We start from the raw sequence: 57,671 nt of genomic DNA on the forward strand, positions 1-57,671 counted from the left end.
AAGAAATGGACTATGCCGATCCAGAATTGGAAGCTTGCCCTAAATCGCTTTATTATCGAATTCGGTGATCGCCTGAACGGTCACCTGTAATGGAGTGGGCAGTTACACAGAATTATTTACAGGCTCGATCCTTAACGCGCTCACGTCATCCCGTTTCTAACTCGACTGTTCAGATTGGGTCAACTCACTTCTCCTCTTTCTCATCGATTCTCCCTTCAGTAATAGCCGGTGAGCGTTGTGCATCAGCCGATCCAGGATCGCATCTGCCAGGGTGTTGTCCTCCAGGCTCGCGTACCACTCTTCCGTTGGCAGCTGACTCACCACCACCGTCGAGTATTTCCCGTTCCGATCATCCATGATTTCCAGTAGTCCGTTACGCTGCTCGGCATTCACTGCTTCCAGTCCCCAGTCATCCAGGATCAGCAGTTCTATCTTCGCCAATTGCCCTAACAGCCTGATGTAGCTGCCATCCGCCTTGGCCTGGCTTAGCTCAAGCAGCAGGCGTGATAACCGGTAGTAACGAGTGCTATGCCCTTGCTGGCAGGCTTGGTAGCCCAGCGCACAGGCCAGGTAGGTTTTGCCACAGCCACAGGGGCCGGTAATGAGCAGGTTCTGCCCCCGGCGTAGCCACTCCCCTTGTAGTAGGTTCGCCACTTGTGACCGATCCAGGTTGCGCGCTGACTGGTAGTCCAGCTCCTGTACCGTGGCCTGGAGTTTGAGCCTCGCCTGCTTTACCAGCCGAGCTTGCTTACGCTGCACCCGGCTTAGTTGTTCGTGTTCGACCAGCAGGCTTAGCGTAACCGTTCACCGGCAGGGGCTTGACGCACACAACTCGGTAGGGATGGGGTAATCCGTTTTCTCGATGCAGGCTCGGACGACGGCGCGCAGCCATTCCAGAGGACTGCGCCCCAGTCGTTTGGCCGTCTCCACCAACGACAGGATTCGTTGACGAAACAGTTCCCCGCGATGGGAGCACACACCATAGCTCCCTTTGCGCCACAGCACATAGCCACGCAGCGCTCGCTCTGCCTCGTTATTCGTCAGCGGAATATCCTCATCACTCATAAACCGCCACAACATCTCGTCATCCTTGATGAGCCACTCACAGCGACCACGATAGCGTTTGGACCCGCCCTTGTGCTTCGCTGATAGCCCCGCGACTGAAGCTCAGGCCGAAGTGCTGCTTCAACTGCTGCTGTATCTGGCTGACGCTCTAATGAAACTGACCGCTTTGCAGGGCGATGTAGCTGAGCAGGTTCGGGCCCATCTGGGTGTCACTGACCGTCTCGGGCAGAGTCGCCTCGGCCGTGTTGATGCAGTGAGTACAGGTGGCACGGAACAGTTGATGCTCGGTGATGAAGTAACTCACCTCTGGCAAGTCAAACACCTGATGCACCCGATAAGGTTTGTCATGAGCTAACACCTTGTCGCCACAACAGGGGCAGGCCGGTGCCGGGTAGTAAGACGCCACGGACAGGCGGGCATCGTGCGGATGAACACTGTTTCCTGAAAGGAGGTGCAAAGTGTTCAGGTTGAACCTTCCAGGAGACATAGCGCAGCGAGTTGCGGACCATGTGGACGATACACAGTTGAACCTTGGTCTGGGGATACTCCACGGCAATGGCATCAGGGAAGCCCTTGAGGCCATCCACACACGCAATCAGGATGTCTTCCAGACCACGGTTCTTCAGCTCAGTCAGGACCGACAGCCAGTACTTTGCCCCTTCGGTCTCGGCCAGCCACAGGCCCAACAGCTCCTTGTGACCCTCCATATTGATACCCAGCGCCAGATAGAGCGACTTGTTGATCACCCGCTGGTTCTCGCGGATTTTCAGCACAAGACAGTCCAGATAGACGATGGGATAGAGCGGATCCAGCGGCCGGTTTTGCCATTCGTGGATCTGCTCGATGACACGTTCGGTCACCTTCGATACCAGCCCCGCCGAGATGTCGGCGTCATACATCTCTTTGAATGCGTCAACGATATCCCGCGTGCTCAAGCCCTTTGCGTAGAGGGCGAGGATCTGGTCGTCCATCTGGGTCAGGCGGGACTGGCCCTTGCGGACAAACTGAGGTTCGAAGGAGCTGTGGCAATCACGAGGAGCCTGGATGATGACTTCTCCATGCTGCCCTTTTAGGCGTTTGGTGGAATAGCCATTGCGATTATTGCCGGTCCCGCGGCCTTGTGGGCGTGTTTCTCGTAGCCCACCGGGTCTACCGCCAGATGCCCACAGTGATGTTTATCATCCCCAGTTAGCAACCACGCCACATAAAAATGACAACGCGAAGACACTGAAGAAATCGAAGGGTCGCACGTGCGTATTGCTACAACACCATGTGCGCCAAGCGACGCCAAGGTTGCGACACCAAGTCGCGCCACGTGATACCGCACGACATGCCACCCGAGATGGCAAGCTCACAACGAACGGGCTGTGGATATCGGCGTCCATCCAGCTTATATGAATGAATATCAACGACCCTGATCAAACGCTCATGACCATTTCGACATTTCTGCACCCTTTCATCTAGCATGAACATGTCTTTGCGCTGACGAAGCATCGCAAAATCATCACATATCAACTTGGGAGATACGTCAAATACCTCCGCCACTTGACGAGCCGTCATCCATTGCTGCTGTGCCAGCAACCAATGGGCAACCTGTAAATACCGAGGTCGATTATTGATGGCCGCGTACATGCTTAGACCAAAGCAAACTTGATAATAAAAAATCCAGTGACCTTATCGGAATCAATCCTACGCGGCGAGTATAAAAAACATACCCATCATTACGCACCGCTGTCACGCAGCCGCTATTGGAGTCAATCCATTTCAGCTTGCACCTTAGGCGACTAATAGACACATTGATGGAGTTGTCGCTGATAGTGCGCCCCCTCCACACCAGTGACAATAGCATTTCTCTGGATAGTGGCATATTTTCATGAGCCATCATACAAGAGAGCAGTCGCCGTTCTCGCTTACTAATAGGGGCAAGGGAAACGAAGCTGTGGGTATCGGCATCATATTTTGACACACCTACATTGTTATCCAATAACAGACCCTTTTCGGGGTGATAAAACATTACCAAACCACTCATGCGCAAAAACCTAACAACTGGATAGAATACCAACAATTGAAAAATACAAATAAACGGTACTGCAGCAAAGCCAAAGAACATTCTTTACCACTCAGCGCCTATAAAACACGGCCAGCATTGCCTAGCGACACTTTCGAATCACACTCAACACAGTGAATCAATTATCCACCATAAATGACCATCCCTGGATATTTATGGAAGCGCAATATTGAACGCAGGTGACACCAACTCCACTCGGCGGTTCTTGCTACGCCCCGCTTCGGTGTGGTTATCCGCCAGAGGTTGTGATTCGCCCACTCCTTTCGCAGTCAACTGCGTCGCCGGCACGCCATGCCGAATGAAATAGCCCCACACAGACTGCGCGCGTCGCTCCGACAGCTGCATATTGTCGCTTGCCGAGCCGATACTGTCGGTGTGAGCGTAGATGTTCAGGTGCGCCTGCGAATTGGTCTGTAGACGCTGCAGGGCGGGTTGCAGCGCAGCCTCGAGTTGAGGGGAAAGGGTGCTAGCATTAGAAGCAAACGTCAACCCATCCAATGTCCAAGCGGCTTGTCGCTCTACGACTGGGGGTGGCGGCGTAACCACCGCAAGCGCAGGAGCCAACACAGGCTCTGGCACCAACTCCGACCCAAACTGGTAAATGATGCCCAGATTGACCGCATTGATATTCATGCTACCGGTATTGTCGCCGCCGACCTGACCTAGCCACTGATACTCTAGTGTAGTGTGCCAGTTGCGGTTAAAGCTGTATTCCACCCCCACACCAAGCAACGGCGAACTGCTGCTATCTGTCATCTCCCGAGTAGAGTCCAGTTCGTGGCCGGTGACCTCCATTTCCCACAGCATGACCCCGGCCTTACCAAACAGCGACCAGCTGTCGTTAACCTGCCAATAAGGTTTAGCGACGAACGACAGTCCGTTTAGGTCACTCTCATAGACCGCACTGTGCGCCGGAGCCCCCTGGGCCGGATAGGTAGCGCTGAATTCGCTGAAATGGTCATAACCCGCCTCAAACGCCAACCAATCGCTCACGACATAGCCCACAAATAGACCGCTGCCGATGGGGTCGTCATCACAACTGAGGGCATGAGCGCCGCAAGCACCGGAGGCCTCCACCCAGCCGGCCTTGGCGCCAAGGTACCAAGACTCGGGCTGCGAAGCGGCAAAAGCATTAGATAACAGCAATGGCGATAGGGCCAGCATGGCTGGCCACATAATACGCGAATTTCGTGGATTGTTATGCCGCATGTTCACTCCGAGCGGTTATTGGGTTTCATACAATAAAAACGAATGAGACATCGTCAGGCCCAAAATGTTGCACTCCGAAGCTGAATGCGCGAAATAGACATATTCACAACAGTCACATCTGTTTTCCTTCACGTGCGCAAATATTGACGCGCAATTGATTGTCGCCAACTTGCGGCCTGCTGCACCAACACATCAAGCCGATTATTTAACTGCAATGGCGCACAATCTAATAACATTTTAGTGGTCACACCGCCCCCCATTTTTAGGGGGCGGCCCTCCGCAGCCCAACGCATCAACGCATCAACGCATCAACGCATCAACGACCTATGATAGAGACGCACGAATGTCCTCTCACGAAAAAGCACTATCGCTCCCGGCCTGACGCTTCTCCGCCATGCTCATCGCCCCCCAAAAAAACAATAAGGTAAAAAATATAAACCAAAAGGAAAAAACCCTTAACGAACACACGACACCGAGAGTGACTGTACTGTTGTACTTAAGGATTCGCTAGACTCGCCGGTGGTCAGGTTGAGCCCCCAGATCTGATCGAGGTCGCTAACCGTGCTCGACCTAGTGAACCAAACATCGGGCCACCCGGCATAGGTTGTCATGTTGCCGTAGGTACTATATAGCAAGCCTAACTCTTCGATGGTTGCCATCCGATAACCCATACTATTGCAATACACATTACCGCGGGCATGATCAAAAAGGACATAATCGAAGCCAAAGCCAGCATTCACAACATCATTGTATACAATCCCAAGAGCATCCGCCTCCGCCTTCGTCAGCGGGCAGGTGTATGTCAGACCATTGGCGGGCACCGTCACTTTACCCAGGGTGCAACCGAGCTCGAAGTTTGGCGCCAGCAAGGTCTTAAATGTTGAGACCACATTATAGGCAGTGCCCGGCATCCCACCTACCACGGCATCGGCCTTAAAGTTGATTGCATAGCTGCCTTCCATAGTGGAGGTGAGGGACAGGAGGATATTGCCGTTGCTGTCCGTGGTAACCGGTGTGCAGTTAACAGCATTTGTGCAACTGGCCGGCGAGACATTGACGTTCATCGGGGCGGTGTACTGAAGCTTCACAGCCGTGTCAGGCAGATACTGACCTCTCCCGTCAGTAAACGACACCAATATCGTGTTGGCAGTGCTGCCATTGGCAGGACTGTTGTCGATCTGTTTCGATGCGTCGAAGAGCTTGGCGTTCTGCAACAGGGTCAGTGGACCGATATTGATGGTCTTGCCGGGAACTGTGGCATTGGCTACCTGCACGGTGACATTGCCGTAGGTCGTCACATCATCCCCCTTCAGTTTTACCCTGCAGGTTCCCTGCGCACAGCCCGGGGGATCGAGTTGCACGTTAGCCTCGGTGAGCGGCGTTGAGCCAAAATTGGCGCTGGCCGTCACCACGGGGTCGCTCGAGCCCCCTTCGCTGGTCAAGGTTCCTAGTGGCCACCAGACGCCATCCGAGATAGCGGTATCGGTTCCATAAGCGGTGACGTGAGAGATGTAGCTCATGCTTGGCTGTGCGACACACATCACGTATTGCGTGGGGCTGGTGGCCGAGTCATAGGGGGCTGTGGCGCCGGTGTTCAACGCATAAGTCAGCAACTGCCTATCCACATCATAAGTGACGTAGGTGCGCTCAACCGGGTACTTGAGACGCTCGATGTCCGCCGCTGGCGTGGTGCGCAGCAGCTCGAGTTCCTCAAGGGTTGCCCAGTGGTTACCATTACTGCAGTAAGACTCCGCAGCCGTGTCGTTCACCCCGGCCACATAGTTGGCAACGACATCGTCATAGACCGCCTCTGCCATCACCCCGCGATTGATGACTTCACTGTAAAGTGGAGTGGCTTGGAAGATCTTTTCACCGATGGTGATGTTGTTCCAGGTCTTGGGCACTTCGGCCGCACCGACGTTGATGCTGATGAGCCCCATCGAGAAGCCCGCCTCATGGTCACCCACGATATAGCTGACGATATGGTCACCAGGAACCCCTGCCTGGAAGGTGAACTGCTTGTTGGTCACCGAATTCGGGTCAACAGGCGCCACCGAGGCGGAATAACTCTGTACCTCGACCAGTTGCCACTCATCGCCATCGGGCTCGGTGATGTTGAGATTGGCCAGGGTGCCCAGGTCCAGCGTCGCGGTTTGCATGGTGACGATCGTATTGCCGGTTTGAGCTTGGTAGTCATACTTGGGCTCACCAATAACAGGCGGCTGGTTGACCGAGTCGGCGACCGTGATGTAAAGCGCCCCCATGGCATCTTCACCCGGCCTGGCCGGGTCTTTTAGCACAAAGAGGATTTGATTCCAGACCGGCTCGGTAGAGCTAGGTGGTGTGTAGGTCAGCACGTTGCCACTGGCGGTTACCGTGCCTTGCGCACTCCCCCCCTGGACCAGTAAGGAAGCAGGGTCCAGATTGTAGCCCACTGGCCAGTCGGCCCCAAGCAGCGCCATCAAGTCGAAGGTCTTGTTGGGCTCAGCCAGGGTCATCGTCTGGGAGAGTGGCGGGAGCACCGGCGATGCCAGGGTGCTGGCCAAAGTGTTTAGCGTGGCTGAGGCACCAGCCCCTTGACCACTGACCTTATACGAGAACTCACACAAACCACTCTCACTGGTGATGTCTACAGACAAGCCAGATACATTAGTGGCACTGCAGTCCGCCCGGTCACTGCTGATGGAAGCCAATGTCGCGCCAGAGCCGCGCACATAGGTGGAGAGATCAACCCGGGTGGCCACCCCTGGGCGCACAACACTGAAGCCATCCACCGCACTGAGTTGACTGGCGGGTGGAGGGGTTGGCGATACACCGCTGTCGCTACCGCCGCTATCATCGCTGCCGCCGCAGCCCACCATCCCGCCCCCGAGCAACAAGGCCACAACCAAACTGCCGCGCGCGATGCGTCGCCACTCACCGGAATTACCTCCACACAGGCTGGCGCCACGCACCTGACGCCCCCCCCGCTCGCAACTCACTTCAGTTTTGTTATCCAACATAAAAATCCTTCGCCTTTCTTCGAATTACTGTCACTTAGTGCTGAATCATCACCTAACTCAGCACTGATTTGTTTATGTCGCTCGCGTCAGATGAAGCCCGCGACGACAAGGGGTTGCGCAAGGCGACAATAGCGCCTACACAACCGCTCACATATTCGGTTCAAACAGCAGCGAGAACCGCCCCTGGTAAGCGCCCGTTTGCAGCGTGGACAGCGGTGCATCTGCAAAATCAATGTTGATATCAAAATTGATGGTCGACACATTGACGCCCGGGATAGTCGTGCCGGTGGTGTCCAAATCAGGCAAAACCATGACACCCTTGTCTACCAACTGCTGCTGGGCGCACTGCACGCACACCACCGAGAAGGGGATGGTCGTACTATTGGGACCAACCATGTCGTAACTATCCCCATTTTTCAGGAGCAGCCGCAATCCGTTGGGGAACACGCCGGTGGCAATGCCGTTATAAAAAGCCTGACCTTTCGCGTATTGCACGCCACCACTGCTGTAGTAAACCGGCGCCATCGCCCCGCCCGTCGGACTGGTCAGGGTGATGTCACTGAGCACGGCAGGCGCATAGGTAATCGCCAACGAGAGCGGTAGCGACCAGTTGTAACGAATACGCACCCCGTTTCGCTCATAGTCATACGAGAGCGGGATAGAAACTTGGCTGACATAGTTGCCAGGTGCCGCGTTCGCATCTCGAAACGCCTGAAGGATGCCGGCCGTATCGCCCAGCGAAATTACCGGCCTTGCATGGGTGAAGGGGGCCGTCTCGTTTGCAAGCACCACATTCCTGTCGCCCAATCCCGCCCCCTGCACTTGCACCAGGCCACCAAAGACCGAGACCATTGCGCTCCCACCACCGCCACCAGGAATAGGCTGTATGCCACTAACCCCTGGACTGGTGTATTCCATCCCCAGTAGAAGCAAGGTAAGCCGCACGTTACTTCCCTTTGGTCCCACCAAGCTTATTGGCAGGGACGGCAGTGAACTCGCCCCTGGAATATAGGATTTCGCAGGCACTAATCCAGAAGGTGTCGCCCACACACTGGGTGCAACGCCGCCGCTGAAAGACGACTCCGCCGACGTCCAGCGAAACGAATCCCCCTTGATTTCCGCCCCGACTGGAATGGCAAAAGCGGGGCTCCAAACTAATAAGGCGAACAGGGCCAACAGCATGGACTGCCACCATCGACCCACCCAGCTTACTGATAATGCGACTCGCGTCATGGGAACGGCCTCGTTATGACTGCTTGCGAAGTGTGACTTCGGCCTTGAATTTGTTGCCGTAGGTGGCCATTTTCGCTTTCAGGGTGGATTGACTCACCATAGAGGCAGGCAATGCCACATTCAGCTTGCGGCCCGCGAGCACCACAGCGTCAGTGCTGCATTTGCTGCGCTCTTTTTCAGCCGTATTTTCAGGGCATCCATCCAAGAACAATGTGAAGGCCGTGTTACCGTTATTTATGACTGTTACCTTGTCGCCGCGATAGGTCATGTCATACGCCAGCGGTTGTGGCTCTTTGGCAGGAACGATGACCAAGGGAGCAAACCCAAACGCCATCTTGACGGCGCTATTTTGCATAATTTCATCTTCAGCAAAATAAGGGGTGGGCACAAATGATACCTGGAACACCCGGTCTTTATTAACATCGGGTTCGCCCACTATCGGTTGGTGCATTAACAAAAAGCTCTTCTTAAATTCCGGCTCCACAATGGCGCGCGCCGGGTGTGCTGACATCACCCATTTCTCCACGTTATCACGGGTGTACGGTACCTTTCGAAGCTCGCCGTTCTCAACAACAAGCTCCGTTATCAGCACATTGATGTACTGACGAGACTCTTCCGAGTTGGTGATAGTAAATTCCGCCTTCCCTTTGGGATCAGCGTATTCCAGCATGGAGTTAATACCAATGGCATGTGCCGGCACGGCAGCAAGCAGTAACAGCCACGCACCTAACATTCGCAATTTCATCATTACCTCGCGGTCATCAGTTTATCTACGCGCGCATCATTGAGCACGATATAGGCTTCCAACCCTTCCAGCATGGAGCGCTGGGCCAGCGAAAATGCCTTGTTATTTTTCACATACAGATAGAGGTTGCCTCCCACTTCCACTGATTGCGCAGCCAAGCCCACGACACCTAGCTTGCCAATGATAGTATTAGCCTCATGGGTAGATTTGTACTTGCCGATGTAGAGCAAATCACTGGCGTTCCGAGGCTCTCCCGAAGCGAACGCAATACGCCCCTCTTCCGGCACCAGCCCTGGCAAGCAATAGGTCTCTATCGCCCCAGTTCGCGCAATGCCCGGCTCGGTGATACAGAGCAAATTAGCCGACACCAAGCGATAATCGCCCCCCGCCTGGTAATTGACCCTAAACACCCCATCTTCCGACAGTGGTTCCACGCCGGAGCAAGCTTCACCCACGCAGCGAATTTGTCGGACAGGCTTGCCGTGGATGTCGTTCAGCACGAACAACTGCGACACCATCGGCGTCACCCGAGCATCGACCGTGTAGACGGTACCGGGATAGACAAACTCACGACGAACGTTGTTGTCGATGTGTAAATCGAGCGAATCAGCATCGATAACAAACTCGATGTCGGTGTAGGGTGTCAGCGGGATGACGGTGTCTCCCCCATCCAGATCACCATGGTACGTCGTTCGACTCCCTTGACGAACGTTGTAATGCACATCATCCAGCGATATATCAGGTGCTTGAGATGTATCACGGGCACCTTCTGGGGTCACCGCGGCGATTTCAGGTGTTACGTGAATGAACGACGACCCAGTCTGATGGGTAAACCCAGCCCCTTCGGCAGAGATGAACTGGCTGCCTGTCAACGTCACGGACGCCATGTGGCGGTCTGCGTTGCCAACGTAACCATAAGCGCCCGCGTTAAACCACTGCGTATGACCATTAACGGTGCCCGAAAGTGTGGCTTCCGTTTGCACATCGGAGTCACTCTGCAAAGCCAATGACGTAGTGCCTGACGTGGACCAGTCCCCATGCGTCAGGTTTTTAGTGAGCGACCCCTCAGCCCGTGACCGGCCCGACTTATCAGTGGTGATGGAGAAATTGGACGTGGTGTTATCGTCCAAGGTGTAAGTGGCCATCACCCCAACGCGAAAATCGTCATAGCTTTCATTGCTGCTGTAGCTGGCATCGAAACTCCATTGCCCACCTAACAAGGATGTCATCCATCCAGCCGAAATATCGTCGGTATCGGAAGTGCGTACTTCGGTCTGGGTATAGGGTGATTCACTGTCGTAGTGAGAATAGGTAACGTAACTACTCCCGCCCCACAGGGGCGCCGAGTAGGAGGCACTGAACTGACGATAAGCAAATTCATCATAAAGCTGCGTAGCCAGACGATAGTCTCGATTGGCCGCATCAGTGTTAAATCGGTTCATCGATAAAAAAACAGGCCCCATTGTGAGCGTAGCCAACTGATACTGGTCTTCACTACTGAACAGGCCCAACATGTACGAGGCTTGAAGCCAATCGCTCCAGGCATAGTTGGCACCAATCTGACCATATTGGTCATCTTGGTTACTGGTAATACCCCCGGCCAACAACAAACTGTCAGCCACTCGCCATGACAGTCGTGACTGCGCATAGTTTCTGGAAAAACTCTCGGGTGAACGAAGCCACGACAACTCATCCTGCTCCGGCACCTCTTCAAATCGACCAGCGGCCAACACATAATCCCAATCCCCTGTCGGCAAGCTAAATTGCTGGGAATTGACGATTTGACGCGGCTCATCCAACACTACCTGCCCGCCCGCCCGGAGTACAACCCGCACGTTGTAGACCCCAGGTGGGAGGTCTGAGTAGGCAATATCTTGACGCCCTTCAGAGACCACTCTAGTCAGCAACAAGCGATCACCCTGGTAGATTTCCAGCTGACCCGCCTGCGGCGCAAACAAATAAATTGACTGAAGGTTGTCCTTGCCACCACGAACCAAATTTCGACTCGAACCCACCTGAAGCGAATAGGATGTGTACTCGGCATCATCATTCAAAAAATCTGAGGAGTTGAAAAACACCCGGTCTCGTTCGCTATAACCTGCCACTGCCCGGAAGCCATCGACTTCAAGGTCATACACCCCTTTGAAAACATCAAAATCACCGGAAGCGCTTTGGGCCTGGGTATTGAACAGTAGATGACCATAGGGCAAGCCGATTGTCGTCAGGTTGGAGGCAGTCATGCCGCCATTAGTGTCCTGGTCCGCATAGCTATATAGCCTTGCCTGGTTTACGAACGCATTACTGGCGCGAGCTGCGGGGTGATAGGACACCTTGCCGTTCGTCGCGCGCGCAAGCAACGCCGAGCCGACAAAGATTGCCAAGTTGTCATTCTCATAATCGAAAACATATTGAATTTCTTCACCTGTTACACCTGGCTTGCAATCGACCAAGTTCACTTTACATCCAGGATTGGCAGGAACACCTTGCGTTAGTGCGTGAACGATGGACTTTATCGCCCCATCCGACAGGTTTTTGTCGACAAGATAACGCTCCAACGATACAGCCTGCGAAGCTGGCAGGAGAAATTGATCGTAAGATGCCCGCGCTTCGACCTTGAGCCCGACCGCGTCACCAGCAAGCCGTACCATGACATCTGCTTGCTGCATTTCGAAGAAATCAGAAAATTCAACTGGATAATCAGCAGCCTGCACATGGGGGGGCAATAACCAGGATGGTGCGATACCCATTGCGGCAGCAACAAAAACAAAATTAATGCGCATAAGTTACCTACACCACTAGCTCTGCAATAATGCCAATATGCCCTTCACATTGCTGCGAGAGCCCTGACTGAGGAATAACAGGGAAAGAAATTACAACACCGTGCTCATTCTCAATGCCGGCAAATCGATGTTTTTCATTTAAAACAATGGGGTCTCCCCCCACCATGGCAGCAACTGTCAAGCTAAGTGGCTGACCATCGCATTGAGCACCAAGGTGCGACATAAAGAGATCATACGAGATATTTTGACCAGTCACTGAGCGCACTCTAAACGGAATGGTTAGTGGCAAGAAAGTTTTTAGTGACACGTCATATATGGATTGAAAAATCAATTTATCTGCAACAATTTCCAAGTCGGAAGTGCCTTGGTTCGCCACAATGAACACAGACACAGGCAAGCTGCGTTCAATAGGTGCAGCCCAAGACACAGATGCAAATGCAAATGCGCAAAAATACGACACTAACATAGCGATAAATATACGCATATACAGAGCCTTAATTAAGGGCGTGATACTATTGAAAAAAGGGGAGGACTCCCCCCCCTCTCAGATATCACGATAAAATCACACTGCGCCACTAATGATTATGCGGGCATGAACGTCTACCGCCTCACCAGCGGTTGGCTGGTTGGACGGGGTAGCAACGGCGGTAGGCACCACGGTCAAGTTGGTCACGCCGCCGCTAACCTTGACGACCGGGGCATCACCCTTCACCATTACAGCACCATCAGCCATGATGCTGTAGTAACCGTTAGCGTCCTGTTCTTGCGGCAGACCACCCTTGGTTGCCTGAAGGCTGGCCAGCTGGTAGTTATAGCTCGTTGCAGGAGCGTCCACAGTGGTGCCATCAGCAGATTGGTACACATTGAAATCCAAGGTGCTGGAGCTGGTCAGAGTACCCAGACCCGCCGCATCCACGCTAAACACCAAGGCGCCGCGGCCAATATCGTTTCCGCTGGAGTCCTTAACGATAAACCCATTGGAGACTGGCGCCATAGGGACAGTGCCGGACCAGGTAAAGGTGGCAGACGCCTGGTCAGCGGCGGAAGCTGCGCCAGCAAAACCCATCGCACCCAGAACAGCGACCATCAGCATAGTTTTTTTCATTTCAATTTACCTTTATTTAGATAGACTTAACTTTAAATAAAAAAACATCCGAATGGATGCCTACCCCACTTACTACCGATTCCTTCCCCCCTCAGAGGAAGAGAGGGAAAATTTATCTACACCATTATCACTATTTCGCTTGAATTCAAGCTGAGCAAATCAGTGGAATCCTGTATGAATGCTGACTTAATGAATGAATCGCTCGTGAGCTTTAATGAATGATCTCAAAAGAAGCTAAATAGCTAATCCGAATACCGTTCACCCCGGGAATTTCTGCGCAGTCGGGTATCACAACCCTAAGCGGGAAAAAGTGTCTGGATCTATGGGGTCAAATCCACCGGCCATGCCCCGGCATTGGTGATTACGCGTGATGGTCTCATGCAACTTGTGCCACAGTCGTTCTATGTGATTGACCCAATGGCTGTAGACGGGTTGGAATATCAAGCGGAACTTGGGATTATTCTTCAACCATCGCTCAGTCTGCTTGCTCTTGTGAATGATGTAGTTGTCGAGGATTAACGTGATGGTGTTGGCTCGGCGGTAGTGATTACGCAGCTTCTCCAGCATGGCGATAAACAGGGATGAGTTTTTCTTTATCCCGCTGACATATAACACTCTTCCTGTTCCCGAGTGGAGAGCTCCTGCCAGGTAGTGTTTGACATTCTGGCCTGGGGTCACCACGCGTTTTTGCTGGGCTCGGAGCAGCCAGTCAGCGTCCAGCTTGGGGTTCAGGTCAATATCGACCTCGTCTTCATAAAACACTGGATTGGCGGCATCAAACTTGGTCAACGCTTCCTCGATTTTCGCTATTTCCTCCTGATAGGCAGGGTCTTTTATCCGTAAGGTTGGGACGGGTCTGCGCTAGACGATGCCCATGCGAGGCAGCCATCGGCGCAGCGTTGACGCTGCCACATTGAGCCCCATTAACATATTTGATTTTAATAGCCAATAATTCGGTACACCAGCGGCTGCGTTGAAAATCCTGCGGGGAAAACTGCATCAGCAACACCAGTACGGTGACAATCTTGGCGATGGGCAAGACCGGTGCCCGACCAGCAGGCAGGGATGCCAAACCGTCTACACCCTCGTGCTGATACCAGTTGAGCCAGCGACCGATGGTGGAACGCGCCGCGCCGGTGATCTGGCGGACATCAGTGACCGAGCGGCCTTCATGTAACAACAAGATGGCCATCAGACGGCGGGCATGCTCTTTGTCACGGGTGGTGTGGATGATTTTATGAATGCGTCGCCGTTGTGAGCGCGGCAGGGGTGGTAAGATGGGCATCAACTCAGTCCATTGGGTGCGATGTGAGGGTTTGGTGACTAATCAGATCGCACAAACTGGACTGAGTTCCCTTCCTCCGGTGATTTACTATTCGGAACAGTTATTTAGGTGATACCAAGGAGGCCAGATGATTACCAAACACCCAGCTTTTATTCCTGTCCTTACCGTGATGGTGGACTATGGTTGGGCACCGTTTCTGTGGCTTAAAGAGTCGCCAGATGAACTAGGTTACGTGAATTGCAACATCGGTGATGGTAAGGACCATTATGAAGATGACCTAATGTCGGAGGAACTCTGGGAGCAGTTTTCCCCTTGGGCGCTTGAATTCAATCGCACAATGTACGACGACCATGCGCTTGACCCCGACTGTTGGGATTGGGCTGTTTTTCATGAGCGCGGTCTAAGACTGGCCCGTCTGCTCAAAGCGGAGGTGGGTGATACCTACCGCGTGCTTTATTGCAAACCTGTTGAAGACCCCGCGTTTAAGCAGAACGAGTACCGGGAAGTCTTAGCCGATGGCACCTTTGTTCCTGTTCCGCTCCATCCTGATCGCAGTGGTCCTACCGGCTTGAAAGAGTAAGCCTTGGCCGGACAAGCCAATGATAGACCGAGCCAGTTCGTCGAGACGGTTTTGGGCATATCACTGAGCACATACAAACTGGCTAAATTTCACGCGCGGGGTTTATAGTGGGGTATAAAGAATAAAATCCATGTATGAAATACAAATTAATCATTAAAAACAACAACATGAAAGATATTAACGATTTCTCCATCGAAGATCTCAACTGATCCCTGCCCAACGGCAGCACCGACGCAGACCGGCCGCAACTCACGGCGGCCCCTTTGCCAGCAAGCCCTAGACCGGACAGTTCTCTCGCCCCGGCACCTCCAGCAGCAGACACTCTTCTTCGCTCTCACCCAGCTTGACCAGCCGACCCTGACTCAGCCCCAGTTTGGCCAAGAGCCCGACCGAGCGCTCATTGCCCGGCGTGACGATGGCGATCACCCGCTCGATGCCGAGCCGCTCCCGCCCGTCCTGCAGCGCCGCCCGCGCCGCCTCTATGCCGTAACCCTGGCCACGATAGGCGGGCAGGAAGGCATAGCCGATGTCTTCGCACGGCAGGGTGTCGCGCTTGATCAGGCCGCAGATGCCGAGCCTGGCCTCATCCTCCCGTCGCATCACCAGATAGAGGCCGTGCCCATGGCGGGCGTAGCTGACCGCCGGCCCCTGCTGGATATAGTCTTCGGCGTCCGCCAGGGTGCGCACGCCGCGATCGCCGATGTAGCGATGGAAGTCGCCGTCGTTGAGCAGCTCGAGGATGAAGGGGGCGTCCACAGCGGTCAGTTCGCGCAAGACGAGGCGCTCGGAGAGGATCATGATCAAGACTCTTGTCGGAAAAACAGGCCATCAAGACTGCCCCCGCGTCGCCGCCTTGGCAAGATCTCGCGTGCAAAAGCGAACATGTGCCGATACTGGCCGCCCCCCACCAGCTATTTATCCCCCCTCAGGCGCGAGCCGCGGACCGGTTCCGGCTATAATGCCCCCTCTTCAAACAAGCAGGACAGACACCATGACGGACGACACCGAATTCTTCGACGAACAGGCACTGCTGGAGATGGTCGATAACCAGCTCACCGACGGTCACCCCCCGCAGGTGAAAGCCACCCTGATGCGGCTGGTGATGAAAGGCACCCCACGGGAAGAGGCGCTGCAATACATCGCCTGCGCCCTCGGCGCCGAGCTGATGGCGATGGAGGCCGAGCAGGGTCCCTTCAACCTGACCCGCTACGCCGAGTTCCTCGACAGCCTGCCCGAGATGCCCTGGGCCGAGTAACGCCCTCATTAGGCAGGGCACAGCGCCAGCCATTATCATTACTGCCACAGCCAAGAAGGGGAGTGTGCGGGTATGCGCTGGCAAGATCGCCGTGAGAGCAGCAATGTGGAAGACAGGCGCCAACAGGGCGGTGGCAACGGGGGCGGTGGCCTGCCCATCGGCGGCAAGGGGCGCCTCATCCTGGTGGTCGTGGTGCTGGTGGCCGGCTACTACGGTGTGGATCTGAGCCCCCTGCTCGACGAGCCGGCCCAACAGAGCCAGGCTCAGCGTCAGAACCCGTCTCAGCCGGCCAGCGATCCCCTGGCCAAGTTTACCTCCGTGATGCTCGCCTCCACCGAGGATGCCTGGGGCGAGATCTTCTCCCAAAGCGGCAGCCGTTACCAACCGCCCAAGCTGGTGCTCTATCGCGGCGCCACCCGCACCGGCTGCGGCCAGGGTCAGGCGGTGATGGGCCCCTTCTACTGCCCGACGGACAGCTCCGTCTACATCGATCTCTCCTTCTATCAGGACATGCGCGACAAGCTGGGGGCCGATGGCGACTTCGCCCAGGGCTACGTGGTCGCCCACGAGGTGGGCCATCACGTGCAGACCCTGCTCGGCATCTCGGCCAAGGTGCGCCAGCAACAGCAGGGGCTGAGCCAGGCCGCGCAGAACAAGCTGTCGGTCAAGCTGGAGCTGCAGGCCGACTGCTTCGCCGGCGTCTGGGGCAACTACATGGAGCGGGAGCAGGTGCTGGAGCACGGCGATCTGGAGGAGGCACTCAACGCCGCCCAGGCCATCGGCGACGACCGCCTGCAGCAGCGGGGCCAGGGCTGGGTCGTGCCGGACAGCTTCACCCACGGCAGCTCGGCCCAGCGCCTCGCCTGGTTCAAGCGCGGCTTCGACAGCGGCAAGCCCGCCAGTTGCGACACCTTCGCCGCCCGCTGAAGCGGGCCCGACAACAAGGCCGGATCCCTGGGGATCCGGCCTTGTTGCATTCGGCGACCGCGTGAAGAGCCGGCCAGATCAGGCCGACGTTTTCGGCAGCAGATCCGTGTAGACGAAGCCATCGCGCACTATCGTCTCCCCCACTTCGATGGCCAGGGGCCGCAAGAACATGGGGCCGTCCACGGCCAGGGTGTGGAACTCGCCGTTTTCACCGCAGGGATCCACCCCGGCGGGCAGGGCGGCCAGCAGGGCCTGATCGAATGCATGGCCCCCCAGGCTGGCGGCCAGTTTGCTGGGGTCCAGGGTGCTGATGTGCGCCTTCAAGCCGGCGGCGATCATCCTCTGCGCCAGCTCGGTCGTGTCGCTGCCCCAGAGCGGGAACAACGGCTCTATGCCGGTGCCCTCCAGTTGCCGCTCGCGGTAGGCCCGTACATCCTCGAGGAACAGATCCCCAAACGCCATATGCCGGATCCCGCTGGCCACCACCTCGGCCACGAAGCCGCTCATGATACGGGCGTAATCCTCGTTGCTGCAGGGCCAGGGCAGATCCAGGGTGCGCAGCGGCAGGCCAAGGCACTCGGCCTGCTGCATCAGCAGTTGCTTGCGCACCCCGTGGATGGCGACCCGCTCAAATTCCTGGTTCAGGGTGCTGAACAACCCCACCACCTCGATGGCCGGATCCTGCTGCAACTGATGCAGTGCCCAGGCGCTGTCTTTACCGCTGCTCCAGGAGAGCAGTACCTTCTTCTTCGTCATCATGTTTCCACTCCGCTTGCACCAAGAAGCTGCAAGACTGTGTTGCGAATTGTGCGATTTACATTCCGGGATACAAAAGCATACCCTCGTTGGTGAGCGTGTCCCCGCAAAGGATGGGGAACAATAACTAAAAAAACGATGGGAAACATAAGGATATGACCACAGTCACGCAACGCAATGATCACGGCCGCCCCCTCAACCGGCAGGATTACAAGACCCTGAGTCTGGCCGCCCTCGGCGGCGCCCTCGAATTCTACGACTTTATCATCTTCGTCTTCTTCGCCGTGGTGATCGGCGAGCTGTTCTTCCCGGCCGACATTCCCGAATGGCTGCGCCAGTTCCAGACCTTCGGCATCTTCGCCGCCGGTTACCTGGCCCGCCCGCTCGGGGGCATCATCATGGCGCACTTCGGCGATCTCATCGGCCGCAAGCGCATGTTCACCCTCAGCATCCTCATGATGGCGCTGCCCACCCTGCTGATCGGCCTGCTGCCCACCTATGCCGCCCTCGGCATCGCCGCCCCGCTGCTGTTGCTGCTGTTGCGGATCCTGCAAGGGGCCGCCATCGGCGGTGAAGTCCCCGGCGCCTGGGTGTTCGTGGCGGAGCATGTGCCCGCCCGCCGGATAGGGCTCGCCTGCGGCACTCTCACGGCAGGTCTGACGGCCGGCATCCTGCTTGGCTCCCTGGTCGCCACCGCCATCAACCGCGGCATGAGCCCGGTCGAGGTGAGCGACTGGGGCTGGCGTCTGGCCTTCGTCCTCGGTGGCATCTTCGGCATAGTCGCCATGTACCTGCGCCGCTGGCTGCACGAGACCCCGGTGTTCGCCGAGATGCAGGCCAACAAGACGCTGGCCGAGGAGCTGCCGCTCAAGACGGTGCTGCGTGAGCACAAGGGCAGCGTCATCGTCTCCATGCTGCTGACCTGGCTGCTCTCCGCCGGCATAGTGGTGGTGATCCTGATGACCCCGACCTATCTGCAGAAGGTGCACGGCATCAGCCCGGCCGATGCGCTGACCGCCAACTCACTGGCCATAGTCGCGCTCACCCTGGGCTGCATCTTCTATGGCCGCCTTATCGACAGCCTCGGCAGCGGCCCCACCTTCGTGTTTGGCTCCCTGCTGCTGGCCGGCTCCTGCTACGCCTTCTACCACGGCCTGGCGGCCGGCATGGATCAGCTGATCCCGCTCTACATGCTGGCCGGCTTCTCCGTCGGCATCGTCGGGGCCGTGCCCTACGTCATGGTCAACGCCTTCCCGGCCGTGGTGCGTTTCTCCGGGCTGTCGTTCTCCTACAACGTGGCCTACGCCATCTTCGGCGGTCTGACCCCTATGCTGGTCACCCTCTGGATGAAGAACGACGTGCTGGCCCCCTCTCACTATGTGGTCAGCCTGGCCGGGCTGGGTTTCGTCCTCGGCCTGCTGTTCTGGCTGCGGCAGCGCGGTCAGCGTCAGGTCGCGCCACAGGCGGCCTGACCGGTACGGGCCCCAGACTTTCGGGGCCCCTTTGTTCCGGCTATATTCAGCCAGGCTCCCGTAGAGTAGCCCCCCCTTAAGGCCAGACCACCGTCTGGCCCTGTTGTTTGCCAACCACCCCGAGGTGAAAGATGTTTTTCCAGGTCGTATTCATTGCCTTGCTGGCCTTGCTGCCCATGGTCAATCCCCCCACCACGGCCACCCTGCTGCTCGGACTGAGTAAGGGCATGTCCCGTGAACACGTGCGCCGCCAGATCAATCTGGCCGCCATCTATCTGTTCGCCACCCTCTGCGTCAGCTTCTTCATCGGATCCTCCATCCTGGATCTGTTCGGGATCTCCATTCCCGGCTTGCGACTGGCCGGTGGCCTGATCATCGCCTTCATCGGCTTTCGCATGCTGTTCCCCGCCCCCAGCCAGGCCGCCGGGGTCGACATCAACCAGAGCATCGCCTTCGTGCCGCTCACCATGCCCAGCATGTGCGGGCCAGGCACCATGGCGCTGGTGATCAGCGGCGCCGCCCAGATAGCCGAGCTGCCGACCGACTACAACCGCTTCGTCATCTATGCCGCCGTGGTCACCGCCTTCGCCCTGATGAGCCTGCTCAGCTGGGGCGTGCTCAAGCTGGCGGATCCGGTCTGCAAGATCCTGGGGGCCACCGGCATCGACGCAATGACCCGCATCATGGGCTTCCTGCTGGTGTGCATGGGCATGCAGTTCTGCATCAACGGCATCAAGGAAGTGGCGCAGGATCCCGTGTTCCACGGCGCGCCCGCCGCCCAGGTACAGCACAAGACCGCGGGGCCGGGTGAGGAGGCCGTCAAGCTGACACTGGAGGCACGCGGATCCTGAGCGGATTGGAATAAGGGTCAGCGGAACGGCCCGTTGTGGTTATTTTTTGTACAGCCAGCATTCAGCTAATGAGGACTAAGGTGATACCACCCTATCCACCCCCTCAGGAGAGATGCAATGGAAAAGATGCTGACCGAGATCCGCAGTTACAGCCTGTTTCATGAGTACCTGACCGTGGTCGGTGTCACCAGCCCATCCCCCAGCCGGCAGGCCAAGGGATGGGAACACCGGGAGTCCAACCGCCTGGTGGCCCAGATCCGGATCGATCCCCAGGGCAGGCCGCACTACTACATCGACGCCAGGGCCATCTCGGTCAACTGACCCGCCCTGCCTCCCCCAGCCCCGGCCCTGCCCGGGGCTTTTTGTTGCGCCCGGCCGCCAGCGCCAATAAAAAACCCCGGCACTGGCCGGGGTCTTTTTTGATCGGATATGGACTGGGTGACCCGTTACTGGGTACCGCCCACGGTCAGCTGATCCAGCTTGAGGGTCGGCTGGCCGACCCCGACCGGCACGCTCTGCCCCTCCTTGCCACAGACCCCGACCCCGAGATCCAATGCCAGATCATGACCCACCATGGAGACCTGGCTCATGGCCTCTGGGCCGTTGCCGATGAGCGTGGCGCCCTTGATGGGGGCGGTGATCTTGCCATCCTCGATGAGATAGGCCTCGGAGGCGGAGAAGACGAACTTGCCGGAGGTGATGTCCACCTGACCGCCGCCGAAGTTGGGGGCATAGATGCCCTTCTTCACCGAGGCGATGATCTCCGCCGGATCGTACTGACCCGCCAGCATGTAGGTGTTGGTCATCCGTGGCATCGGCAGGGCGGCATAGGATTCGCGACGACCGTTGCCGGTGAGCGGTACCCCCATCAGCCGGGCGTTCTGCTTGTCCTGCAGGTAGCCCTTGAGAATACCGTTCTCGATCAGCACGTTGTAACCGCCCGGCGTGCCCTCGTCATCTATGCTGACGGAGCCGCGTCGGCCCACCAGGGTACCGTCATCGACTATGGTGCAGTGCTTGGAGGCAACCTGCTCGCCGATGCGGCCGGCGAAGGCGGACGAGCCCTTGCGGTTGAAGTCCCCCTCCAGGCCGTGACCCACCGCCTCGTGCAGCAGCACACCGGGCCAGCCGGCGCCGAGCACCACCGGCATGGTGCCGGCCGGGGCATCTATGGCCTCGAGGTTGACCAGCGCCTGACGCACCGCCTCGCGCACATAGCCGAAGGCCCGGCTCTCCAGCCCGTCCAGCTCCAGGAAATGGTCATAACCGCAGCGACCACCGCCGCCGGCGCTGCCGCGCTCGCGGCGATCGCCCTTCTCGGCGATGACGGTCACCGATAGCCGCACCAGCGGGCGCACGTCGGCGGCCAGCGTGCCATCGGTGGCGGCCACCAGTATCTCTTCATAGACGCCGCTGATGGAGGCCATCACCTGATTGATGGCGGGATCCAGGCTGCGGGCAAACTTGTCCATCTGCTCAAGCAGCGCGATCTTCTGGTACTTGTCGAGGGTCTGCAGCGGATCCATCGCCGGATAGAGCAGGTTCGCTTCGGTGCGAGCCCAGGCCTTCACCTTGCCCTGGGCGCCGGCAGCGGCGATACCACGGGCGGCGGTGACCGACTGTTGCAGCGCCAGCAGGCTCAGCTCGTCGGAGTAGGCGAAGCCGGTCTTCTCGCCGCTGACGGCGCGCACCCCGACCCCCTGGTCGATGTTGTAGCTGCCATCCTTGACGATGCCATCTTCCAGCATCCAGGACTCGTGCCAGCTGCGCTGGAAATAGAGGTCGCCGAACTCCACCTGATGGCTCATCAGGCTGCCGAGCAGTTGCTGCAGCCGTCCTTCATCGAGGTCGTTCGGGGCCAACAATGAGGCACTAACCTGGCTCAATAGACTCAATCTTGTTCTCCATTCTCGCTGGGAGATGTCGTAATAAAATCCCCTGTCTCAACGAGAAAGGGCAAAGTAGGTTCGATTCGCGACGCGCAATCGAACGTCATGTGTGCCATATGCAAGGGTATTCACGAACTCTCGATGCGGCCGTTTCGCGCTAGTCCGATTGCGCCGCCATGCGGCTAATCGAACCCATGCAAACCTACAGCAATCGGGCGTGTTGCAGCACCGGCATGGTCCGCGCCAGCTCCTCGCCGAGGGCGGGGTCCATCTTCGCCAGCACGGTCGCACGGCCCGATGGCTGACAGGCCAGCACCCGGCCCCAGGGATCGATCACCATGCTGTGGCCCCAGGTCTGGCGCCCCGTCTCATGGCTGCCGCCCTGATTGGCGGCCACCACATAGCACTGGTTCTCGATGGCGCGGGCCCGCAGCAGCGGCTCCCAGTGCGCCTCGCCGGTCACGGCGGTGAAGGCCGCCGGCACCAGCAGCACCCGGGCACCGGCACGGCTCAGCCGACGATAGAGCTCGGGGAAGCGCAGATCATAACAGATAGAGAGGCCGAGGGGACCAAAGGGGGAGTCCACCAACACGGGATCCTGGCCGGGGCTGAAGGTCTCCGACTCCCGGTAGCGGCCCTGGTTGTCGGCCACGTCCACGTCGAACAGGTGGATCTTGTGGTAATGGCCCTTGAGATCCCCGTTGGGATCGAACACCAGCGAGCTGGTGTGGATATGGCTGGAGCCGGGAATACGGGTGGGCATGGCACCGGCCACCAGCCAGATCCCCTGCTCCCGGGCCCACAGGGCCAGCTGTTGCTGGATGGGCCCCTCACCGATCGCTTCGGCGTTGTCCAGATAGCCCTGGCGCTCGCCAAACAGGGCGAAGTTTTCCGGCAGCAGTACCAGCAAGGGACGCGCTTTGGGCAAGGCGGCCAGCTCGGCGGCGATCTGCTCCCGGTTATCCTGCCAGTGCCGACCGGACACCAGCTGTATTGCGGCTAACCACATGACTCACTCCTTGTCGGCGTTGATGGCAGTCCTGATATTCGGGTCTTTATCCATTTCGCTCAACAGTTTGCGAAGATGGTGTCGGACCAGATCTCGTTGGCCCCTTTGGGCCCATTTAAGGCAATCAAACAATTCCCATACCAAACCATCGCCATCGGCGATATAGGCTGGAAAATCCCAGTGACTTGGCGCCGCGCCTCCTACCTCCAACCCCGGTAGACAAGATGTTTTATCGAAGAGAGGCAAGTAAGGCTTGGCAAGAGGAAACTCGGTGCCACTATCGAGGATGTGGATCTCTATGCTGGACATGTCATAGAAGATATAACGCCAGTAGGAACAAACCTCTTCATGCTTTCCCTGCCAGCAGTGGAATACTTCGCGCTCACCCACAATAGACCGCACCAGTGATGCCGCCTGATTGTGAAAACCCGGCGTAGCCAGCAACAAGACATCGACATCGGACACCCTGTCGGCCTTGCCCTTCGCGAGTGACCCAACCACCACTCCAGCGTCTATGGCAGGGTGAGCCGCGCCATGCTCAATCACGGCTTGCAGCAGAGCACGTTGAAGTAGCGGAATAGCAGGGCAACGCTCATCAACCATCACGACGGCTTCTTTGCAAGGACCGCATCCCCGGCTTGCAGGGTGTAATCCAGCACTATGATACGTGCCAGCACGGGGTGAAAGAGGGCCTTGAGAGCAGCATGAGCCGGATGGGGCAGGTAACACTGGCGGGCGGCCTCGTCGGCGAAGGTCATCAGCACGCTGTGGGTGAAGCCTTCGGCGCGCCCTTCTGGGCTGTCATCTTGGCCCCACTCGACGGCTACCACGCCACTGACCTTGGCCGGGATGTCGAGAAAGGCTGCCCTGACAGCCGCGATACCGTCGGCCTGGACCTCTCTCTTGAAGGTGATCAGCAGAATGTGTCGGATCATGGCTCACTCCTTGTGATTGAAGACCCCTACCCGCCTCAGCGCTGACCGGGTCCGGTATGCTTGGGGGTCAGCAGGAAGGGGGTGACCTCCTCGGCGGGCAGGCTGGGAGCCACCGCATCCACCGCCTGCTTCTGCTGCTGGTTGAGCTTGATGCGCGCCTTGTCCCGCCCCGCCTCGATCAGCTTGGGATCATCCAGCGGGCCCGAGACCCGGAAGTCGATGCGGGTCACCACGTCCACCACCGGCTCCAGCAGCTTGGAGAGCGCCAGCACATAGAGCCCGGTGATCGGGGTCAGCGAGAAGGCGGCCACCACCGGCAGGGTACCCCCCAGGTTCGGGGAGAAGCTCAGATCGTAATCGAGTCGCCAGCGCACCAGATCGGCGATGCCCTCACCGCGCAGGTTGCCCGCCGCCCCCTTCATGTAGAAGTCGTTGTTGTCCACCACCCCCTGCTTGATCTTGGCGGAGGCGGACATGGATTCGAAGTAGAAGCCCTTGTCGAACACATCGCGGAAATCGAGCCGCAACTTGCGCAGCAACGAATCCAGGCTGAGCAGGGAGAGCAGGCGGGCCCCCTTGTCGTTGACCTCCCGCAGGGTGCCGCCTTCCAGCTGATAGTCGGCGGTGCCCCCCAGGGTCGGCAGATCCAGCCGGTAGGGAACGTCACGCCAGTTCAGATCCAGCGCCAGCTTGCCCGGCGCATCGCCGATGGGCGAGGTGAAGCCGAGCCGCTGCAGCAACAGCTCGCTGTTCTGGGTGTTGAGCTTGAGCCGGGCCCGGGTCTGCATCTGGCCGGGTAGCGCCAGCCATTCGGCGTTCCCGCTCAGGGTGCTGCCGGCGAGCTTCATCTCCAGCCCCTTGAGGGCCAGCTGGTTGACGCCGGGCACCAGTTCGCCTTTCAGCTCCCCCAGCGGCAGGGTGCCGAAGCGGCAGTCCACACAGCTGAAGTTGAGCCAGGGGATGGCGTCCATGATGGCCTTGTCCTGCCGGGCATCCGGCTCCGGGCTGAGATCCGATCCCTTGCCGGACCAGTAGATCCTGGCGAATTTGGCGTCGATGGGCTGTTGGCCGGCGACGGGAATGCGCACCACCCCCATCACATCCGGGCTGTCGATCATCACCTCGGTGGCCTGGCGGACCGGGCCCACGGTGAAGCGCACCGCCTTGATGTTGGCGCTGCCGATATCGGCTCGGGCCAGCTGGCCATCCACCCACCACTCCTGCGGCAGGAAGGAGGGGCCGACCACCGCATTGCCGCTCTCGGTCTGGCTCGGCAGCCAGCGCTTGAGCCGCGCCAGCCAGCCACCCACGTCCGCATGCGGCTGGTTGATGACCAGCAGCATGGGCTTGTCCTGCAACACCCTGGCCCCCGGCTGGCCGACGTCGACCCGCACCCGGCTGAGGTAGGGCGTGCCCTCGCCGTAAACCAGCCGGCTCTGCATGTCCACATCGTTCCCCAGCACGCCGCGAATATCGGCGGCGCCGTCGCGGCCTCGCACCGTGACCTTGAGCGGGAGCTGGCTGTCGGCCGTCTTGGCGAGGGGGAACGGCAGATCCAGCCCCATCCCCTGCAGGTTGGAGTCCAGCGCCAGCTGGAAGCTGAACGGCTTGTCATTGGGCAGCGTCAGCCCCAGGGCGCCAGTCCAGTTGCTGCGCCCCTTGAGCAGCTCGAGGGCGGGGATGTCGCGGCGTTGGCGACTGCTGTCCCACTGCCCCTTGAACTTGAGATCGACCTGATAACGGTTCGGCAGCTGCTTGCCCTGATAATCCAGGGTCAGCGGCTGATCCCACAGGCTGGCCTTGAGGTTGCTGAAACGGGTGTGTTCGTTGTCATACAACAGTCGGCCATCGACCCGCTCCAGCGGCATGTCGAGGGCGGCGATCCTGACCTTGTTGTTGTGGAACTGGGCGTCGCCGCTGGCCTTGACCTCGCCCTTGCCGCCGAGCGGAATATCCAGCTTGACCGTGCCCTTCATGGGCCCGCGGATCTCGATCTCCCGCAGCGCCTGGCCGACGGAGTTGCCCATCGGCGAATCCTGCAGATAGTCGCTGATGGCCTTGCCCTCGCCGGCGACCCTGGCGTCCACGTAGAGATGGGCGCCCGGGGCCAGCGTCGGGATCCAGGCATGCACCGAGTCGGAGCCAGCCTTGCCGAGCCGGGTGGAGCGGCTGTTCATGTCGAGGCTGGCGTTCTGGAACAGCAGATCGATCTGCAGGTCGGTGAGCGGTTGCCAACCGGGGAAGAATTGGAAGGTCGCCTTCTCGAGCGGCACCGCCACCTGGAAGACGCCGGCGCCCTGATCGTAGGGGAAGTCCCTGAACTCGCCGTACCAGAGCAGGTCGGCGCCCTTGGCCTGGCCCCCCTTGATGGCCCCGCTCAGGTAGTTCACCAGGCCGTCACTCATCACGGCCAGCGGGTAATAGCGGTAGGCATGGCCCGCGTTCTTGACGTCGATGCGGCCGGTCAGGGCGAGGAAGGGGTGCTCGAACAGATCGAGCCGGAAGCGGCTGGCAAGACGCAGATCCGGGTTGTCCAGGGCGATGTCCTGGCCATAGAGCACCCAGCCTGCCGGCGTCTGCCACCAATCCAGCCGCGCCGCCAGGCTGTCGACCGGGATCGGCTCCTTGAAGTGGCGCGCCGGATCCACCTTGCCCTTGCCGAGGCCCAGGCGGGCGCCGCCGCCCGCCGGGGTCAGCCAGAATTCGCCGTCCAGGTTCTGCAGGCCAGGCACATCCCGCCAGGCCTTCATCTCGAAGCCCGCGAGCCGTCCGGCGAGGGAGAGCCCCTGCCAGTTCGCATCCGCCTGCAGGATCAGATCCTGCAACTTGCCCTTGGGCTGGGTGCGCTTGAGGGTCTCGGTCAGGCGGGGATAGAGACCCGAGACCAGCTGGCTCAGGCTGGCGATCTGGCTGATGTCGATGGCGGGCACATAGCCCTGGATGCGTTCGCCCACCCGCTCGAGCTGCAGCCGGCTGTGCAGCCAGGTCGCGCCATCGAGCTTGAAGATCACATCATGGCTGGCGAGCTGCCACTCCTCCCCCGACCGCCGCAGCTGGATCTTGCCGCCGCGCAGATCGAGCCGGTGTGGCTCTCCCTTGACCTCGTCCTTCCAGATCAGATGGTTGTTGCCAAAGGCCAGCAGCGAGTCCCCCAGCTGACCGTTGGCAAAGTTGCTCCACAGCTGGAAGTCGAGCTGGCCCGTCACCTTGGGCTCGCCGGCGTGGATCCTGGCCAGCATGGGGCTGATGTCGAGCTCGCTGGCCCCCAGATAGAGCTGGCCACTGAGGCTGCCGAACCGCGTCGCGGGGGCGTCTACGTCCAGGATGAGATCGATGGCGCTCTCGCCCACCCCGTTGATGAGATAGGCCTTGCCCACGCCCTGGTGACGCTGGCCGCGGTTCTGCCAGCGCAGCTGGGCGATGTTGAGGGCACGCACCTCACCCAGCGCCGTGGTCACGCTCAGGCGGGTGTCATGAATGTCGAAGGTGGAGAGCTGGGTCAGCAGGAAGCGCAGCAGGGCTGCCTGCTGGTTCGGATTCTTCTCGCCCGCCGGCTCTGCCGGCTGGGCCAGATCCAGCGCTATGTCGCCGTCGCTCAGCAGCAGTTGGCCGAACACCGGCTTCCACTCGTTGAGGGAGCGCCAGAAGTCGAGGTGGGCCCACACCTTGCCGAGCCGCAGGGAGAAACGCCCCGAATCGGGTGCGATGGCGAGTCCTTGCAGCTCGAGGGCCGGCCCGCGCTGGGTCCAGTCCAGGCCGACGTGCTCGACACTGACCTCCAGCTGGCTGTTGCCGAGCAGGCTGGCGATCAGCGCCTGGCGATGCTGGTTGAGCAGGGGGCCGCCAAGGCGTACCAGGCTGACCAGGATGGCCAGCAGCACGAAGAAGACCCCGAGGGCTAACCAGCCCCGACTCAGCCAGCGGTAGACCAATTACATCATCACCACATCGAATTGTTCCTGCCCACAGAGCGGCTCAGTCACCACCCTGACCTGTTTGCCGATGAAGACTTCCAGCTCGGCCAGACTGTGTGATTCCTCGCCCCGCAGGTAGTCGGCCACCGAGGGGGCCGCGTAGACGGTGAACTGATCCGCATCGTAGGCGCGGTTGACCCGGATGATCTCCCGCAGGATCTCGAAGCAGACCGACTCCACCGTCTTGACCCGGCCACGGCCCTTGCACTCCGGGCACTCGGAGCAGAGCACATGCTCCAGGCTCTCGCGGGTGCGCTTGCGGGTCATCTCCACCAGCCCGAGCTGGGAGAAGCCGTTGACGTTGGTCTTGGCCCTGTCCTTGGCCAGCGCCAGCTCCAGGCTGTGCAACACCCGACGGCGGTGATCCTCCGACTGCATGTCGATGAAGTCGATGATGATGATGCCACCGAGGTTGCGCAGCCGCAGGTGGCGGGCGATGGCGGCGGTCGCCTCGACGTTGGTGTTGAAGATGGTCTCTTCCAGATTGCGGTGGCCGACGAAGGCGCCGGTGTTGATGTCCACCGTGGTCATGGCTTCGGTCTGGTCGATGATGAGGTAGCCGCCGGATTTCAGCTCCACCTTGCGCTCAAGGGCGCGCTGGATCTCGTTCTCCACGTCGTAGAGATCGAAGATGGGCGACTCGCCGGAGTAGTACTCCAGCTTGTTCGCGAGCTCGGGCACATACTCCCCGGTGAAATGCGAGAGCAGCTCGAAGCTCTGGCGCGAGTCGACCCGGATCTTGTCGAGCTCGGCGCCGACGAAGTCGCGCACCACCCGGAAGGCCAGGCTGGGATCCTCGTAGAGGATCTTGCAGGGCGGGTACTTCTGCTTGCGCTCCAGGATCTTGCGCCACAGCCGCTTGAGGAAGGCGGCATCCTGCTCCAGCTCCTGCTCCCCCACCCCTTCGGCGGCGGTGCGGATGATGTAACCACCGAGATCATCCACGTAGCCCGCTACGGTACGCTTGAGGCGCTCGCGCTCCGCTTCCGACTCGATGCGTTGGGAGACGCCGACGTGAGCGCTGCCCGGCATAAACACCAGATAGCGGGAGGGCAGGGTGATGTCGGTGGTGAGGCGGGCACCCTTGGTGCCCAGCGGATCCTTGACCACCTGCACCATGATGTCCTGGCCCTGGCGCACCAGCTCGGCGATGTTGCCGGCCTGGAACTGCTCCTTCTCCTTCACCGCCACGCACTCGGTGTGCGGCACTATGTCGGAGGCGTGCAGGAAGGCGGCCTTGTCCATGCCGATGTCGACGAAGGCGGCCTGCATGCCGGGCAGCACCCGGCTGATCTTGCCCTTGTAGATGTTGCCCACTATGCCGCGCTTGGCCTGACGCTCTACATGCACTTCCTGCAGCAGGCCGTTCTCGACCAGGGCGACCCGGGTTTCGGAGGGGGTGACGTTCACCAGCAGTTCGACTGACATAAGTTACCTTGCCTTTCTAGTTTTGAATTCTGACTGCCAGTCCGGCAGGGCACGCGCAACGCAGGTGGTAACGCAGCAGGAGACCGCTGGGGCGGGTTATCGGCTCTGTTCGAGCTGCTGGCGGATCAGCAGATCCGTTTCCAGCAGGGGCAGGCCGACCACGGCGCTGTAGCTCCCCTCTAGCCGGCTGACAAACTTGCCGGCGATGCCCTGAATGGCATAGGCGCCGGCCTTGTCGCAGGGCTCGCCGGTGCGCCAGTAGGCCTCGATCTCGGCCTCGTCCAGCTTGCGAAACGCCACGTTGGTGGTGACCAGCCGCACGTCGCAGCGCTCCGGGGTGGCCAACGCCACCGCCGTCATCACCTGATGTACCTTGCCGGAGAGCGCCTCCAGCATGTCTTTGGCGTCGAGCAGATCGGAGGGTTTCTCCAGCACCCGATCCCCCAACACCACTATGGTGTCGGCGCCCAGCACCGGCAGCGCGGTCGGGGCGGCAGCCACCCCGGCCATCGCCTTGTCACGGGCGAGCCGGCAGACATAATCCTGGGGCTTCTCGCCCGCTTCCCGTTGCTCGGGAACATCCAGCCTGAGTACCTCGAAACGGTAGCCGAGGCGGGTCAATAATTCGTGCCGGCGGGGGGAACCCGAGGCGAGATAGAGTTGCAGTTCGTTGTGCTTGTTCATATTCACTCAATGAGATGAGACGCAGTTACAATCCGTTGTTTTTGCTCATGTTCACTTAATATTGAAGTGACGGCGCACCTTGCGCAAGACCATAAAGATCCAGGGCCATATTAGCATCGTCGTCAGGGTCGACCAAAAATAGGCGAAATTGAGGCTGGCACGGCTGAACAGGTGCTCGGCCCAGAACACGGTGATCTTGCCCACCAGCGAGAGCAGGCCGATGATCAGCGCCTGCTGCCAAAGGGAGAAGTTGCGGATCTTCTGGAACTGGAAGGCCGCCAGATAGGTGGTGATGGCCATGGCCATGGCCCGCACCCCGAGCGTGCTGCCGAGCAGCACGTCCAGCAGCAGGCCCGCCACCCAGGCGGTGCCGACGTTGGCCCGGTGCGGCAACGCCAGCGCCCAGTAGATGAGCACCATGGCGAGCCAGTCCGGCCGGAAGGGTTCGAATTGGAAGGGGAGCGGCAGGATCGACAGGCACAGAGCCAGCAGGATCGAGACCCAGATCCAGATCCTGCCACTGGCGGGTTGCAGCATCAGCGCGTCGCTCCCGCCGCCGAGGTGGCCGTCGCCGCGGACGCCGCCGGAGCTGGGGCCTGAGCCGGTGCCAGGGCATCATTGTCGTGCACTTCCGGCTTCTTGTCGGTCCACAGCAGCAGCAGATAGCGCAATCGGTCCAGCTCCACCAGCGGCTTGGCTTCGACCTGGGCGAAGGGCTTGCCCTCCACATAGTCGGAGCGAGTCACGGTCGCCACCGGGTAGCCTTCCGGGAAGCGACCGCCGAGACCCGAGGTCACCAGCAGATCGCCGACCTGCACATCGGTGTTGCGCGGCAGGTTGCGCAGCTCGAGCTTGTCGAGTTCACCACTGCCGGAGGCGATGGCGCGCAGATCGTTGCGCAGCACCCGCACCGGGATGCCGTGGCTGGAGTCGGTGACCAGCAGGACGCGGCTGGTGGTGGAACCCACGTGCAGCACCTGACCTATCACCCCCTGATCGTTGATCACCGGCTGGCCGTTATAGACGCCGTCCAGCGCCCCCTTGTTGATCAGCACCTGATGACTGAAGGGGTCGGAATCCACCGACAGCAGCTCGGCCACCATCTTGCGGGACTCCTTGTGCACCGGCGAACCGAGCAGCTCACGCAGCCGCTGGTTCTCGTGCTCCAGCTGATCCAGCTTGAGCAGGCGCGAGCGCAGGGTGAACAGCTGTTGTTCCTGCTGCTTGGTCTGTTCGATGAGGCTGGAGCGGGTCTGCACCTGGGTCGACATGGTATCGAGCAGGGTGCCGGGGGCGTTGGCGATGTATTGCAGCGGGCTGACCAGCGAGCTCAGATAAACGCGGACATGGGTAAACACACCGAAGCGGGAGTCCGCGACGATGGCAGCAACAGAGATGATGACGGCGAGAAACAACCGTAACTGAAGCGAAGGGCCTCTACCAAAAATGGGTTTCATGAGTCGTCAAAAAAGAGCCGGCACGCTGGCCGGCTTTGGGTCTTATTCGTAGTGGAACAGATCGCCACCGTGCATATCGATCAGCTCCAGCGCCTTGCCGCCACCGCGGGCGACACAGGTGAGCGGATCTTCGGCCACGACGACCGGGATGCCGGTCTCTTCCATCAGCAGGCGGTCGATGTCCTTGAGCAGGGCACCACCACCGGTCAGCACCATGCCGCGCTCGGAGATGTCGGACGCCAGCTCGGGCGGAGACTGCTCCAGGGCGACCATGACGGCGGCGACGATACCGGACAGCGGCTCTTGCAGCGCTTCCAGGATCTCGTTGGAGTTCAGGGTGAAGCTGCGCGGCACCCCTTCGGCCAGGTTGCGACCACGCACCTCGATCTCGCGTACCTCTTCGCCCGGATAGGCGGAGCCGATCGAGTGCTTGATGCGCTCGGCGGTGGCTTCCCCGATCAGGCTGCCATAGTTGCGACGCACGTAGCTGATGATGGCTTCGTCAAACTTGTCGCCACCGATGCGCACGGACTGGGAGTAGACCACGCCGTTCAGGGAGATGATGGCCACCTCGGTGGTACCACCACCGATGTCCACCACCATGGAGCCGGTCGCTTCGGAGACCGGCAGACCGGCACCGATGGCGGCAGCCATGGGTTCATCGATCAGGTAGACCTCACGGGCACCGGCGCCCAGCGCGGATTCCTTGATGGCACGGCGCTCGACCTGAGTGGAGCCGCACGGCACGCACACCAGCACACGGGGGCTGGGGCGGAAATAGTTGTTGTCGTGAACCTGCTTGATGAAGTGCTGCAGCATCTTCTCGGTCACGTAGAAGTCGGCGATGACGCCGTCTTTCATCGGACGGATGGCGGAGATGTTGCCTGGGGTACGACCCAGCATCTGCTTGGCGGCATGACCGACGGCAGCGACCGATTTGGCGTTCCCGCGCTCTTGGCGAATGGCGACAACTGAGGGTTCGTTAAGGACGATCCCTTGATCTTTTACGTAGATCAGGGTGTTGGCAGTTCCCAAGTCGATCGACAGATCGTTGGAAAAGACGCCTCTGAGCTTTTTGAACATGGCTACGGGAAATCCTAAGAATTTGGAGGTGCATAAAACCGGCTAACTTTACCAATGCCCACCTCAATGGGCAAGCGCTCAAACTGTCGCCAATCAATCAAGCGCGACAAAAATGCGAGTCATCACTCACCCGCTCAGGCAGACAAACTCTACGAAACAAGGAGATAAGTCTCAAGCTCAAGCCAAACGGTCCCGATCCTCATCGACAGATCAATTTCAGGGCATCACCTCACGCCGATAAATAATTCTGTCATTGCCACGACCGATGCCAAAAATCGCCATGCCATCCAGACTCTGGGGGTCCGAAAGCCAGAGCGGCCGCCGTCCTGGTTGCAGCGCCGACTCGGGTTGCTTGCTCAGATCGATTCGGAAGGGAATGCGCACCGTCTGGTCCGGGGCCGCCAGCTGCAAGGCGATGACGCCATCCTGCACCGTCGCCGTCATGGCGCCGGGCGCGACCGGACCAAGCCCGAGCCGGATCTTGGTGTTCTCGTCCAGGGTCAGCTCGCCGCTCCCTGCATCGAAGCTCTGGCTGCTATCGGTAAACTCGAACCCTCCATCCAGCAGGGAGAGCCGGGTACATTGATCCGCCCACTGCCGGTGCCAGCTGCCTGCCTCGTGATATTGCAGTTGCAGCGGTACCATCAGCGGCGCCGACGCCACCCCCTGCGCCGTGCCGGCCAGCACCCGCCCGAAATAGGCCTCCATGGGGCTGGCATCGATCTGCTTGGCGTTGCAACCCGAGCCGCTGCATGTCCCGGCCTGTTGGGCATTGAAATCGGGGGCCGCGATCAGCGTCTGCCCGCCATCGTTGTCCTGCATATAGAGACCAAACAGCAGCTCGCGGTAGGGGCCGTCAGGCTGGCTATCGGAGAGGCGGGCAAACTCGGTCGGCCCGCTGAAATCAGCCGCCCCCGCCACCCATGGCAGCGGTCCCAGGCTGCGCAGCCGGGCAGAGAGTGCTATCCCATCTCTGTTGTTGGCCGTGCTCAGGTAGGCATCGCCCTTGGCGAAGCTCTCTCTATAGTTCTGAGTGACCCGTCCGAGCTGGTTGCGGGCCTCAATATGCAACTGCGTCAGGAAGGGCTGCCCCATATAACTGAAGGCGCCACAGGCCGGCGCTATGTCGCCGCTGACCAGATTGAAGTCCAGCGGGATAAAGCGCCCCAGCGGCGCGCTGAGCGCGGGGGTTATGGTATAGCCGAAGTAGCCGCCAGCTGGCGGGGTCGCCTGCATCCGGAACACCCCGACCTCGTTGACCGACTGCCCGACCACGTTGAGGTTGCTGGCGGTCGTGATGGCATGGTCGTAGCTAGCCGTACCGACGACCGCCTCCACCCCGGGTTGGGGGGCCACCAGCTGGCTAGCGAGCGCTATCCCGGTCAGTGCAAAGTTGGGGGTCGCCAGATTGCCGCGGCAGAGATCGGTGTCGTTATCGGACTGCCAGGCCACGGCCCCAAGGTTGAGCGGGAAGGCTTCCCCGGTCTTCTTGAATACCGGGCAGCTGATATCCCCTGCCACGCAGACCCCTTGCGGGGCCGTGATGCAGAGCCCGACCGGGCGACTGACAAACTGATCGCCCCCCGTCATCACCAGACCGGCGCTGTCGCCGCTGCCCTGGTGGCGGGCATTGAGCTGCATCTGACCCGCATCCGGATAATTGACCGTCAGGGTCGCCTCCCCCTGGCCATCGAAGCTCAGGTTGCTGGCGGTGGCCGCCCCCTGGGTCGTCGCGATGGCGTTGCCATTGACCGTCACCTTGCTGCCAAAGCCGTTGCCGCTCGGGCTGACGTAATCGCTCCAGAAGCTGACCGGCTTGCTGACGCCGGCAAAGCCGGGCACGCACTTCTGGCTCGCGCTGTCTTTCTTCACCGCCTTCAGCTGCACCTGTTGCGGCCTGTTGGCGTAAGTGTCCGGCACATCGAACAGGAAACCGCTGTCGGCAAAGCTGAGGGTACAGGCGGCGGCGCTGAGTGCACCGCCCCCGGCCCGGCACAGGGTGGCAGTGCTCGCGACCGGATTCGATGCACTAACCCCCAGGGTCACAGCGCCCGCAGTGGTATGGCGAAGTTGTTTGACGGCACTTCCTCCCGTCAGGCTGAGCTGGTTGCCACCTTCCCAGCCCGTCGCCGGAGCCAGGGTAAGAGAGACCGTGGTTGTAATCAGACTGCTGCAGGCGGCATTGGCACAGGCGCGAATGGTGATGGGCTCAGGGTTGCAGGTCAACGCCTGGCCGCTGTGATCCAGCTCGAAATGGTCAACGTGACTACCGCCGCCACCGCCTTGCTGGCACAGACCACCCAGATCAGCATTGTCGACCGCGTCCTGAGAAAAATCGACCTCGCCGTTGCCACCCATATCGATGCTCCCACCCGCCGCCAGCGCCCCATCAATGCTGGCATTGCCAGACATATTGACGTCTCCCATGACATAGACGATGCCGTTGATCTGGTTCTGACCCTTAATCGAGAGATCGCCCTTTACATAAATGAAGAGGTTCTCTGGTGGGTTGGTTAGGTTGAGCTTGGCGTTGTTCAGATCGAGCTTGTTGAAGTACAGCCGCGCCGTCACCCCACTGGCGACGATCTCGGCGTCATTGCCGATGGAACCGTTGTTGAAATCATGATCCCCTGGCGCGAAGCTGTTCCCGGCGTGACCGCTGCAGGTAGTCACTCCCTTGTGGCTGCTGCATGACAGATCCGTCAAGGGCGGTTCAAGCATACCCGCGGGTGGCTCCATGATGGCACCTTCCGTCGGTGGGTCAGTGAAGATATCACTGCAGTTGGGCAACGGGGGCGGCACCACTGCGTCCCCCTTGTTGATAACGCTATTGTCTTTCACCACCAGGGTACGCGCCGTGATCCGACCGGTCAGGGTCGCCTGGTTGCCCATAATCACAGTGCCACCGGCATAGAGATAGCCGACAAACCTGGCGCTATCACTGATATTGAAGTCGTTATAACTGACCCAGACCAGGTTCTGCTTGCCACCGGCATTGATCAATGGATTGTTACGCAACGTCGGTGTGTTCTTGACGAAGATCCGGGTCAGCGCCTGATCCTTACTCTGTAACTTGACGATGGTGCTATCCAGGGAAAGTGTCTCGAAGAAATGATCGCCCGGCCCCAGGATCAGGGTGCCACCATTGCTCATATTCAAGCTGGCTATCTGATAGCCCGGCTGGGCGGTCAACACCAGTTGGCACCCGCTGCTACCTACGTTGCGGTAAGCCTTCTGATCCAGCACCGCACTGCCATTGTTGTTGCAGTTTAGATCTGTGGTGGAGCCATTCGTGGGGAAAGCGTTACCCCCCGTCAGGCTGAGGCCGCCAATATCCTGTCCCGTGATGGCGCAAACCTTGTAGCCCCCCAGGCCATCGTCACAGTTCCTGGTGTTGTTCTGGTTGGCAGTAATGGAGCAGAAGGACAGTTTGTTCCCGCCAGTGCCGTTGATCCTGGGATTGTTGACCTCACTCAGCTGGGGGATGAGTGTCCCGGCACAGGCGCTGGCTTGCTCCCCATGGTGCCCTTGTACCACGGCCGGAAAATAGCGGCCGGTATCAATGACGCCAAACGCATCCGCACCCGAACTGACCAGGCTCAACAGCGACCAAGCGACCAGGCACAACATGAACCCGCATCGACGAGGAAAAGCGCAGAGCCAGCCCCAGGAGCTTCGGTTGTCTGTCATGGTGCATCTCCATCGAAGGCTTCCGCCACCAAGGTCCGACTGACGGCAAAATCGGGGTTGGGGCTATTCAGATCCGTGTTACCACAGCGCCCTTCGCTGCGAAACCGGTAGCTGGTCTGGGTCATCCCGTTCGTACTCGCGGTGATGGGCTGACAGGTCACGCTGACCTGACAATCCACCAACCCGGGGATAGAGAAGGAGGTCCTGGTCAGAGCATCACACCGCTGGGCGGTCCAGTGATCGTTGGGGTAGAGCCGATAGAGGGCTATTTCCAACCCGCTCTGGGCCGCCATCAGGGCCCGCACACCCCGCACCTCCACCGTGTTCTTCTCGCCGCTATCCACCAGAAAACGGCCCATGGCCGCCGCCAGCAGGGCCATGATGACGATGACAAAAAGCGCGATCATGATGGCGCTGCCCCGTTGGGCCGTCATGGCGGGGGGGCAGGCGCTAGGGGACATTGAATGGCTCCAGCCGATGGTTGAAGGTGACGCTCTCGCCGCGCTGCTCGAGTATCAGCCTCAGCCCGACCTCGCTCGGGCTGAAGGCCGCCGGATCCCGGTAGAAGTAAGAGGAGATCGGGCGGATATGCTCGGCCATCGGGGCGGGAGTGCTAGTGCCAATATTCACGCCTATGGCGGCACTGCTCCGGTTCAACACTGAATCAGTCACGCAGTAGCGCACCTGCTGGTTGGCGAAATAGATGCGCCAGCTCGGAGAATCCTTGGTGAAGACATTGTCGACCACCAGCGGCAGCGCCCCCGAGACGGGGCTACCCACTGAGGTCACCCTGGCGACGCAGTTGCCATAGAGACAACCCTGGTCCAAGGTGAGATCCGGGCTGGCAAGGGGGTAGACGATGGCCAGCTCACCCACCTCGGGGAGGCGAACCGGGGTGATGATAGTCAGCCCGCCGCTCCCATTGGGGCTCAGATAGCGGCTGGCGGTGGCAATGGGCCAGAAGCGCAGGCAGTTGCCCTGCTCCACCACATTTCCAAGGCTGTCCTCCACCCGTACCGAGCCCGGCACCGCATCGCGCAGCTCGCGATTGAGCCGCTCCAGCGCGAAGCGGGCATCGCTCATCAACTGCTCGCGGCTACTCGCATCGCCATAGATCTGGGTGCCGATGCCGATAAACTGGCTGGAGAAGGTGGCCATGATGCCGAGCAGCAGGATCACCATCACCAGCTCGACCAGCGTAAAACCCCGAGCCAGACGACGAGCCATCAGTAGTTACCCCGGTAGACAGCAAAATCGACTTCACTGCTATCCGGCAGCCGCACCTGCAGATCGATGCGCTTGCCAACGGACTCTGCGCTCTTGCCCGGGCTCCCAAACAGGGAGTCAGGCGTGACGCTGATCCTGATCTGATAGTTGCGATACTCCTCGTTGTTGACGCCAACCGACGTCTGGGTAAAGCGATTGGCGTCCACCCAGTTGCCTGCGGTATCGAAGTCATCAACATCGTTAAAGGCATAAGAGGCGGGCTCACCATCAGGGCCGTAGTCGGTGCTGGCAGTGCAGGTGGGATAGGTCACAGGAGGCGTACCGGCCGTCTCGCCGCAGCGATAGCGACCGCCGTTATGGTCCGAATGTTCGTCGAAGGATTTTTGCAGCACCTCGTTCAAGATGCGTTGAGCCAGTTGGGCGGCGCGCACCTGCTGCACCGGATCCACAGCCTGGGGTGCCTGATTGACAAGCAAGCCCAGGATCCCGGTCAGCGCTATGGTCAGCAGCACTATGCCGACGACAAGCTCGACCAGGGTAAAACCGCGGGAGGCGTTAAGGGAGGGCATAGATATAGCCTTCGGACTCGATACGTAACCGGGTACGTTCGGCGCCCTCAGTGACAGCCAGATCGCAACCAGCGGCGCAAGAGCCCAGGGGGCGGCCACTGTGTTTATCGAAGGAGAACCTCGCCGGGGGGGACAGGACAACGTCGCCAGAGGTGCTCACCACCCGACCACGGCTCTGCTCGTCCGCACTCCAGCTCGAGATGGGTTTGGCACTGCAGCTACCCGTCTGCGTCAGGTGACCGAAGCGGTTAGCCTCCAGCACCAGCTGGGTGCAGCGATCCCCCCCCTCGTTCATATTCATGGTCTGCACCAGTCGCAGCCGGGCCACCAGCTCATCGCGCAGGGTATGGGTTTCAAAGCCGCCTTTGCCCAGCCACTTGGGCACGGCAAAGGCGGCCAGAATCCCGAGTAACAGGATCACGATTACTAGTTCAACCAGGGTGAACCCCTTTCGCATTCTGTTGATTCCAAATAGAAAAGGCGAGGCATACGCCTCGCCTAACACAGCATTACGAGCAGTTGGCGCCGCTCAGTTGCACAGAGAAGGTCTCACCTTCATCCGCCGGTGCGTTGTAAATCACCTCACAGCTATTGGCTTGATCCGAGGTAAATACACCGCTGTTATCCACGGCCCAGCCGCCATCCAGAGTGACTACCTGGCCAATCCCAGCCTGATCCGCTGTCGGATAACCCCAGGTTGTAGTGGCTGAGCTGGTGCCTACGGCAACAGAAGAGGAGTCCAGCTTCTCTGTGCCATCGATAGCCGAACGGCTATAGACCAGTTGAGCCCCACTCTGCACGGCGGCGGCAACGCCCTGTGCAGCAGCCTTATTGGCATCATCCTGCAGATTCAGGAACTTGGGCGCAGCGGTGACCGCCAGAATGCCCAGGATGATGATCACGATCACCAGTTCGATCAGGGTAAAACCCGCCTGCTTTTTCATTACATTATTCCTCTGTTTATCAATTGATATTGGTGGTGACCTGGCCGGAGGCCGGGCGGTAACTGAAACTCATATAGGCATCCGTGCTCCCTTGCGGGTCCTGATACCGTCCATCACTTCCCTTGCTCAGGCTGTTGACCAGATAGTAACGGCAGACCGAATCCAGTCCATTGTTGCTCACCGTGGCATAGAACTTCAGGTCATTGCCGCTACCGCTTACCTCGTCAAAGTTGGCAGTAGCCTTGGGAGGATTTTGCAACAACCCCTCCCAAATATTGAGACAGCGCGTGGCCGTCAGATTGGCCGGATCCACATCGGGAGAGCCGCTCGCCGAAGTATCCATGGGATAACCGGGGGAGAGCTCGCCATTGTTGACCTGGCTCTCGGTCGGCGTGGTGAGATAGAAGCGCGAGCCGTCATACAGCACTGTGTTGAGGCTGTCCTGCTTGGCACGCCCCTCCGCCTCCCACTGGGCCCGCACCAGAGAGACCGCGGTGGCAAAGCCGCCCGATACCCCTTCCACACTGGCCTTCTTCGCCTCGTCGGTCACGTCGAGAAAACGGGGCAAGGCGGTGACCGCCAGTATCCCCAGAATCACGATGACGATCACCAGCTCGATCAGGGAAAAACCGCCCATAGTGCGGCCGGGTGTCACTCTCTTTGCTGCCATGCTGCCTCCGTAGTAACCCGCATTATTTCATGCAGATAGAAAAAAATCATGTAACCCAGAGTCCAGACTGGATCCGTTCAATCGCCATTCAGGATCTGAACACCACCCGGCCATCAGAGAAGCGATAAATCAGCCAGTTAGCCTCCCAGCCAAATTCACAGCCTCCGCCATCCCGGCTGGCCAGCACCTGCAGTGACGGCAGCTCCTGCGCCTGCGGGCCGATCAGTTGCTGCCACAGCTGGCGGCAGTTGTCGGAGGGCGACCGCAACGGCAGCACGGCCAGCGGCCAGCCCCGTTCATCGAACTGCCAGGCCACTCCTTGCCCATGCAGCACCTCGGGCCTGCGCTGATCGAGCCAGAGCCCGTGCAAGCGCTGCGCGCGCTCGGCAAACTGGCCCCCGAGTAGCTCCAGGCTGACCGCCAGTGCCTGCTCCCGCTGGCTGCGATAGCCCAGGGCCAGACTGGCGACTATGACCAGCAGCAAGATAACGGCCAGCAAACGCCTGTATCCCCCCAGCCAGCGATCATCCTGCTCGGACTGTCTGCTCACCCATTGCCCTCCCGGCGCCTAGTTGTCCCGTACGGCACACATCATGTTCCCCGTCAGGAACCTGAAGATGCCTCATCACTTGCCGCGCACGGCACACACCATGCCCCCCATCAGGAGGGTGAAGATGCCGTCTTATTTTCCTCTGACCGCACGCATCATGTCCCACATGGGTGTGAAGATGCCCAGCGCCAGGATCAGCACCATGACCGCCACTATGCCGATCAGGATGGGCTCGATGCGGGCGGTGAGGCTCTTGAGGTCATAGTCCACCTCCCGCTCGTAGTATTCGGCCGCCTCATGCAGCAGCTCATCCACCTGGCCGGTCTCCTCTCCCACAGCGATCATCTGCATCACCAGCGGGGTAAACAGGCCGCTGCCACCGGCGGTGCGCAGCAGGCTCTCGCCGCGCTCTATGCCCGCCCGCATGTCGCGGATCTGGCCGGCCATATAAGCGTTGTCCACCGCATCGGCCACCAGAGTCAGCGCCTGGTTGAGCGGCACCCCGGCCTTGAGCATCATTGAGAAGCTGCGGGCAAAGCGGGCCAGCAGTGAACGCTCTATGATGGTGCCGACTATGGGCAGCCTGAGCTGCCATCTGTGCCAGGCCAGCTTGCCCCCGGGGGTCGCGACCCAGCGCCGCCAACCGACGACGGCGCCCACCAGGATGGCGAGCAGCAGCCACCAGTAGTGGACGAAGAAGTGGGAGGTGGCGAGCAGGATCCGGGTCGCCAGCGGCAACTCGACCCCGAACTTGGCAAACATGCCGGCGAACACCGGGATCACCATGATGTTGAGGATCACCATGGCGATGCCGATGGCAATCATCACGAAGCTGGGATAGCGCATGGCGGTCTTGATCCGCTTGCGGGTCTCCAGCTCCAGATCGAAATAGTTGGCGAGCTGCAGGAAGGCTTCCTCCAGCTGACCGGTGTTCTCGCCGACATGGATGATGGCGACGAACAGGTTGCTGAACACCCTGGGATGGGACTGCATGGCGCTGGACAGGGGACGACCGTTGCCGAGATCCTCCCCCAGCGCATGCAGCGCCCGCTTGAGCGGCTTGCTGTGGGCGCTCTCCTCCAGCCCGGCGATGGCGCGCAGTATGGGGATGCCCGCCCGGGTCAGGGCATACATCTGGCGGCTGAACACCACCAGCTCGTCCAGCTTGACGCCCCCTTCCAGCAGCAGCGACCAGTCGATGCTGGCCGCTTTCGCCTTGCCCGGTTTGAGCTCGGTCGGCATCACGCCGCGCCGCATCAGCTGCTCGGCGGCCGCCATCTCGCTGGCGGCATCCACCATCCCGCTGACGGCATTGCCCTGACTGTCACGGCCCTTGTAGTTGAAGCTGCCCATGGCTTAGCCCAGATCCTCGGCCAGCCTGAGCACCTCGTCCACCGAGGTGATGCCCTGGCGGGCGTAGTCCAGCGCGGTCAGGGCCAGGGGTCTGTAGTGTTCATGGTCGCGCGCCGCCCGGGCGAAACCTTCCGCATCGTTGCGGCGCAGGGCATCCATCATGGGCTGATCCAGCTCCAGCAGCTCGTAGACCCCGATCCGGCCGCTATAGCCGGTGAAGTTGCAGCTCTGGCAGCCGCGCCCCTTGTGGTAGGCATGCTGACCCGGCGCCTCGCCGGAGAGCACGCCGAGCCAGGTGGCCTGGCCCTCGTCCGGCGCCTGCTCCTCGACGCAGTGCTCGCATACCCGCCGCACCAGGCGCTGGGCCACCACGGCCCGCAAGGCGCTGGCCACCAGATAGCCGGGGGCGCCCATGTCGATCAGGCGCAGGGCGCTGGTCACCGCATCGTTGGTGTGCAAGGTGGTCAGCACCAGATGGCCGGTGATGGCGCCACGCAGGCCTATCTCCACCGTCTCGTTGTCCCGCATCTCCCCCACCAGCAGGATGTCCGGATCCTGGCGCAGGGTGGAGCGCAGCACCTGGGAGAAGGTGAGGCCGATCTTGGGGTTGACCTGCACCTGGTTGACCCGCGGCAGCCGGTACTCTACCGGGTCTTCCACCGTGATGATCTTGTGGCTGGCCTGGTTGAGCTCGGAGAGCGCGCCGTAGAGCGTCGTGGTCTTGCCGCTACCGGTCGGCCCCGTCACCAGTATCATGCCGTGGGGGCGTTTGAGCTGGCGGCGAAAACGCGCCAGGATTGCCGGTGGCATGCCGGTCTCGGCCAGCGAGAGGATGCCGGAGGATTGATCCAGCAGTCGCATCACCACGGATTCCCCATACTGCACCGGCATGGTCGACATCCGCACGTCCACGTCGCGGCCGCGCACCTTCATGGCGAAGCGGCCATCCTGGGGCAACCGCTTCTCGGAGATGTCGAGCCCGGCCACCAGCTTGAGGCGCAGCACCAGCGCCTGGGCGATGCGCACCTCGCTGAGGATGTTCTCGTGCAGCACGCCGTCGATGCGCTGGCGGATGCGCAGCACCTTCTCGTCCGGCTCGATGTGGATATCCGAGGCCCCCACCTGCACCGCGTCCTCGAACAGGGAGCGCAGCAGCTTGGCCACCGTCGCCTCCCCCTCGTCGGCCCCGGTATTGAGGTTGCTGCTGCCGAGCTCGAACCCGGTCTCCTGATGCTCCTCGTGCAGTTGCACGGCGAAGCTCTCGATCTCGCGGGTGCGGCGATAGAGCCTGTCGAAATACTCAAGCAGTTGGCCTTCCCGTGCCACCGCCAGCACCAGCTCGCGCGGGCTGAGCAGGGCGGCGATGGCATCCAGGGCGCTCAGATCGGCGGGATCCGACATGGCCACCGTCACCTTGTCGTCGCTGAGGTTGACCGCCAGCGCACGATAGCGACGGGCCTGCACCTCCGGCAACAACGCCACGGCCGCGGCGTCTATGGTGAGGTTGTTGAGATCGAAGAAGGGCACGTCCAGCTGACGGGCGAGGAACTGCAGCAGCTGCACCTCGCTGATGAAGCCGAGATCGATCAGGGTGGTCCCCAGCTTGCGGCCGGTCTGACGCTGCTGCTGCAGGGCGAGCTGCAGCTGATCATCGGAGATGATCTGCTCTTGCACCAGCAGATCGCCGAGCCGCATTTTCAGTCTGGGTTGTGCCATTGCTACTCCAAATTCCTGATTCTGATTACGCCGATTACCGTGATGACACCGCGTCCGATTAGGCGACCCTAATCGAACCTACGAACCGGTACCTATGGGGCCAGCTGGGCGATGCGCTGCTCCAGCCAGCGGGCCGATGCCTCGCCGAGGTTGCCGTGCAGCTGGGCGTTGCGATAGGCATCGAGGGCGCGCTGGCCGTGGCCCTGGCCATCCTCGGCCACGCCGAGCCCGAGCCACCAGCGGCCCTGATCCGGCTGCTGGCGCAGCAGCTTGACGTAGAGATCTGCCGCCTCGGCATTCTGACCCAGCTCCTGAGCCAGCCCGGCCCAGGTGGCGTAATAATCCAGGTTGTTGGCGATCTCCGGCTGGAGGCCACTCAACCAGCCGAGCGCCTTGGGCCTGTCCCCCGCGCCTATGGCCACCCGCGCCAGCAACAGCCGGAAATCGGCTTGCTGCGGCGCCAGACTGAGCCCCTCTTCCAGCACCTGCCCGGCCTCGGTCAGCCGACCCTCGCCATAGAGCAGGGCCGCCAGTTGCTCGCGCGCCCCCTGATTGTGGGGATCATGGGCCAGCACCTGGTAGTAATTGTCCTGCGCCTCCCGCAACTGGCCCTTGGCCATGGCGGTGGTGGCCTTGCGCTCGGCCAGGGCCGCCAGCTCGGGCGCGGAGAGCTCCACCGTCTCGATCTTCAGTATCCCGGGCTTGCGCGGCGGCGGGGCCATGACTGCCTCCTGCTCCGCCGCCAGCTCGGCCTGCAGATCCGGCTGCAGCTCCTCGTCGCTCGGGATAAGGTAATCGCCCTCCTGATCCGGTAGTTCCTGCGGCGCCGGGGCCTCGGCGATTGGCGCAGAGGTCGACTGCACCGGCTCGTCCGGCATCCCCTGCGGGACCGGCAAGGCCACAGCGACCGCCGCCGGCTCCTGCGTCATCGATGCCACAGACGCGGCCTGGACTATGGCATCAGGCGCGAGCGGTGCATCGAGCTGGGTGACCGGGGGATCGACCCGTTGGCTCTGCTGCCAGTAGATCCAGGAACGCCAGCCCAGGATGCCAAGGGCCAGCCCGCACAGCAGGGTCAGCACCAGCATCCACCAGCCTTGCTGGCGCACCGGTGCCACATAGATGGCGGTGCCCTCGCCCTGCTGGCGCTGCTCCAGATCCTTGAGCATCTGATTGATCACGCTCATGGCCAGACTCCGTAGGCCAGGGCAGCGCCCAGCAGCAACAGCAGCGGCCACCAGCGCACTAAGGAGCCGCGGCTGGCGTCCTCGGTATCGCGGATGGCGAGGCGCACCAGACGGGGGCCGATCCGGCGCATCCCACGGCCGTAGGCCAGCATCAGGCACTTCTGGGCCAGCACGTTGATGAGCCGCGGCACCCCGCGGGACGCCCGCCACAGCAGGCGCAGGGCACGGCCCTCAAACAGCGGCGCACCGCGATAGCCGGAGACCTGCAGCCGATGATCCACATAGGCGCGGGTCTCATCGACGCGCAGGGCGCGCAAGCAGTAGGAGAAGCCGATGCGCTGGCGCAGCTGGCGCAGGTGGGGCCTGGCCAGCCGCGCATCCAGCTCGGGTTGACCGAACAGCACTATCTGCAGCAGCTTGCTCGACTCCGTCTCCAGGTTGCCGAACAGCCGGATCGCCTCGAGCGTCTCATCCGGCAGGGCCTGCGCCTCGTCGATCAGCACCACCACCCGCTGACCCTGCTGATGCAGGGCGATCAGGTGGCGATGGATGCGATCGGTCAGATCCAGCTCCCCCTGATCCCGCATCGACAGCCCCAGCTCCAGCGCCAGGGCGGCACGCAGCTCGCCCGGCGTGAGATGGGGATTGGGCAGCCAGGCCAGGCGCACCGGGCGCGCCTCCGAGCCGAGTTCCCCCAGCAGCTTGCGGCAGAGCAGGGTCTTGCCGGTGCCCACCTCGCCGGTCACCTTGATGAAGCCCTCCCCCTGCGCCAGCGCCCAGTTCAGCACCTGCAGCGCCTCCTCATGGGGCGGCAGGCCGTAGTAGAAGCCGGTATTCGGGGTCAGGCCGAACGGTGCCTCCCGCAGGCCGAAGTGGCTCAAATACATGGGCTCTCCCCCGGCGCGTCAGCGGACAGGTGAGCGGCGACCGAGAGCCGACGAGCGGGTACGAGCGGGGCGCGAGTCATGCTTAGTCCTCGGGCGGATACCATTTGTCGAGCAGCTCGGAGGAGCGTTGCAGCTCCTTCTGCCAGGTATCCTTCTCCACCACGGTCGGCTTGAGCAGGATCACCAGCTCGACCTTCTTGGTGCTCTCGCTGCGGTTGGTGAAGGCCTCACCGACCCAGGGGATGTCGCCGAGCAGCGGCACCTTGCTGACGATCTCCTGCTTGTCGGTCTTCATCAGGCCGCCGATGACGATGATGTCGCCATTGTTGGCCTGCACCACGGTATCCGACTCGCGGATGGAGCTCTTGGCGAGCGGCAGCACCAGGGGATCCGCCGTGCCGACGTTGATGGTCTTGCTCTGCTCCTCGGTGTCGATGACGGAGGGGTGAATGTGCAGCAGCACCCGGCCGGCCTCATCGATCTGGGGCGTCACGTCCAGCGCTATGCCGGAGAAGAAGGGGGTCAGCTCCACGTTGGGGGTGACGATGGGCGCCGAGTTGCCCGAGGTGGTGGTGGTGGTCGAGGCATTGGTGACGAAATACTCGTCCGTGCCCACCTTGATCACCGCCTTCTGGTTGTTGGTCGCGGTGACTCTCGGGCTGGAGAGGGTGTTCACGTCGCCCTGGGTCTTGAGCAGGTCAACGGCCACCACGAAGTTACCATCCGAGATCTTGAAGCCGGCACCGCCCCCTATGGTATTGAAGATGGGATTGCTGGCACCGACCTGGCTACCGCCCAGGCTGCCACCGCCGATGATCCCCTTGTTGCCATCCCAGGTGGCGGAGAGGCCGTTCCAGTCCACCCCCTGTTCATAGCCTTCGTTGAGGGCCACCTCCAGGATCCGCGCCTCCAGCACCACCTGGCGCTTGAGGTGTTCGCCGGACTGCTCCAGGAAGTCGCGCACCGCCTTGAGCTCGCCGGGATAGGCGCGCACCGTGACCAGGCCCGCCTGCGGGCTGGTGATGACCGCCCGTCCCTCACCCGTGCCGATCAGCGTCTGCAGGGCCTCGCGCAGATCGGTCCAGTAGTCGTTGTTGCTGTCCGTCTCGATGCGGGTGCCGTTGCTGTTGTCGCTGTTGCCGTTGGAGGAGGAGCCGTTGTTGCTGCCGTTGTTATTGTTGTTGCTGCTGTTATTGTTGCCGCTGTCGAAGTTGTTGTTATTGCCGTTATCGTTGCTGTCATTGGCGGTGACGCCGCCGGTGCTGACCGAGGTGCGGGAGAGGCCGCGACGGGACATCATCAGGTAGTTGACCGGTATGGTCTCGGTACGCAGGCCGGCCGGGTAGACATGGAAGACGTTGCCCTTGCGCTGCACGTCGAAGCCATACATGTCGCCCACCACCGCCAGCGCTTCCTGCAGGGTCACATCCTTCAACTCCACCGAGATGGAACCCGCCACCCCGGGGTGCACCGCCACGCTGTAGCGGGAGCCCTTGAACAGGGAGCCGAAGAACTCGACCGCATCGACATCATGGGCCGCGATGCGCAGCCGCTTCTCCGGCACCGCCACCGGCTGCGGGATCCGATCCAGCTGCAGCAGTTCGCTTTGCACCGAGGGGGGCAGGGTGGTCAGGGGCGAAGTCTGGTTCTGCTCGGTCATGGCCTGCTTGAGGGCATCCTTGGCCTGCACCGGATCCGGATGCTTGTAGGTAGTACAACCCGCCACCGCCAACGCGAGGGGAAGCAGGCATAAATGGTGTTTTTTCATGTAGTTAGTGCACCTGACTCGCAATTAAACTCGATAAAACCGGCCCGTGACCTTCTGCACGGCACCGACTTCACATCCTGATCTTGCTGCCGAACAGGGTCAGCGCCTGGCGTTTGCCCGCCTTCTCCAGCACCACGGCATCGGCGCTGATGGAGAGCAGCCGATAGCCCTCGATCAGTTGACCGACCCGATAACTCTGACCATTGAGCACCGCCAGCGCCGGCCCATTGCCCAAGATGATGCTCTGCAATCGGGGCAGGCCGGCCCCCTTGTCCGGGGCGGCGCCCGTGCTCATGCCGGCCAGCGGCGCCGTGGGATCCTGCAGCACCTCGGCCCGGGCCTGCGGGCTCAGCAGGCAGGCCCACAGCGCCAGCCAGATAAATCCGGCCCCGTATGTTGTCAGCCACTTAGCCACGGATAAACTCCTTGCTGGTGCTGAGGGTGTAAATTTCCATCGCCACCGCCGCCTTGGGATGGGCGATCACCCGGTAGTCGAAGCCCTGCCAGTAGAAGTGGCGAGGCAGTGACTCCAGCGCTTTCAGGTACTGGTAGACATCGAAGTAGCCGCCCTCCAGCTCGAGCCGGATGCCGTGCTTGAACAGATTGACCGACTGCTCCCCCGCCATCAAGGGCTCAGGCTTGAGGGAGCTGAGCGCCAGCATGTGCAGGTTGGCGGAGCGGGACAGCAGCGCCTCCAGCACGGCCGGCATCTCGTGGGCCGGGATCAGATCCACCGTCTGGGCCTTGAGCTCGGCGTCCAGCCTGCCGAGGCTGGTTTCCACCTGGCCAAGCTGTTCCCGCACCTGCGCGTCGGGATCCCGCGCCAGGCGGGCCTGCTTGCCCTGATTCTCAAGATCCAATATCTCCAGATCCCGCTGCGCCGCCGTCAATGCCAGTCGATCCTGGCTCAGGCGGGTATCGGCGGCATCCAGCCAGCCGTAGATGCCTGCGGCGCCGAGCAGGATCAGCCCGGTCAGCAGTATCATGACCCTTTCCCGCAGGCTGAGGGCGGCGACCTGCTGCGCCCAGGCCTGCCATTGTGCTTTCATGTCCATCAGGGCTTCTCCTGCGCTATGCCGCTGAGCTGGAAGGCCAGCCGGCCCTCCTTGTCGCGGCTCAGGGTCAGCTCGCCAAACTGCTTGCCCGCCAGGGAGGACGTCTGCTTGAAGCGATTGACCCAGGCGGGGACATCCTGGCTGCGCTCGGCAAACCCGGAGAGATTGATGTGGCCGCCGCTGATCTCGATCCGCTGCAGGGAGAGACGGGGGTCGCGCAGGCGGGCCAGATCCGCCATCACGCCGGCGTAACCCTGGGATTTTTGCAGGGAGAGGCTGCCCAGCTGGCGCATCAGCCCCTGCATGGCACTCAGCTCCTCTTGCCTGGCGATGAGCTGCTGTTGCAGCAGGCCGTCGGCCTGATGACGGGCCAGCTCGGCATCGAGCCGCTTGGCCTCGCCGCGCCGCACATCGAGCGTCGCCCGCACCTGAGCCAGCTCACGGCTGACGCCCTGTTGCTGCCAGGCGTAACCGAGGCCGACGATCAGCATCAGCACCAGGCCGCTCCCCCAGACCAGCGCCATCTGATTGAGGCTGGCCCACTGGCGCCGGGGACGAAATTCGGGGCCGTAGAGGTTGATATGACGCTTCATCGTTCAGCCCCCAGCGCGGCGCCATAGGCACAGAGGTATTCAATATCGGCCAGCCATGCGCTCTCGTTGACCATGGGGAGAAGATGGGTAGCAGGGGTCATGACTCTGCCCCCAGTGCGGCGCCGTAGGCACTGAGATACTCAACGCCAGCCAGTATCGCCTTGTTGGCCATGGCCGACACCGGGAAGCCGAATGCCTGCTCCAAGTGGCGCACCAGGGTGCCGATGAAGGGGGAGCCGATGGCGAGCTGCATCTGACCCGGCTCCGGCAGCTTGAGCTGGCCCGCCAGATAGTCGAGGGAGCGCTGGATCTCCAGGGTCAGCCCATCGAGCAGATCGCGATCGGGCTCCTGAGCGCCGGTCAGGGTGCCGAAGCCGCGCAGCTGGCGCGAGAAGCAGAGCCCGCCCTGATGGAACACCAGCAGTTGCAGATCCTGCCCCCTGGGCTGCCACAGCAGCATGCGCACCGTCTGATCCGCCTCGTAGAGGGCCGTCATGGCCAGCTCGTCGCTGACGATGGCCTCCAGGCTCGCTACCCCGTTGACCGCCTCCACCAGCTGTTGCACCCGGCTCTTGGGCACGCAGATCACGTTGATGCGCGGTCGGCCGGCCGGCGGCGTGGGCAGGTCCACATAGTCCATGGCGAGCTGCAGCACGGGCTCGTTGACGAAATCCTTGATGGCCCAGGGCAGGGCCCCGGCCATCTCGGCGTCGGGCACCGCGGGCTTGTCGATCTGGATCTGTTGATAAAGGCTGGCGGCGAGGGCGACCCGCACCTTAGACTTGGCCAGGCCGTGCTGGTTGAACAGCTCGCCCATGGCCTGCGGCCACTCGTGGGGGCCATTGATGGCACGGCTGGTAAAGACGGGAGGCTGTCCCACGCACGCCAGCAGGATGCGGTCGCTGGCCAGCAGGAGTCCGACCTGGTGAGCGGGTGGCGAACGTCGAAACAGTGACTTCATTGAGACCTGTACCTGACTGCATGAAACGGGTTAAACCTTAACATAAACAGGCTATTAGCCTCCATATTTATGAAAAATGACACCATATCGGCCAACGCTTTGCCCCGGGAGGGCGCTCAAGGGGTCGCCGGCCGGCTCCCCTCGCCGCTGCACCAGATCCAGCATCCCCTGCTGGACGCCCAGGGGGTGCGACTCTGGTGCAAGCGGGACGACCTGATCCACCCGCTCCTCTCCGGCAACAAGTGGCGCAAGCTCAAGTACCAGCTGCAGCAGGCCGACGCGCTGGGCAAGACCCGGCTGATCTCGTTCGGGGGAGCCTACTCCAACCATATCCATGCCCTGGCGGCGGCGGGCCATCTGACGGGGCTGCGCACCACCGGCATCATACGCGGTGAACCCGAGGCCGTCAGCAACGCAACTCTGAGCGCGGCCAGGGGCTGGGGCATGGAGCTCGTGTTTGTGGACCGGCAGAGCTACAGACGGCGCCAGGATCCCGACTGGCTGGCCCAGTTCATGGCCCCTGACAGCCTGCTCGTGCCCGAGGGCGGCAGCGGTCCGCTGGCCATTCCCGGGGTCGCCGAGCTGGTGGCCGAGGTGCCCTTCTCGCCGGATCTCTGGGTGCTGCCCTGTGCCAGCGGCGGCACCCTGGCCGGCCTGGTCGCGGGCAAGCGGGCGCAGGAGCAGATCCTCGCCATCGCCGTCCTGAAGGGCGGGGGCTTCATCCATGACGAGGTCTGCCGCCTCCATCCCGCGGCGGCCGACACCGCCGGCTGGCGGATCGCGCTGGATCACCACGACGGCGGCTATGCCAAGTTCAGCCCGGCCCTGTGGCAGTGGGTGCAGGCGTTCAGCGCGCAGACCGGTCTGCCGCTCGAGCCCATCTACAGCGGCAAGGCGATGTGGGGCCTGTTCCGGGAGCTGGCCGCCGGCCACATCCCCCGTGGCAGCGAGATCGTCTTCATCCATACCGGTGGCCTGCAGGGGCTGGCGGGCCTGAGAGAGCAGGGCCGCCTCTGAGGGCGGCCCCGTCACAGCGAGATCAGGCCTCGGCCGTGTCCATCACCAGCCAGGTCGGCTCGGCAAACCAGGGCCCCTGGCCGGCGTGCACCCCGAGGTGGCGCAGCATCTTCCACTCGTCACCGCTCTCCACCCCCACGGCGATCACCCGGGTCTGGGTGTTGGCGCAGCCGCCGACCAGGCTGCGCACCGCCATCTGATTGACCTGACGGCTGTGGATCTCTCGCACCAGGCTGGGATGGAGCTTGAGGAAGTTGATCTCGAACTCCTTGATATACTGGGTGCTCACCACATCCTGCCCGGCGTGATCGATGGCCAGCTGGCAACCCAGCATGCGCAGCGCCCGCAGCGGCCGCTTGAGGGCCTCGTAGTGGCGGGTCACCTGGGCCTCCGACAGCTGCAGCACCAGATTCTCGTTGATACTGCGCGGCAGCTGGAACAGATCGAAGAAGAGGGTGCGCTGGAACTCCCGATTGAGCAGGCTCTGGGCGCAGAGCGACAGGCTGATGGGGCAACTCGGCTCCTGGCGCTGGCGCAGCAGGCGCAGGGTCTGGGCCACCACCAGCTTGTCCAGCGGCAGCAGCAACCCGGCCTTCTCCGCCATCGGCATGAAGACCCCGGCCTGCAGCTCCCGATCCTGCTCGTCGCGGATCCGGATCGACAGCTCCTGCTGCAACACCACCTGATCCCGCTCCTGCTGCACCGGCTGCAGATAGAAATAGATGCCCTGCTCCTCGATGCGGCGGTTGATGAGGGTGCGCCAGCGCACCGTGCCCTTGCTGCTCGGCTCCTCATCCAGCAGCTTCTCGTAGAGGAACCAGCCGGTGTGGCCCTGCAGCCGCGCGCTCTTGAGCGCCAGCTCGGCCTCCTCCTGCACCTTGAGCAGCGAGTCCCGCCCCTGATAGCAGACGGCACCGAGGTAGACGGCGGTCTCGGCATTGACCGACTCGGGCCAGTGCAGCCGTTGCAGGCTCTTGAGCAGCTGGCTGGCGCCATCCACCATCTCGCTCTCGGACATGTTGGGCAGCAGCACGGCAAACACCTGGCCGGCGTAGCGCGCCTGCAGGGCGCCGTTGTGCTTGCGCACGAAGGTGCCGATAGAAGCGCTCGCCTCCATCAGCAGCTCCTGGCTCTGGCGCCCGGTCAGCTCGGGATCCAGCTCTTCCAGGCCGGCCAGCTCGATCAGCAGCACACCGCCGCTGATCACGCTCGCCTCCATGATGGCGCTCTCCAGCCGGTTATCGAAGAACAGACGGTTGCCGATGCCGGTCGCCTTGTCGACGAAGGCGTTGCTGCGGATGAAGTTGTCGAACCGGCTGCGCTCCTTGCGGGCGTCGGCCAGCTCCGCCAGCAGGTGATCGATCGCCTGGCTGGCGGAGGCGGGCCACTCGTCGGCCGGATCATGGGCCAGCTTGGTGAGCTTGCCATCCAGGATCAGCTGGGCCCGCTCGGCCAGCAACTCGGCGCCGCGCAGCTGCAGCCGCAGCCAGCGGATGGAGTACCAGAGCCCGAACACCACGATGAAGACCCCGAAGGAGATGCCGGACATGGCCTGCATGGAGTACTCGAACTCCTTGAACGGCCGGTCCAGCTTGAAATCGGCCTGCATGCCGAGCTGATGGGGAATGGTTTGGCTATAGGGGATCAGCAGGCTCTCGTCGGTCTGCTGCTGCACATCGCGAAACCAGTAGACCCGCTGCTTGTCCTGGCGGATCTCCAGCTCGACCACGTGGGCAGAGCGCAGCAGCGACGGCAGCCAGCGGGCAAGATCCTGCGGATCGTCGGCCGCGCCCAGCTGCTTGTCGATGATTTCCACCAGGGAGTCGACCCGGTTCTGCTGCAGCTCCATGCCCATCTGACGAAAACTGAACACCCCGCCGAGCAATACCATGGTCATGGCCGCGATCACGCACAGAGTAATAAACGAGACGAGCTGAGTAGTCAGTTTCATGTGCCTTTCCGTAGCCGACAGCATCCATATGGCCTCATGGTATCAGCCTTGGTCAAAACCCGCCTACGGATGAAGATCCCGCTTTTGTAATTAAGCGACGCGCGCGCAGGCCTCTCCCGGGTGGGCGCCAGGGGCTGGTGATGGGCAAACAGGCGGGAAAGGCTGACTCGCGGACAGAAAAATGGTCCCACAGTGGGGACCAAAAGAAACACTCAATATCAAAACTAACACTCTGTGCTACTGACAAAAATAGATACAGGAGTATTGAACACACGGTGAGTCAAACCGCAGGGCTACTCTAAACCAGTTCAGATAAGCTGGACAATTGTTAGATATGACAGGTCGGCGATTGATTTTTCACCACTCAGGTTGCGAAAACAATATTAATCATCTAGTTAGCCAAGGGATGCATCGCAGTTTCTGCTGCTGTCAAATCGATGCAGCTAATCCACTATGCTGACACGCGCCGATCACATACTCTGGATGCTCCACCCACCTTCGTCGAGCAGGTACCCCTTGAAACGGATTTCTCCCTTCTGGATCAGCCCCTTGCTGCTCGTCCTCCCGATCCTGCTCTGCCTGTCACTGAGTCGTTTGACGGGAGACATGCTGGCCCACTACCTGCTGCAGCAGAAGCGCGCCGAGATAGAGACCACCATGGCGGAGCGCCAGCAGGCGCTGGAAGAGGGGATCGACGATCAGCTGGTGCAATTTGCCTTCGACTGCGGCGAGCAGGACATGGCCCTGCTGCGGGATCCCAAGCACTACAACCGACATATCCGCCTGCAGGGGCTGCGGCTGGCCTCGGGGAAGGGGTGCTCCAGCCTGGGGCCGGACCTGCCGCTCATCGATGCGGACTCCCTCTCCGAGACCGCCGACAGCACCTTCGGGCTGACCGCCACGGCGCCCGAGTATGATACCGAGCAGGAGCTGGTGGTGTTCTTCAAGCGCCAGGGTAACCTCGCCTACTGGGTACTGAGCAACAGCTGGAGCCACACCATACTGCAGCAACCCTGTGCCGGCTGCTTCTACCTCGAGTTCACCCCGCTGGTGCCCGGCATCTCCCGCCACAAGCTGTTCCCCCGCGGCGATCAGGCCATCAGGGACGAGCCCGACAGCCAGAGCCTGAGCTTTACTCCCACCTCCAGCAAGATGCAGCAGACCCTGTGGGCCGGTCAGGCGTTGCGGGACTATGCCCTGGCCCTGGCCTTCAAGGGCGGCCTCTGGGCAGGCACCGCGCTGGGGGGGCTGCTGCTCGTCTGCTACTGGTTGCTGCGCAACTACCGGCGCTCCCTCAAGGGGTTGCTGCACACCGGGCTGGCACGCCAGGAGTTCGTCCCCTTCTACCAGCCCATCGTCGACAGCCGCACCCGGCGGGTGGTCGGCTTCGAGGCGCTGCTGCGCTGGCGCAGGGGGGGCGAGTTCACCTCCCCCGGCGCCTTCATCGCCTATGCGGAGGAGCAGGGGCTGATCCTGCCGATGACGGAGCAGCTGCTGGACAGGGTGATCGCCGATCTGCCGCAACTGGCGCCTGAGCAGTGGGTCAGCGTCAATCTGGTCGCCGCCCACATCGAGCACTCGCTCCTGCGCGATCAGCTGCAGCGCTACGACTGGCCCTCCCCGACCCGGCTCACCTTCGAGCTCACCGAGCGTGAGCCCATAGTGGACATAGCGGCGGCCACCCACGAGATCACCCTGCTGCAGGAGAAGGGCTATCACTTCAAGCTGGACGATTTCGGTACCGGCTATGGCGGCTTCGCCTACCTGCAGCAGCTCGGCATCCGCCAGATCAAGATCGACAAGATGTTCGTCGACTCCATCGGCACCGACGACCCCAAGCGCAACCTGCTGGACGCCATCATCGCCTTCGGCCTGAAGTCCGACATGGAGATGATCGCCGAAGGGGTCGAGACCCAGGAGCAGGTCGACTACCTCGGCCAGCATGGCGTTTACCTCATTCAGGGGTACCTGTTCGCCCGCCCCATGCCACTGCACGAGTTGCTGGAGTGGCAGCAGGGTCACCGCTAGCCATACCCTACTGACCTTTTCCCGCAGGTGCGGCATGGCGCCTGCGGCCCCTCCCCGGGCGGCAACCCCGCCGCCGGCCGGTGCCCCGCCCTGAAAATGATTTTTCCCGAACCGGACAACAGCCCTTATCATGTGTCCATCTGTCGCGATCCATGCGCACAGATCCCTGTCCCCCGTCGGCTCATGCCGCCCTGAGATGAGAACCACTGCCTATGAAGTCATTTATCCGGCAAGAGATTGCCCTGCCCGTTGGCCTGCTGACCCTGCTGTTTTTCAAGACGCTGGGCAACGACCTGCTGACAGAGGCGACTCCGCTCGCGATCTACCTGCCGGTGTCACTGGCCCTGCTCGCCATCGTCACCTGGGCCATCTTCTCCGTGGTGCGTCACTCGGATGCCCTGGCCATCAAGCTGGGTGAGCCCTTCGGTACCCTGATCCTGACCCTGTCGGTCATCTCCCTCGAGGTGGTGATGATCTCCTCCGTCATGCTGACCGGCGAGCCCAATCCGGTGATGGCCCGCGATACCATGTTTGCCGTGGTGATGCTGGTGACCAACGGCCTGGTGGGCTTTACCCTGCTGTTTGGCGGCTGGCGTTATCACACCCAGAATTTCAATCTGGATGGTGTGAAATCCTATCTGGTCGCCATCATACCGCTGGCCCTGCTCTGCCTGGTGTTGCCGAACTTCACCCGGGGTGGCACCCTGGGCAGCATGTCCAGCGCCATGTCCTGGATGCTGATCATCATCTCGGTCCTGCTCTACGGCGTCTTCCTGCTGATCCAGACCCGCAGCCACAGCCACTTCTTCGTCGACGGCGACCATGAGGATCACGAGGAGCACCACGGCATACTGCGCAGCAACGTCTACCACACCCTGCTGCTGCTCGCCTTCCTGCTGGTGGTGATCCTGCTGGCCAAGACGCTGGCCATCCCCATCAACCATGGTGTCCAGGTCATGTCGGCCCCCCCCGCCCTCGGCGGCTTCATCGTGGCCTGTATCGTGCTCGCACCGGAAGCCGTGGGCGCCATCAAGGCGGCCTTCAACAACCAGCTGCAGCGCGCCATGAATCTCTACTTCGGCTCAGTGCTGGCGACCATAGCCCTGACGGTGCCCTCGGTGCTGTTCATCGGCGCCCTGCTGGGGCAGGAGGTGCGCCTCGGCCTCTCCACCGCCGACATGGTGCTGCTCATCACCACCCTGATGGTGTGCAAGGTCACCTTCAGCAGCGGTCGCACCAATGTGCTGCACGGTGCCACCCACCTGGTGCTGTTCGTGGTCTATCTGTTCCTGATGTTCGAGCACGAATGAACGGCGCCAGCTCTCATCCGATGCTGTTCATGGCCCATCTGTTCCTGATGTTCGAGCACGAATGAACGGCGCCAGCTCTCATCCGATGCTGTTCATGGCCCATCTGTTCCTGATGTTTGAGCACGAATGAACGGCGCCAGCTCTCATCCGATGCTGTTCATGGCCCATCTGTTCCTGATGTTCGAACACGAATAACCGCATCCAGCCAACGCCAGAAACGCAAAGACCGCCCATAGGGGCGGTCTTTTGTTATGAGCCGTCGCGGATGCACCGCCAAGGCTTAGAGGCTGGGCAGCACCCCGGCCGGGATCAGATCGTTGTAGCTGGCGGCGCCCAGCAGGGCGGCGGCGGCCTCGATGTCCGGCGAGAAGTACCTGTCCTTGTCGTAGAAGCTGACCTGCGCGCGCAGCCGCCCCTTGGCCAGTTCGATCAGCTCGGTGCTGCGCAGGGGGGCCCGAAAATCCAGCCCCTGGGCGGCGGCCAGCAGCTCTACCGCCAGTATGCCGCGGGTGTTCTCCGCCATGTCCGTCAGCCGGCGCGCGGCGAAGGTGGCCATGGAGACGTGATCCTCCTGGTTGGCGGAGGTGGGCAAGCTGTCCACCGAGGCCGGGTGAGCCAGGCTCTTGTTCTCGGAGGCGAGCGCCGCCGAGGTGACCTGGGCGATCATGAAGCCGGAGTTGACGCCGCCGTTGTTGACCAGGAAGGCGGGCAGGCCCGACATCCGCGAATCGATCAGCAGCGCCATCCGGCGCTCCGACAGCGAGCCGATCTCGGCGATGGCCAGCGCCAGGTTGTCGGCGGCGAAGGCCACGGGTTCTGCGTGGAAGTTGCCGCCGGAGAGGATCTCCTCATCCTCGGCGAACACCAGCGGGTTGTCGGAGACCGCATTGGCCTCGCACACCAGCACCTCGGCGGCGTGGCGGATCTGGGCCAGGCAGGCCCCCATCACCTGGGGCTGGCAGCGCAGGGAATAAGGATCCTGCACCTTCTCGCAGTTGTGGTGAGACATGCCGATCTCGCTGCCGTCCACCAGCAGCTGGCGGTAGCAGGCGGCCGCGTCGATCTGACCGCGCTGGCCGCGCACCTCATGGATGCGAGCATCGAACGGGCGACGGCTGCCGAGCGCCGCCTCCACACTCATGGCGCCTATGGTGATGGCGCCGGCGAACAGATCCTCGGCATGGAACAGCCCTTCCAGCGCGAAGGCCGTGCTGGCCTGGGTGCCGTTGAGCAGCGCCAGCCCCTCCTTGGGTGCCAGGGAGATGGGCGCCAGACCGGCTATCTTGAGCGCAGTGGCGGCGTCCATCAGCTCGCCCTTGTGACGGGCCTTGCCCTCCCCGATCAGCAGACAGCTCATGTGAGCCAGCGGCGCCAGATCGCCGGAGGCGCCGACGGAGCCCTTC

The 57,671-nt window shown here is 61.2% G+C and carries 49 protein-coding genes and 4 pseudogenes (1 of these 53 running past the window's edge); 9 read left to right on the forward strand and 44 right to left on the reverse strand.

Annotated elements, in window-relative coordinates; all coding sequences use genetic code 11:
- Positions 1-156: 156 nt before the first annotated feature.
- The 13 genes and pseudogenes from istB to KW821_RS19600 all read right to left on the reverse strand — a co-directional run.
- Positions 157-795 (reverse strand): annotated as a pseudogene (istB, locus tag KW821_RS19540) (IS21-like element helper ATPase IstB); the annotation flags it as partial.
- 9 nt (positions 796-804) lie between these two features.
- A pseudogene (locus KW821_RS19545) lies at positions 805-1,495 on the reverse strand (transposase); the annotation flags it as partial.
- Between the two features lie 43 nt (positions 1,496-1,538).
- Positions 1,539-2,209: pseudogene (locus tag KW821_RS19550) on the reverse strand (IS256 family transposase); the annotation flags it as partial.
- Positions 2,210-2,325: 116 nt separating this feature from the next.
- Positions 2,326-2,697: a CaiF/GrlA family transcriptional regulator gene (locus tag KW821_RS21930; RefSeq protein WP_218292597.1), complete on the reverse strand. Its 372-nt coding sequence runs from the start codon at positions 2,695-2,697 to the stop codon at positions 2,326-2,328.
- Complete coding sequence (locus tag KW821_RS21935; protein WP_371317618.1) at positions 2,678-3,175, reverse strand: helix-turn-helix domain-containing protein; 498 nt, start codon at positions 3,173-3,175, stop codon at positions 2,678-2,680. The genes KW821_RS21930 and KW821_RS21935 overlap by 20 nt, the downstream gene beginning before the upstream one ends.
- 111 nt (positions 3,176-3,286) lie before the next feature.
- Positions 3,287-4,342 carry an OmpA family protein gene (locus tag KW821_RS19565; RefSeq protein WP_218292599.1) on the reverse strand — a complete coding sequence of 352 codons (1,056 nt, stop codon included), beginning with the start codon at positions 4,340-4,342 and terminating at the stop codon, positions 3,287-3,289.
- A gap of 455 nt (positions 4,343-4,797) precedes the next feature.
- Complete coding sequence (locus tag KW821_RS19570) at positions 4,798-7,344, reverse strand: Ig-like domain-containing protein (protein ID WP_218292600.1); 2,547 nt, start codon at positions 7,342-7,344, stop codon at positions 4,798-4,800.
- Positions 7,345-7,491: 147 nt separating this feature from the next.
- Positions 7,492-8,526: a hypothetical protein gene (locus KW821_RS19575; RefSeq protein WP_218292601.1), complete on the reverse strand. Its 1,035-nt coding sequence runs from the start codon at positions 8,524-8,526 to the stop codon at positions 7,492-7,494.
- 64 nt (positions 8,527-8,590) lie between these two features.
- Entirely contained in the window at positions 8,591-9,322 is a 732-nt protein-coding gene (locus KW821_RS19580) for a hypothetical protein (protein ID WP_218292602.1), read from the reverse strand.
- Between the two features lie 2 nt (positions 9,323-9,324).
- Positions 9,325-12,102: a TcfC E-set like domain-containing protein gene (locus KW821_RS19585; RefSeq protein ID WP_218292603.1), complete on the reverse strand. Its 2,778-nt coding sequence runs from the start codon at positions 12,100-12,102 to the stop codon at positions 9,325-9,327.
- 7 nt (positions 12,103-12,109) lie between these two features.
- Entirely contained in the window at positions 12,110-12,586 is a 477-nt protein-coding gene (locus KW821_RS19590) for a hypothetical protein (RefSeq protein WP_218292604.1), read from the reverse strand.
- Between the two features lie 78 nt (positions 12,587-12,664).
- A complete protein-coding gene (locus KW821_RS19595) occupies positions 12,665-13,207 on the reverse strand; it encodes a hypothetical protein (RefSeq protein WP_218292605.1) in 543 nt (180 codons plus the stop codon).
- 342 nt (positions 13,208-13,549) lie between these two features.
- Positions 13,550-14,492 (reverse strand): annotated as a pseudogene (locus tag KW821_RS19600) (IS630 family transposase); the annotation flags it as partial.
- Positions 14,493-14,619: 127 nt separating this feature from the next.
- On the opposite strand from KW821_RS19600, the gene KW821_RS19605 reads away from it, so the two are divergent.
- The gene (locus KW821_RS19605; RefSeq protein WP_218292606.1) at positions 14,620-15,072 is read left to right on the forward strand and encodes a hypothetical protein; all 453 of its coding nucleotides are present in this window, start codon (positions 14,620-14,622) and stop codon (positions 15,070-15,072) included.
- A 276-nt stretch (positions 15,073-15,348) separates the two neighbouring features.
- On the opposite strand, the gene KW821_RS19610 is transcribed toward KW821_RS19605, so the two are convergent.
- Positions 15,349-15,870, reverse strand: coding sequence for a GNAT family N-acetyltransferase (locus KW821_RS19610; protein WP_218292607.1), 522 nt, complete (start codon positions 15,868-15,870; stop codon positions 15,349-15,351).
- A 193-nt stretch (positions 15,871-16,063) separates the two neighbouring features.
- Between KW821_RS19610 and KW821_RS19615 the strand changes: the two genes are divergently transcribed.
- Positions 16,064-16,327, forward strand: a complete 264-nt coding sequence (locus tag KW821_RS19615; RefSeq protein ID WP_218292608.1) for a hypothetical protein — start codon at positions 16,064-16,066, stop codon at positions 16,325-16,327.
- Between the two features lie 72 nt (positions 16,328-16,399).
- Positions 16,400-17,254 (forward strand): neutral zinc metallopeptidase, encoded by an 855-nt coding sequence (locus tag KW821_RS19620; RefSeq protein WP_218292609.1) that lies wholly within the window; start codon positions 16,400-16,402, stop codon positions 17,252-17,254.
- 78 nt (positions 17,255-17,332) lie between these two features.
- On the opposite strand, the gene KW821_RS19625 is transcribed toward KW821_RS19620, so the two are convergent.
- Positions 17,333-18,010 (reverse strand): adenine nucleotide alpha hydrolase, encoded by a 678-nt coding sequence (locus KW821_RS19625; protein WP_218292654.1) that lies wholly within the window; start codon positions 18,008-18,010, stop codon positions 17,333-17,335.
- A gap of 155 nt (positions 18,011-18,165) precedes the next feature.
- Here KW821_RS19625 and KW821_RS19630 point away from each other — a divergent pair, with 155 nt between their 5' ends.
- The 3 genes from KW821_RS19630 to KW821_RS19640 all read left to right on the forward strand — a co-directional run bounded on the left by KW821_RS19630 (position 18,166) and on the right by KW821_RS19640 (position 20,654).
- On the forward strand, positions 18,166-19,482 hold the full coding sequence (locus KW821_RS19630) for an MFS transporter (RefSeq protein ID WP_218292610.1): 1,317 nt from the start codon (positions 18,166-18,168) through the stop codon (positions 19,480-19,482).
- A gap of 131 nt (positions 19,483-19,613) precedes the next feature.
- A complete protein-coding gene (locus KW821_RS19635; protein WP_218292611.1) occupies positions 19,614-20,333 on the forward strand; it encodes a MarC family NAAT transporter in 720 nt (239 codons plus the stop codon).
- A 117-nt stretch (positions 20,334-20,450) separates the two neighbouring features.
- Positions 20,451-20,654 carry a hypothetical protein gene (locus KW821_RS19640; RefSeq protein ID WP_042651891.1) on the forward strand — a complete coding sequence of 68 codons (204 nt, stop codon included), beginning with the start codon at positions 20,451-20,453 and terminating at the stop codon, positions 20,652-20,654.
- Positions 20,655-20,779: 125 nt separating this feature from the next.
- Here KW821_RS19640 and tldD read toward each other — a convergent pair whose 3' ends face one another.
- The 27 genes from tldD to KW821_RS19775 all read right to left on the reverse strand — a co-directional run bounded on the left by tldD (position 20,780) and on the right by KW821_RS19775 (position 49,962).
- Positions 20,780-22,228 (reverse strand): metalloprotease TldD, encoded by a 1,449-nt coding sequence (tldD, locus tag KW821_RS19645; protein WP_218292612.1) that lies wholly within the window; start codon positions 22,226-22,228, stop codon positions 20,780-20,782.
- A gap of 196 nt (positions 22,229-22,424) precedes the next feature.
- On the reverse strand, positions 22,425-23,231 hold the full coding sequence (locus tag KW821_RS19650) for a carbon-nitrogen hydrolase family protein (RefSeq protein WP_042651889.1): 807 nt from the start codon (positions 23,229-23,231) through the stop codon (positions 22,425-22,427).
- 3 nt (positions 23,232-23,234) lie between these two features.
- A complete protein-coding gene (locus KW821_RS19655; RefSeq protein ID WP_218292613.1) occupies positions 23,235-23,834 on the reverse strand; it encodes a nucleotidyltransferase domain-containing protein in 600 nt (199 codons plus the stop codon).
- Complete coding sequence (locus tag KW821_RS19660) at positions 23,834-24,166, reverse strand: Dabb family protein (protein WP_218292614.1); 333 nt, start codon at positions 24,164-24,166, stop codon at positions 23,834-23,836. Before KW821_RS19660 ends, KW821_RS19655 begins: the two co-directional genes overlap by 1 nt.
- 35 nt (positions 24,167-24,201) lie before the next feature.
- Complete coding sequence (locus KW821_RS19665; RefSeq protein WP_218292615.1) at positions 24,202-28,098, reverse strand: YhdP family protein; 3,897 nt, start codon at positions 28,096-28,098, stop codon at positions 24,202-24,204.
- The gene (rng, locus tag KW821_RS19670) at positions 28,099-29,568 is read right to left on the reverse strand and encodes a ribonuclease G (protein WP_042651885.1); all 1,470 of its coding nucleotides are present in this window, start codon (positions 29,566-29,568) and stop codon (positions 28,099-28,101) included.
- Between the two features lie 96 nt (positions 29,569-29,664).
- Positions 29,665-30,252, reverse strand: a complete 588-nt coding sequence (locus KW821_RS19675) for a nucleoside triphosphate pyrophosphatase (RefSeq protein ID WP_042651884.1) — start codon at positions 30,250-30,252, stop codon at positions 29,665-29,667.
- Between the two features lie 51 nt (positions 30,253-30,303).
- Positions 30,304-30,789, reverse strand: a complete 486-nt coding sequence (mreD, locus tag KW821_RS19680; RefSeq protein WP_033131672.1) for a rod shape-determining protein MreD — start codon at positions 30,787-30,789, stop codon at positions 30,304-30,306.
- The gene (gene mreC, locus KW821_RS19685) at positions 30,789-31,709 is read right to left on the reverse strand and encodes a rod shape-determining protein MreC (RefSeq protein ID WP_042651883.1); all 921 of its coding nucleotides are present in this window, start codon (positions 31,707-31,709) and stop codon (positions 30,789-30,791) included. The genes mreD and mreC overlap by 1 nt, the downstream gene beginning before the upstream one ends.
- A 42-nt stretch (positions 31,710-31,751) precedes the next feature.
- Positions 31,752-32,792, reverse strand: a complete 1,041-nt coding sequence (locus KW821_RS19690) for a rod shape-determining protein (RefSeq protein ID WP_042651882.1) — start codon at positions 32,790-32,792, stop codon at positions 31,752-31,754.
- A gap of 216 nt (positions 32,793-33,008) precedes the next feature.
- A complete protein-coding gene (locus tag KW821_RS19695) occupies positions 33,009-36,422 on the reverse strand; it encodes a DUF6701 domain-containing protein (protein ID WP_218292616.1) in 3,414 nt (1,137 codons plus the stop codon).
- 56 nt (positions 36,423-36,478) lie between these two features.
- Positions 36,479-36,889 carry an MSHA biogenesis protein MshP gene (locus KW821_RS19700; RefSeq protein WP_218292655.1) on the reverse strand — a complete coding sequence of 137 codons (411 nt, stop codon included), beginning with the start codon at positions 36,887-36,889 and terminating at the stop codon, positions 36,479-36,481.
- Positions 36,890-36,932: 43 nt separating this feature from the next.
- Positions 36,933-37,709 (reverse strand): PilW family protein, encoded by a 777-nt coding sequence (locus KW821_RS19705; protein WP_218292617.1) that lies wholly within the window; start codon positions 37,707-37,709, stop codon positions 36,933-36,935.
- Complete coding sequence (locus KW821_RS19710) at positions 37,709-38,278, reverse strand: type II secretion system protein (protein WP_218292618.1); 570 nt, start codon at positions 38,276-38,278, stop codon at positions 37,709-37,711. The genes KW821_RS19705 and KW821_RS19710 overlap by 1 nt, the downstream gene beginning before the upstream one ends.
- Positions 38,265-38,735, reverse strand: a complete 471-nt coding sequence (locus KW821_RS19715) for a Tfp pilus assembly protein FimT/FimU (protein WP_218292619.1) — start codon at positions 38,733-38,735, stop codon at positions 38,265-38,267. The genes KW821_RS19710 and KW821_RS19715 overlap by 14 nt, the downstream gene beginning before the upstream one ends.
- A gap of 52 nt (positions 38,736-38,787) precedes the next feature.
- Entirely contained in the window at positions 38,788-39,222 is a 435-nt protein-coding gene (locus KW821_RS21835) for a prepilin-type N-terminal cleavage/methylation domain-containing protein (protein ID WP_218292620.1), read from the reverse strand.
- 19 nt (positions 39,223-39,241) lie between these two features.
- Positions 39,242-39,892 (reverse strand): type II secretion system protein, encoded by a 651-nt coding sequence (locus tag KW821_RS19725; protein ID WP_218292621.1) that lies wholly within the window; start codon positions 39,890-39,892, stop codon positions 39,242-39,244.
- 88 nt (positions 39,893-39,980) lie between these two features.
- Complete coding sequence (locus KW821_RS19730) at positions 39,981-40,442, reverse strand: hypothetical protein (protein ID WP_218292622.1); 462 nt, start codon at positions 40,440-40,442, stop codon at positions 39,981-39,983.
- Positions 40,443-40,574: 132 nt separating this feature from the next.
- The gene (locus KW821_RS19735) at positions 40,575-41,795 is read right to left on the reverse strand and encodes a type II secretion system F family protein (RefSeq protein ID WP_218292623.1); all 1,221 of its coding nucleotides are present in this window, start codon (positions 41,793-41,795) and stop codon (positions 40,575-40,577) included.
- Between the two features lie 3 nt (positions 41,796-41,798).
- Entirely contained in the window at positions 41,799-43,511 is a 1,713-nt protein-coding gene (gene mshE, locus KW821_RS19740) for an MSHA fimbrial ATPase MshE (protein ID WP_218292624.1), read from the reverse strand.
- 92 nt (positions 43,512-43,603) lie between these two features.
- Entirely contained in the window at positions 43,604-44,698 is a 1,095-nt protein-coding gene (locus tag KW821_RS19745) for a tetratricopeptide repeat protein (RefSeq protein WP_218292625.1), read from the reverse strand.
- Entirely contained in the window at positions 44,695-45,585 is an 891-nt protein-coding gene (locus KW821_RS19750) for an ExeA family protein (RefSeq protein WP_042651872.1), read from the reverse strand. The genes KW821_RS19745 and KW821_RS19750 overlap by 4 nt, the downstream gene beginning before the upstream one ends.
- 82 nt (positions 45,586-45,667) lie before the next feature.
- On the reverse strand, positions 45,668-47,353 hold the full coding sequence (mshL, locus tag KW821_RS19755) for a pilus (MSHA type) biogenesis protein MshL (protein WP_218292626.1): 1,686 nt from the start codon (positions 47,351-47,353) through the stop codon (positions 45,668-45,670).
- 70 nt (positions 47,354-47,423) lie between these two features.
- Positions 47,424-47,768: an MSHA biogenesis protein MshK gene (locus KW821_RS19760; protein WP_269471666.1), complete on the reverse strand. Its 345-nt coding sequence runs from the start codon at positions 47,766-47,768 to the stop codon at positions 47,424-47,426.
- Positions 47,761-48,408, reverse strand: coding sequence for a type 4a pilus biogenesis protein PilO (locus KW821_RS19765; protein ID WP_218292627.1), 648 nt, complete (start codon positions 48,406-48,408; stop codon positions 47,761-47,763). The genes KW821_RS19760 and KW821_RS19765 overlap by 8 nt, the downstream gene beginning before the upstream one ends.
- A complete protein-coding gene (locus KW821_RS19770) occupies positions 48,408-49,001 on the reverse strand; it encodes a PilN domain-containing protein (protein WP_218292628.1) in 594 nt (197 codons plus the stop codon). The genes KW821_RS19765 and KW821_RS19770 overlap by 1 nt, the downstream gene beginning before the upstream one ends.
- Before the next feature lie 97 nt (positions 49,002-49,098).
- Entirely contained in the window at positions 49,099-49,962 is an 864-nt protein-coding gene (locus KW821_RS19775) for an MSHA biogenesis protein MshI (RefSeq protein ID WP_218292629.1), read from the reverse strand.
- Positions 49,963-50,031: 69 nt separating this feature from the next.
- Between KW821_RS19775 and KW821_RS19780 the strand changes: the two genes are divergently transcribed.
- Positions 50,032-50,979 (forward strand): 1-aminocyclopropane-1-carboxylate deaminase/D-cysteine desulfhydrase, encoded by a 948-nt coding sequence (locus KW821_RS19780; protein WP_218292630.1) that lies wholly within the window; start codon positions 50,032-50,034, stop codon positions 50,977-50,979.
- Between the two features lie 22 nt (positions 50,980-51,001).
- On the opposite strand, the gene KW821_RS19785 is transcribed toward KW821_RS19780, so the two are convergent.
- Positions 51,002-52,930, reverse strand: coding sequence for an EAL domain-containing protein (locus tag KW821_RS19785; protein ID WP_042651867.1), 1,929 nt, complete (start codon positions 52,928-52,930; stop codon positions 51,002-51,004).
- 483 nt (positions 52,931-53,413) lie between these two features.
- Here KW821_RS19785 and KW821_RS19790 point away from each other — a divergent pair, with 483 nt between their 5' ends.
- Together KW821_RS19790 and KW821_RS19795 are read left to right on the forward strand one after the other, a co-directional pair.
- A complete protein-coding gene (locus KW821_RS19790; protein ID WP_218292656.1) occupies positions 53,414-54,958 on the forward strand; it encodes an EAL domain-containing protein in 1,545 nt (514 codons plus the stop codon).
- A 212-nt stretch (positions 54,959-55,170) separates the two neighbouring features.
- On the forward strand, positions 55,171-56,268 hold the full coding sequence (locus KW821_RS19795) for a calcium:proton antiporter (protein WP_218292631.1): 1,098 nt from the start codon (positions 55,171-55,173) through the stop codon (positions 56,266-56,268).
- Between the two features lie 280 nt (positions 56,269-56,548).
- Here KW821_RS19795 and hutH read toward each other — a convergent pair whose 3' ends face one another.
- On the reverse strand, positions 56,549-57,671 hold the 3' portion of the coding sequence (gene hutH, locus KW821_RS19800; protein WP_218292632.1) for a histidine ammonia-lyase. 410 nt of this gene lie beyond the right edge of the window; 1,123 of the gene's 1,533 nt are visible here — the last part of the coding sequence; the start codon falls outside the window, past its right edge — the gene reads right to left on this strand; the stop codon is at positions 56,549-56,551.

The sequence above is a fragment of the Aeromonas sp. sif2416 genome, assembly GCF_019218665.1.
GTDB lineage: Bacteria > Pseudomonadota > Gammaproteobacteria > Enterobacterales > Aeromonadaceae > Aeromonas > Aeromonas encheleia.

Coding starts and splice junctions, on each gene's coding strand:
- KW821_RS21930 (WP_218292597.1), bottom strand. CDS start 2,697: ATGTACGCGGCCATCAATAATCGACCTCGGTATTTACAGGTTGCCCAT.
- KW821_RS21935 (WP_371317618.1), bottom strand. CDS start 3,175: ATGTTCTTTGGCTTTGCTGCAGTACCGTTTATTTGTATTTTTCAATTG.
- KW821_RS19565 (WP_218292599.1), bottom strand. CDS start 4,342: ATGCGGCATAACAATCCACGAAATTCGCGTATTATGTGGCCAGCCATG.
- KW821_RS19570 (WP_218292600.1), bottom strand. CDS start 7,344: ATGTTGGATAACAAAACTGAAGTGAGTTGCGAGCGGGGGGGGCGTCAG.
- KW821_RS19575 (WP_218292601.1), bottom strand. CDS start 8,526: ATGCTGTTGGCCCTGTTCGCCTTATTAGTTTGGAGCCCCGCTTTTGCC.
- KW821_RS19580 (WP_218292602.1), bottom strand. CDS start 9,322: ATGAAATTGCGAATGTTAGGTGCGTGGCTGTTACTGCTTGCTGCCGTG.
- KW821_RS19585 (WP_218292603.1), bottom strand. CDS start 12,102: ATGCGCATTAATTTTGTTTTTGTTGCTGCCGCAATGGGTATCGCACCA.
- KW821_RS19590 (WP_218292604.1), bottom strand. CDS start 12,586: ATGCGTATATTTATCGCTATGTTAGTGTCGTATTTTTGCGCATTTGCA.
- KW821_RS19595 (WP_218292605.1), bottom strand. CDS start 13,207: ATGAAAAAAACTATGCTGATGGTCGCTGTTCTGGGTGCGATGGGTTTT.
- KW821_RS19605 (WP_218292606.1), top strand. CDS start 14,620: ATGATTACCAAACACCCAGCTTTTATTCCTGTCCTTACCGTGATGGTG.
- KW821_RS19610 (WP_218292607.1), bottom strand. CDS start 15,870: ATGATCCTCTCCGAGCGCCTCGTCTTGCGCGAACTGACCGCTGTGGAC.
- KW821_RS19615 (WP_218292608.1), top strand. CDS start 16,064: ATGACGGACGACACCGAATTCTTCGACGAACAGGCACTGCTGGAGATG.
- KW821_RS19620 (WP_218292609.1), top strand. CDS start 16,400: ATGCGCTGGCAAGATCGCCGTGAGAGCAGCAATGTGGAAGACAGGCGC.
- KW821_RS19625 (WP_218292654.1), bottom strand. CDS start 18,010: ATGACGAAGAAGAAGGTACTGCTCTCCTGGAGCAGCGGTAAAGACAGC.
- KW821_RS19630 (WP_218292610.1), top strand. CDS start 18,166: ATGACCACAGTCACGCAACGCAATGATCACGGCCGCCCCCTCAACCGG.
- KW821_RS19635 (WP_218292611.1), top strand. CDS start 19,614: ATGTTTTTCCAGGTCGTATTCATTGCCTTGCTGGCCTTGCTGCCCATG.
- KW821_RS19640 (WP_042651891.1), top strand. CDS start 20,451: ATGGAAAAGATGCTGACCGAGATCCGCAGTTACAGCCTGTTTCATGAG.
- KW821_RS19650 (WP_042651889.1), bottom strand. CDS start 23,231: ATGTGGTTAGCCGCAATACAGCTGGTGTCCGGTCGGCACTGGCAGGAT.
- KW821_RS19655 (WP_218292613.1), bottom strand. CDS start 23,834: ATGGTTGATGAGCGTTGCCCTGCTATTCCGCTACTTCAACGTGCTCTG.
- KW821_RS19660 (WP_218292614.1), bottom strand. CDS start 24,166: ATGATCCGACACATTCTGCTGATCACCTTCAAGAGAGAGGTCCAGGCC.
- rng (WP_042651885.1), bottom strand. CDS start 29,568: ATGTCAGTCGAACTGCTGGTGAACGTCACCCCCTCCGAAACCCGGGTC.
- KW821_RS19675 (WP_042651884.1), bottom strand. CDS start 30,252: ATGAACAAGCACAACGAACTGCAACTCTATCTCGCCTCGGGTTCCCCC.
- mreD (WP_033131672.1), bottom strand. CDS start 30,789: ATGCTGCAACCCGCCAGTGGCAGGATCTGGATCTGGGTCTCGATCCTG.
- mreC (WP_042651883.1), bottom strand. CDS start 31,709: ATGAAACCCATTTTTGGTAGAGGCCCTTCGCTTCAGTTACGGTTGTTT.
- KW821_RS19690 (WP_042651882.1), bottom strand. CDS start 32,792: ATGTTCAAAAAGCTCAGAGGCGTCTTTTCCAACGATCTGTCGATCGAC.
- KW821_RS19695 (WP_218292616.1), bottom strand. CDS start 36,422: ATGTTGTGCCTGGTCGCTTGGTCGCTGTTGAGCCTGGTCAGTTCGGGT.
- KW821_RS19700 (WP_218292655.1), bottom strand. CDS start 36,889: ATGATCGCGCTTTTTGTCATCGTCATCATGGCCCTGCTGGCGGCGGCC.
- KW821_RS19705 (WP_218292617.1), bottom strand. CDS start 37,709: ATGGCTCGTCGTCTGGCTCGGGGTTTTACGCTGGTCGAGCTGGTGATG.
- KW821_RS19710 (WP_218292618.1), bottom strand. CDS start 38,278: ATGCCCTCCCTTAACGCCTCCCGCGGTTTTACCCTGGTCGAGCTTGTC.
- KW821_RS19715 (WP_218292619.1), bottom strand. CDS start 38,735: ATGCGAAAGGGGTTCACCCTGGTTGAACTAGTAATCGTGATCCTGTTA.
- KW821_RS21835 (WP_218292620.1), bottom strand. CDS start 39,222: ATGAAAAAGCAGGCGGGTTTTACCCTGATCGAACTGGTGATCGTGATC.
- KW821_RS19725 (WP_218292621.1), bottom strand. CDS start 39,892: ATGGCAGCAAAGAGAGTGACACCCGGCCGCACTATGGGCGGTTTTTCC.
- KW821_RS19735 (WP_218292623.1), bottom strand. CDS start 41,795: ATGGGCAGCTTCAACTACAAGGGCCGTGACAGTCAGGGCAATGCCGTC.
- mshE (WP_218292624.1), bottom strand. CDS start 43,511: ATGGCACAACCCAGACTGAAAATGCGGCTCGGCGATCTGCTGGTGCAA.
- KW821_RS19745 (WP_218292625.1), bottom strand. CDS start 44,698: ATGAGCGTGATCAATCAGATGCTCAAGGATCTGGAGCAGCGCCAGCAG.
- KW821_RS19750 (WP_042651872.1), bottom strand. CDS start 45,585: ATGTATTTGAGCCACTTCGGCCTGCGGGAGGCACCGTTCGGCCTGACC.
- mshL (WP_218292626.1), bottom strand. CDS start 47,353: ATGAAAAAACACCATTTATGCCTGCTTCCCCTCGCGTTGGCGGTGGCG.
- KW821_RS19765 (WP_218292627.1), bottom strand. CDS start 48,408: ATGGACATGAAAGCACAATGGCAGGCCTGGGCGCAGCAGGTCGCCGCC.
- KW821_RS19770 (WP_218292628.1), bottom strand. CDS start 49,001: ATGAAGCGTCATATCAACCTCTACGGCCCCGAATTTCGTCCCCGGCGC.
- KW821_RS19775 (WP_218292629.1), bottom strand. CDS start 49,962: ATGAAGTCACTGTTTCGACGTTCGCCACCCGCTCACCAGGTCGGACTC.
- KW821_RS19780 (WP_218292630.1), top strand. CDS start 50,032: ATGAAAAATGACACCATATCGGCCAACGCTTTGCCCCGGGAGGGCGCT.
- KW821_RS19785 (WP_042651867.1), bottom strand. CDS start 52,930: ATGAAACTGACTACTCAGCTCGTCTCGTTTATTACTCTGTGCGTGATC.
- KW821_RS19790 (WP_218292656.1), top strand. CDS start 53,414: ATGCTCCACCCACCTTCGTCGAGCAGGTACCCCTTGAAACGGATTTCT.
- KW821_RS19795 (WP_218292631.1), top strand. CDS start 55,171: ATGAAGTCATTTATCCGGCAAGAGATTGCCCTGCCCGTTGGCCTGCTG.